This is a genomic window from Kribbella sp. NPDC023972 (assembly GCF_040639075.1).
Lineage (GTDB): Bacteria > Actinomycetota > Actinomycetes > Propionibacteriales > Kribbellaceae > Kribbella.
On record NZ_JBEZZH010000007.1, the window covers coordinates 334,817 to 391,770 of the forward strand.

54 protein-coding genes and 1 tRNA gene (2 of these 55 running past the window's edge) are annotated in these 56,954 nt (G+C 68.7%); 27 read left to right on the plus strand and 28 right to left on the minus strand.

Features of this window, described 5'->3' with window-relative positions:
• The 4 genes from AB0F43_RS27915 to AB0F43_RS27930 form a co-directional block, all read left to right on the plus strand.
• A protein-coding gene (locus AB0F43_RS27915; protein WP_360483007.1) for a GAF domain-containing protein crosses the window boundary here: on the plus strand, positions 1-1,228 show its 3' portion. Its footprint begins 224 nt before the window's first position; the window shows 1,228 of its 1,452 coding nt (coding positions 225-1,452); the start codon falls outside the window, past its left edge; its stop codon occupies positions 1,226-1,228.
• 214 nt (positions 1,229-1,442) lie between these two features.
• Complete coding sequence (locus AB0F43_RS27920) at positions 1,443-3,608, plus strand: (Fe-S)-binding protein (protein WP_360483010.1); 2,166 nt, start codon at positions 1,443-1,445, stop codon at positions 3,606-3,608.
• 170 nt (positions 3,609-3,778) lie between these two features.
• Positions 3,779-5,356 carry an alkaline phosphatase D family protein gene (locus AB0F43_RS27925; RefSeq protein WP_360483013.1) on the plus strand — a complete coding sequence of 526 codons (1,578 nt, stop codon included), beginning with the start codon at positions 3,779-3,781 and terminating at the stop codon, positions 5,354-5,356.
• Between the two features lie 10 nt (positions 5,357-5,366).
• Positions 5,367-6,224 carry a hypothetical protein gene (locus tag AB0F43_RS27930; protein ID WP_360483016.1) on the plus strand — a complete coding sequence of 286 codons (858 nt, stop codon included), beginning with the start codon at positions 5,367-5,369 and terminating at the stop codon, positions 6,222-6,224.
• 40 nt (positions 6,225-6,264) lie between these two features.
• Here AB0F43_RS27930 and AB0F43_RS27935 read toward each other — a convergent pair whose 3' ends face one another.
• Entirely contained in the window at positions 6,265-7,059 is a 795-nt protein-coding gene (locus AB0F43_RS27935; protein ID WP_360483019.1) for an SDR family oxidoreductase, read from the minus strand.
• Positions 7,060-7,171: 112 nt separating this feature from the next.
• Between AB0F43_RS27935 and AB0F43_RS27940 the strand changes: the two genes are divergently transcribed.
• The 4 genes from AB0F43_RS27940 (at position 7,172) to AB0F43_RS27955 (ending at position 10,749) form a co-directional block, all read left to right on the plus strand.
• Positions 7,172-7,948, plus strand: a complete 777-nt coding sequence (locus tag AB0F43_RS27940; RefSeq protein ID WP_360483022.1) for a hypothetical protein — start codon at positions 7,172-7,174, stop codon at positions 7,946-7,948.
• Positions 7,945-8,775 (plus strand): DUF4097 family beta strand repeat-containing protein, encoded by an 831-nt coding sequence (locus AB0F43_RS27945; protein ID WP_360483025.1) that lies wholly within the window; start codon positions 7,945-7,947, stop codon positions 8,773-8,775. The genes AB0F43_RS27940 and AB0F43_RS27945 overlap by 4 nt, the downstream gene beginning before the upstream one ends.
• A 118-nt stretch (positions 8,776-8,893) precedes the next feature.
• On the plus strand, positions 8,894-9,121 hold the full coding sequence (locus tag AB0F43_RS27950) for a hypothetical protein (RefSeq protein ID WP_360483028.1): 228 nt from the start codon (positions 8,894-8,896) through the stop codon (positions 9,119-9,121).
• A gap of 134 nt (positions 9,122-9,255) precedes the next feature.
• On the plus strand, positions 9,256-10,749 hold the full coding sequence (locus tag AB0F43_RS27955; protein ID WP_360483031.1) for a hypothetical protein: 1,494 nt from the start codon (positions 9,256-9,258) through the stop codon (positions 10,747-10,749).
• A 51-nt stretch (positions 10,750-10,800) separates the two neighbouring features.
• Here the strand turns inward: AB0F43_RS27955 and dcd are convergent, their stop codons facing one another.
• Together dcd and AB0F43_RS27965 are read right to left on the minus strand one after the other, a co-directional pair.
• A complete protein-coding gene (gene dcd, locus AB0F43_RS27960; RefSeq protein ID WP_360483034.1) occupies positions 10,801-11,376 on the minus strand; it encodes a dCTP deaminase in 576 nt (191 codons plus the stop codon).
• A gap of 368 nt (positions 11,377-11,744) precedes the next feature.
• Positions 11,745-12,188 carry a MarR family transcriptional regulator gene (locus AB0F43_RS27965; protein WP_360483037.1) on the minus strand — a complete coding sequence of 148 codons (444 nt, stop codon included), beginning with the start codon at positions 12,186-12,188 and terminating at the stop codon, positions 11,745-11,747.
• Positions 12,189-12,787: 599 nt separating this feature from the next.
• Between AB0F43_RS27965 and AB0F43_RS27970 the strand changes: the two genes are divergently transcribed.
• A tRNA-Gly gene (locus AB0F43_RS27970) sits at positions 12,788-12,861 on the plus strand.
• Between the two features lie 336 nt (positions 12,862-13,197).
• Here AB0F43_RS27970 and AB0F43_RS27975 read toward each other — a convergent pair.
• The gene (locus AB0F43_RS27975; protein WP_360483040.1) at positions 13,198-13,917 is read right to left on the minus strand and encodes a phosphatase PAP2 family protein; all 720 of its coding nucleotides are present in this window, start codon (positions 13,915-13,917) and stop codon (positions 13,198-13,200) included.
• Between the two features lie 174 nt (positions 13,918-14,091).
• Entirely contained in the window at positions 14,092-14,682 is a 591-nt protein-coding gene (locus AB0F43_RS27980; RefSeq protein WP_360483042.1) for a TetR family transcriptional regulator, read from the minus strand.
• Positions 14,683-14,862: 180 nt separating this feature from the next.
• Here AB0F43_RS27980 and AB0F43_RS27985 point away from each other — a divergent pair, with 180 nt between their 5' ends.
• Positions 14,863-16,860, plus strand: coding sequence for a hypothetical protein (locus AB0F43_RS27985; RefSeq protein WP_360483045.1), 1,998 nt, complete (start codon positions 14,863-14,865; stop codon positions 16,858-16,860).
• On the opposite strand, the gene AB0F43_RS27990 is transcribed toward AB0F43_RS27985, so the two are convergent.
• Positions 16,857-17,222, minus strand: a complete 366-nt coding sequence (locus tag AB0F43_RS27990; RefSeq protein ID WP_360483048.1) for a hypothetical protein — start codon at positions 17,220-17,222, stop codon at positions 16,857-16,859. The genes AB0F43_RS27985 and AB0F43_RS27990 overlap by 4 nt on opposite strands.
• A gap of 152 nt (positions 17,223-17,374) precedes the next feature.
• On the opposite strand from AB0F43_RS27990, the gene AB0F43_RS27995 reads away from it, so the two are divergent.
• Positions 17,375-19,909: a polysaccharide lyase family 8 super-sandwich domain-containing protein gene (locus tag AB0F43_RS27995; RefSeq protein WP_360483051.1), complete on the plus strand. Its 2,535-nt coding sequence runs from the start codon at positions 17,375-17,377 to the stop codon at positions 19,907-19,909.
• Here AB0F43_RS27995 and AB0F43_RS28000 read toward each other — a convergent pair.
• The 7 genes from AB0F43_RS28000 to AB0F43_RS28030 form a co-directional block, all read right to left on the minus strand.
• On the minus strand, positions 19,887-20,363 hold the full coding sequence (locus AB0F43_RS28000; RefSeq protein WP_360483054.1) for a MarR family transcriptional regulator: 477 nt from the start codon (positions 20,361-20,363) through the stop codon (positions 19,887-19,889). The genes AB0F43_RS27995 and AB0F43_RS28000 overlap by 23 nt on opposite strands.
• Positions 20,363-20,962, minus strand: a complete 600-nt coding sequence (locus AB0F43_RS28005) for a DJ-1/PfpI family protein (RefSeq protein WP_360483056.1) — start codon at positions 20,960-20,962, stop codon at positions 20,363-20,365. The genes AB0F43_RS28000 and AB0F43_RS28005 overlap by 1 nt, the downstream gene beginning before the upstream one ends.
• Positions 20,963-20,975: 13 nt before the next feature.
• Complete coding sequence (locus AB0F43_RS28010) at positions 20,976-22,151, minus strand: MFS transporter (protein ID WP_360483059.1); 1,176 nt, start codon at positions 22,149-22,151, stop codon at positions 20,976-20,978.
• Positions 22,148-23,179, minus strand: a complete 1,032-nt coding sequence (locus AB0F43_RS28015) for a MerR family transcriptional regulator (RefSeq protein WP_360483062.1) — start codon at positions 23,177-23,179, stop codon at positions 22,148-22,150. Before AB0F43_RS28015 ends, AB0F43_RS28010 begins: the two co-directional genes overlap by 4 nt.
• Positions 23,180-23,275: 96 nt before the next feature.
• A complete protein-coding gene (locus AB0F43_RS28020; protein ID WP_360483065.1) occupies positions 23,276-23,794 on the minus strand; it encodes an AAA family ATPase in 519 nt (172 codons plus the stop codon).
• 14 nt (positions 23,795-23,808) lie between these two features.
• A complete protein-coding gene (locus AB0F43_RS28025) occupies positions 23,809-24,963 on the minus strand; it encodes an anhydro-N-acetylmuramic acid kinase (protein WP_360483068.1) in 1,155 nt (384 codons plus the stop codon).
• Position 24,964: 1 nt separating this feature from the next.
• Positions 24,965-26,257 (minus strand): MFS transporter, encoded by a 1,293-nt coding sequence (locus AB0F43_RS28030; protein WP_360483071.1) that lies wholly within the window; start codon positions 26,255-26,257, stop codon positions 24,965-24,967.
• 151 nt (positions 26,258-26,408) lie between these two features.
• On the opposite strand from AB0F43_RS28030, the gene AB0F43_RS28035 reads away from it, so the two are divergent.
• The 3 genes from AB0F43_RS28035 (at position 26,409) to AB0F43_RS28045 (ending at position 29,309) form a co-directional block, all read left to right on the plus strand.
• Complete coding sequence (locus AB0F43_RS28035; protein ID WP_360483074.1) at positions 26,409-26,909, plus strand: SigE family RNA polymerase sigma factor; 501 nt, start codon at positions 26,409-26,411, stop codon at positions 26,907-26,909.
• The gene (locus tag AB0F43_RS28040) at positions 26,906-28,264 is read left to right on the plus strand and encodes a hypothetical protein (RefSeq protein WP_360483077.1); all 1,359 of its coding nucleotides are present in this window, start codon (positions 26,906-26,908) and stop codon (positions 28,262-28,264) included. Before AB0F43_RS28035 ends, AB0F43_RS28040 begins: the two co-directional genes overlap by 4 nt.
• 142 nt (positions 28,265-28,406) lie before the next feature.
• Positions 28,407-29,309: an endo-beta-N-acetylglucosaminidase H gene (locus tag AB0F43_RS28045; RefSeq protein WP_360483080.1), complete on the plus strand. Its 903-nt coding sequence runs from the start codon at positions 28,407-28,409 to the stop codon at positions 29,307-29,309.
• Here AB0F43_RS28045 and AB0F43_RS28050 read toward each other — a convergent pair.
• Positions 29,306-29,827, minus strand: coding sequence for a histidine phosphatase family protein (locus AB0F43_RS28050; RefSeq protein WP_360483083.1), 522 nt, complete (start codon positions 29,825-29,827; stop codon positions 29,306-29,308). The genes AB0F43_RS28045 and AB0F43_RS28050 overlap by 4 nt on opposite strands.
• Positions 29,828-29,937: 110 nt before the next feature.
• Between AB0F43_RS28050 and AB0F43_RS28055 the strand changes: the two genes are divergently transcribed.
• The 6 genes from AB0F43_RS28055 (at position 29,938) to AB0F43_RS28080 (ending at position 36,533) form a co-directional block, all read left to right on the plus strand.
• Positions 29,938-31,797, plus strand: coding sequence for an acyl-CoA dehydrogenase (locus AB0F43_RS28055; RefSeq protein WP_360483086.1), 1,860 nt, complete (start codon positions 29,938-29,940; stop codon positions 31,795-31,797).
• Between the two features lie 260 nt (positions 31,798-32,057).
• A complete protein-coding gene (locus tag AB0F43_RS28060) occupies positions 32,058-33,278 on the plus strand; it encodes a hypothetical protein (RefSeq protein WP_360483089.1) in 1,221 nt (406 codons plus the stop codon).
• Positions 33,275-33,928: a hypothetical protein gene (locus AB0F43_RS28065; protein WP_360483092.1), complete on the plus strand. Its 654-nt coding sequence runs from the start codon at positions 33,275-33,277 to the stop codon at positions 33,926-33,928. Before AB0F43_RS28060 ends, AB0F43_RS28065 begins: the two co-directional genes overlap by 4 nt.
• Positions 33,925-35,163, plus strand: a complete 1,239-nt coding sequence (locus AB0F43_RS28070) for a hypothetical protein (protein WP_360483094.1) — start codon at positions 33,925-33,927, stop codon at positions 35,161-35,163. The genes AB0F43_RS28065 and AB0F43_RS28070 overlap by 4 nt, the downstream gene beginning before the upstream one ends.
• 115 nt (positions 35,164-35,278) lie before the next feature.
• Positions 35,279-36,049 carry a DUF4097 family beta strand repeat-containing protein gene (locus tag AB0F43_RS28075; protein WP_360483097.1) on the plus strand — a complete coding sequence of 257 codons (771 nt, stop codon included), beginning with the start codon at positions 35,279-35,281 and terminating at the stop codon, positions 36,047-36,049.
• A gap of 235 nt (positions 36,050-36,284) precedes the next feature.
• Positions 36,285-36,533 carry a DUF6458 family protein gene (locus tag AB0F43_RS28080; RefSeq protein ID WP_360483099.1) on the plus strand — a complete coding sequence of 83 codons (249 nt, stop codon included), beginning with the start codon at positions 36,285-36,287 and terminating at the stop codon, positions 36,531-36,533.
• On the opposite strand, the gene AB0F43_RS28085 is transcribed toward AB0F43_RS28080, so the two are convergent.
• The 6 genes from AB0F43_RS28085 to AB0F43_RS28110 form a co-directional block, all read right to left on the minus strand.
• Positions 36,523-38,307, minus strand: coding sequence for an NHL domain-containing thioredoxin family protein (locus tag AB0F43_RS28085; RefSeq protein ID WP_360483102.1), 1,785 nt, complete (start codon positions 38,305-38,307; stop codon positions 36,523-36,525). The genes AB0F43_RS28080 and AB0F43_RS28085 overlap by 11 nt on opposite strands.
• Positions 38,308-38,727: 420 nt before the next feature.
• Entirely contained in the window at positions 38,728-40,362 is a 1,635-nt protein-coding gene (locus AB0F43_RS28090) for a hypothetical protein (RefSeq protein ID WP_360483105.1), read from the minus strand.
• 131 nt (positions 40,363-40,493) lie between these two features.
• Positions 40,494-41,399, minus strand: a complete 906-nt coding sequence (locus AB0F43_RS28095; protein ID WP_360483108.1) for a carbohydrate ABC transporter permease — start codon at positions 41,397-41,399, stop codon at positions 40,494-40,496.
• Positions 41,396-42,295, minus strand: a complete 900-nt coding sequence (locus AB0F43_RS28100; protein ID WP_360483111.1) for a sugar ABC transporter permease — start codon at positions 42,293-42,295, stop codon at positions 41,396-41,398. Before AB0F43_RS28100 ends, AB0F43_RS28095 begins: the two co-directional genes overlap by 4 nt.
• Positions 42,296-42,338: 43 nt before the next feature.
• The gene (locus tag AB0F43_RS28105) at positions 42,339-43,619 is read right to left on the minus strand and encodes an ABC transporter substrate-binding protein (RefSeq protein ID WP_360483114.1); all 1,281 of its coding nucleotides are present in this window, start codon (positions 43,617-43,619) and stop codon (positions 42,339-42,341) included.
• A gap of 324 nt (positions 43,620-43,943) precedes the next feature.
• Positions 43,944-44,387 (minus strand): deazaflavin-dependent nitroreductase, encoded by a 444-nt coding sequence (locus tag AB0F43_RS28110; protein ID WP_360483117.1) that lies wholly within the window; start codon positions 44,385-44,387, stop codon positions 43,944-43,946.
• Positions 44,388-44,445: 58 nt separating this feature from the next.
• Between AB0F43_RS28110 and AB0F43_RS28115 the strand changes: the two genes are divergently transcribed.
• Positions 44,446-44,910, plus strand: a complete 465-nt coding sequence (locus AB0F43_RS28115) for a MarR family transcriptional regulator (RefSeq protein WP_360483120.1) — start codon at positions 44,446-44,448, stop codon at positions 44,908-44,910.
• Here the strand turns inward: AB0F43_RS28115 and AB0F43_RS28120 are convergent.
• The 3 genes from AB0F43_RS28120 to paaN are packed head-to-tail and all read right to left on the minus strand — an operon-like array spanning position 44,895 to position 48,463.
• On the minus strand, positions 44,895-45,413 hold the full coding sequence (locus AB0F43_RS28120; protein WP_360483123.1) for a flavin reductase family protein: 519 nt from the start codon (positions 45,411-45,413) through the stop codon (positions 44,895-44,897). The two genes, AB0F43_RS28115 and AB0F43_RS28120, sit on opposite strands and share 16 nt — an antisense overlap.
• 13 nt (positions 45,414-45,426) lie before the next feature.
• Entirely contained in the window at positions 45,427-46,803 is a 1,377-nt protein-coding gene (locus tag AB0F43_RS28125) for a serine hydrolase domain-containing protein (protein WP_360483125.1), read from the minus strand.
• On the minus strand, positions 46,796-48,463 hold the full coding sequence (gene paaN, locus AB0F43_RS28130; RefSeq protein ID WP_360483128.1) for a phenylacetic acid degradation protein PaaN: 1,668 nt from the start codon (positions 48,461-48,463) through the stop codon (positions 46,796-46,798). Before paaN ends, AB0F43_RS28125 begins: the two co-directional genes overlap by 8 nt.
• Positions 48,464-48,562: 99 nt before the next feature.
• Between paaN and paaI the strand changes: the two genes are divergently transcribed.
• From paaI to paaK, 3 genes are read left to right on the plus strand one after another with little or no spacing between them, the layout of a single operon-like run.
• Positions 48,563-48,991, plus strand: a complete 429-nt coding sequence (gene paaI / locus AB0F43_RS28135) for a hydroxyphenylacetyl-CoA thioesterase PaaI (protein ID WP_360483131.1) — start codon at positions 48,563-48,565, stop codon at positions 48,989-48,991.
• A complete protein-coding gene (gene pcaF, locus AB0F43_RS28140) occupies positions 48,988-50,193 on the plus strand; it encodes a 3-oxoadipyl-CoA thiolase (RefSeq protein ID WP_360483133.1) in 1,206 nt (401 codons plus the stop codon). Before paaI ends, pcaF begins: the two co-directional genes overlap by 4 nt.
• 15 nt (positions 50,194-50,208) lie before the next feature.
• The gene (paaK, locus tag AB0F43_RS28145) at positions 50,209-51,510 is read left to right on the plus strand and encodes a phenylacetate--CoA ligase PaaK (RefSeq protein ID WP_360483136.1); all 1,302 of its coding nucleotides are present in this window, start codon (positions 50,209-50,211) and stop codon (positions 51,508-51,510) included.
• An 8-nt stretch (positions 51,511-51,518) separates the two neighbouring features.
• Here the strand turns inward: paaK and AB0F43_RS28150 are convergent, their stop codons facing one another.
• The 4 genes from AB0F43_RS28150 to AB0F43_RS28165 all read right to left on the minus strand — a co-directional run bounded on the left by AB0F43_RS28150 (position 51,519) and on the right by AB0F43_RS28165 (position 54,086).
• On the minus strand, positions 51,519-51,842 hold the full coding sequence (locus AB0F43_RS28150) for a hypothetical protein (RefSeq protein ID WP_360483139.1): 324 nt from the start codon (positions 51,840-51,842) through the stop codon (positions 51,519-51,521).
• A gap of 14 nt (positions 51,843-51,856) precedes the next feature.
• Complete coding sequence (locus AB0F43_RS28155; protein ID WP_360483220.1) at positions 51,857-53,191, minus strand: replication-associated recombination protein A; 1,335 nt, start codon at positions 53,189-53,191, stop codon at positions 51,857-51,859.
• A 127-nt stretch (positions 53,192-53,318) separates the two neighbouring features.
• Positions 53,319-53,690, minus strand: a complete 372-nt coding sequence (locus AB0F43_RS28160) for a DUF4186 domain-containing protein (protein WP_360483142.1) — start codon at positions 53,688-53,690, stop codon at positions 53,319-53,321.
• A gap of 30 nt (positions 53,691-53,720) precedes the next feature.
• Positions 53,721-54,086, minus strand: coding sequence for a TraR/DksA family transcriptional regulator (locus AB0F43_RS28165; protein ID WP_360483145.1), 366 nt, complete (start codon positions 54,084-54,086; stop codon positions 53,721-53,723).
• 413 nt (positions 54,087-54,499) lie between these two features.
• Between AB0F43_RS28165 and AB0F43_RS28170 the strand changes: the two genes are divergently transcribed.
• The 3 genes from AB0F43_RS28170 to AB0F43_RS28180 all read left to right on the plus strand — a co-directional run bounded on the left by AB0F43_RS28170 (position 54,500) and on the right by AB0F43_RS28180 (position 56,283).
• Entirely contained in the window at positions 54,500-55,033 is a 534-nt protein-coding gene (locus AB0F43_RS28170; RefSeq protein WP_360483148.1) for a DinB family protein, read from the plus strand.
• Positions 55,030-55,530, plus strand: a complete 501-nt coding sequence (locus tag AB0F43_RS28175; protein ID WP_360483151.1) for a DinB family protein — start codon at positions 55,030-55,032, stop codon at positions 55,528-55,530. The genes AB0F43_RS28170 and AB0F43_RS28175 overlap by 4 nt, the downstream gene beginning before the upstream one ends.
• Before the next feature lie 126 nt (positions 55,531-55,656).
• Complete coding sequence (locus AB0F43_RS28180; protein ID WP_360483154.1) at positions 55,657-56,283, plus strand: TetR/AcrR family transcriptional regulator; 627 nt, start codon at positions 55,657-55,659, stop codon at positions 56,281-56,283.
• Here the strand turns inward: AB0F43_RS28180 and AB0F43_RS28185 are convergent.
• Positions 56,270-56,954 carry the 3' portion of a BTAD domain-containing putative transcriptional regulator gene (locus AB0F43_RS28185; protein WP_360483157.1) on the minus strand. It continues 2,567 nt past the right edge of the window, so the window shows 685 of its 3,252 coding nt (coding positions 2,568-3,252); its start codon lies off the right edge, out of view; the stop codon is at positions 56,270-56,272. The genes AB0F43_RS28180 and AB0F43_RS28185 overlap by 14 nt on opposite strands.

Consider the following 56,954-nt stretch of genomic DNA (forward strand, 5'->3'; position numbering starts at 1 on the left):
GCGCCAGACGCTGACGTCGATCGCCGACGAGGCGTCACACATCATGATCATCACCGACGCCGAGGGGATGATCCTCTGGCGCGAAGGTGCGGCCGACGTACGGCGCCAGGCCGACCGGATCGCCTTGTCCGAGGGGGCCGTCTGGTCGGAGGACCAGATCGGCACCAACGGCATGGGTACGTCGCTCGCCGTCGGACAGCCGGTGCAGATCCATTCGGCCGAACACCTGGTCCGCCGCATCCACGAATGGACCTGTGCGGCCGCGCCCGTCCACGACCCCGACACCGGCAAGCTGCTCGGAGCCGTCGACGTCTCGGGCCCGCTGCGTACGGTCCACCCGGCGATGGTCGCGCTCGTCACCGCCGCGGCCCAGCTGGCCGAAGGACAGCTGCGAGTCCGGATGGCCGCGGCCGACGAACTCCTCCGGGCCCGCAACATGCGCCACCTGATCGCCTTGGGCGACGAGCCCGGCGCCTTGCTGACGCCGACCGGCCGGGTGCTCGCGGTCCAGCCGCTGGAGTGGTTGCCCGATCGCCTCGACGTCGCCGACGGCGCGTCCCGGATCGACCTCGGCGACGGTCGCGAAGGCGTGGTCGAACAGCTCGACGAGGGCTACCTGCTGCGCATCCCCGGTACGCCGGTACGCCGGTCGCGACCGTCGTTGCGGCTGAAGCTCCTCGGCGCCGGTCAGCCGACCGCGGTCGTCGGCGGCCGCGAGATCGCGCTGACCTTGCGGCGGGCCGAAGTACTCGCACTGCTTGTGCTCCATCCGGCCGGGCTCACCGCGGAGCAGTTGATGCTCCAGCTGTACGGCGACGAGGGAAACCCGACGACTGTTCGCGCCGAGATGCACCGGCTGCGGAACCTGCTCGGCGGCGGGGTCCTCGACACCAAGCCGTACCGGATCATCGCCGAGGCCACCAGCGACGTCACCGACGTACAGACCGCCCTGCGCGCCGGCGACCTGGCCGCTGCTCTCGACCGCTATCCCGGCGCCCTGCTCACCCGCTCCGACGCCCCGGCGCTACGAGCCGAACGCGACGAACTCGACGCGACCTTGCGCCGCGGCGTCCTCGACTCCGGCGATCCCGAGCTGCTGTGGCGCTTCGCCCAGACAACCACCGGTGCCGAGGACCTGGAGATCTTCGAGACGCTGCATGCCGTGCTGCCGTCCGACGATCATCGACGCCCGGCCGTGAGCGCACGCCTGCATCGCCTTGCTGACTAGCCTTACTCGCGGCCGACCAGGATCCACAGGTAGAGAGTCCCGTAAAATGGTGCCATCAGTGCGTTCGCAGTGGTTAGAAACTTGCGAACTGCTCGGGGAACCGGCAACCACTCTTCGGTCAAGGCGCATCTCGGTTTGCTTTCGGTCACATCTCGGGCGTGATGAGGCCTACATCGACATGACTGACCAGTAACCAACCAATAACATCGCTGGTATGCAGATCCTCGCCATCGTCGTCTCGCTCGCGATCGCCGCCGTCGGCATCGCGTTGTTCGGCAAGACGATCGGGCACATGGTGTCCGTCATCAAGCTCGGCCAGCCGGCCCCCGGCCGCAGCGACAATCCCGGGCAGCGCACCGCCACGCTGGCCAAGGAGACGCTCGGCCACACCCGGATGCTGCAGTGGAGTCACATCGGCGTCCTGCACTGGTTCGTCGCGTTCGGCTTCATCGGGCTGTTCCTCAGTCTGGTGACCGCCTTCGGTCAGCTGTTCGACGCCCATTTCGCGCTGCCGATCGTCGGGCACTGGATCATCTTCGAGTGGGTCACCGAGATCCTCACCTGGACCGGCCTGCTGGGGATCGGCGCGTTGATCGTGATCCGGTTGCGGCATCTGCCGAGCGGTTCGGAGGGCCGGTACAGCCGGTTCTTCGGCTCGCGGGCCTGGCAGGCGTACTACGTCGAGTACACGATCCTCGGCGTACTGATCTGCATCCTCGCGCTGCGCTCCCTCGAGTACGGGCTGGCCGCGCACCTCGGCGAGGCGTCCACGTGGCACTTCCCGTTGACCTGGTTCCTGGGCGAGGCGGTCACCAGCTGGCCGGAGTCCCGGCTGGAGAACGCGATCTACCTGGTCGCGATGGTGAAGATCCTGATCTCGTTCGCCTGGATGATCACCATCTCGCTGAACGCGACCATGGGTGTCGCCTGGCACCGCTTCACCGCCTGGCCGAACATCTGGTTCAAGCGCGAGGCCGACGGCGGTACGGCGCTCGGCGCGCTGCAGCCGATCATGGTCAAGGGTGAGCCGATCGACTTCGAGAACATCGACGAGCTGGACGAGGACGCGGCTCTCGGCGTCGGCAAGGTCGAGGACTTCACCTGGAAGGGCCTGCTCGACTTCACCACCTGCACCGAGTGCGGCCGCTGCCAGTCCCAGTGCCCCGCCTGGAACACCGAGAAGCCGTTGTCGCCCAAGCTGGTCGTGATGAACCTGCGCGAGCACGCGTACGCGAAGGCGCCGTACCTGCTGGCTTCGTCCGACGACGAACGCAAGTCGCTGCCGGAGCTGGTGCTGGCCGAGCAGGACAAGCCGCTGGTGGGTTCGCCGGACGTCGCGGTGATCGACGAGGACGCGTTGTGGGCGTGTACGTCGTGCGGCGCGTGCGTGCAGCAGTGCCCGGTCGACATCGAGCACGTCGACGCGATCATGGACATGCGCCGCTACCAGGTGCTGATCGAGTCCTCGTTCCCGTCCGAGCTCAACGGGCTCTTCAAGGGCCTGGAGAACAAGGGCAACCCATGGAACATGAACCCGTCCGGCCGGATGGACTGGGCCAAGGACCTGCCCTTCGAGGTCAAGCAGGTCGGTGCGGACGTCGAGTCGCTGGACGAGGTCGAGTACCTGTTCTGGGTCGGTTGCGCCGGCGCCTTCGAGGACCGGGCGAAGAAGACCACGCAGGCCGTCGCCGAGCTGCTCAACATCGCCGGTGTCAGCTTCGCCGTACTGGGTGACGGCGAGACCTGCACCGGTGACCCGGCCCGGCGGTCCGGCAACGAGTTCGTCTTCCAGCAGCTGGCGATGCAGAACGCGGAGGTCTTCAAGGAGACCGGCGCCAAGAAGGTCGTCTCCACCTGCGCGCACTGCTTCAACACGCTGAAGAACGAGTACTCGCAGCTCGGTGTCGAGCTCGACGTCATCCACCACACCCAGCTGCTGAACCGCCTGGTCCGCGAGGGCAAGCTGACCCCGGTCGCCCCGGCCGACAGCACCCTCAACGGCCAGAAGATCACCTACCACGACCCGTGCTACCTCGGCCGCCACAACCAGGTGTACGACGCTCCGCGCGAGCTGCTCGACATCATCCCCGGCGCCGAGTACGCCGAGATGCCGCGGAACCAGACCAAGTCGTTCTGCTGCGGCGCCGGCGGTGCGCGGATGTGGATGGAGGAGAAGATCGGGAGCCGGATCAACATCAACCGGACCACCGAGGCGGTCGAGACCGGCGCGGACAAGATCGCCACCGGTTGCCCGTTCTGCCGGGTGATGCTGTCCGACGGCCTGACCGCCAAACAGGCCGACGGCTCGGCCCGCGACTCCGTCGAGGTAGCCGACGTCGCCCAACTCCTCCTCGCCTCAGTCAAACGCGCCGAAAGCTAAGCCTTAGGTGGTGAAGATCACCGCGCCGCCGGCGAGCAAACTCGTGTGTGAGGCCGGATCCGGTCAGATCACACCTGCCCGTGAGAACTTCTCGTAATCTGCTGTTAGCCAGGCAGCAGTTTACCTGTTGCGGAAGTGATCACAGCGGATGATCGGGTGGGCAGGTGCCGATGAGCGTGCGTATAGGTAGTACTCGACGAAGCTTCCTGACGGTGACCGGGGCCGCGGCCGCGCTGGCGCTGAGCGGAAATCTGCCGGAGGTGGGGCAGGCGCTGGCCGGGGCGACCGGTCGCGGTGATCGCCGCGATCCGTTCACCCTGGGCGTCGCGTCCGGTGATCCACTGCCGGACGCGGTGGTGATCTGGACCCGGCTCGCACCGGAGCCGCTCGCACCGTTCGGCGGCATGGACCGGCGGCCGGTCGAGGTCCAGTGGCAGGTCGCCGAGGACCCGGGCTTCCGCCGGATCGTCCGCCAGGGCACCACCCAGGCGAGGCCGGAGGCCAGTCATTCGGTGCACATCGACGTACGCGGGCTGCGTCCGTGGCGGCATTACTGGTACCGCTTCCGTGCGAACGGCCAGCTCAGCCCGGTCGGCCGGACCCGGACCGCGCCGTCGGCCGACGCGATCGTGCCCGAGATGTCGCTGGCGTTCGCGTCCTGCCAGGCGTGGTGGGAGGGCTGGTACACCGCGTACGCCGACATGGCCAAGCGCGACCACGACGTGGTGTTCTTCCTCGGCGACTACATCTACGAGTTCGGCATCGACCGTGGTGTCCGGCCGCACTCGAACGAGGACTACGTGACCCGGCAGACCGTCACGTTGGACGAGTACCGCAACCGCTACGCGTCGTACAAGATGGACCCCGATCTGCAGGCGGCGCACGCATCCGCGCCATGGGTCGTCACCTGGGACGACCACGAGGTGGTCGACAACTGGGCCGATGAGGCACATCCGAGCGCACCGCCCGCGCAGTTCCTGGTACGCCGGGCCAACGCGTTCCGCGCGTACTGGGAACACATGCCGCTGCGGCTCGCGCAACTGCCCAAGGGCCCGGACATGCAGCTCTACCGGCGGTTCCGGTTCGGCCGGCTCGCGGAGTTCAGCGTGCTCGACACCCGGCAGTACCGTTCGGACCAGGCGTACGGCGACGGCTCGGACGCGCCCGGCCCGGAGACGAAGGACCCGGCCCGCACGCTCACCGGCGACGCCCAGGAGAAGTGGCTGCTCGACGGCTGGTCCGCGTCGCAGTCGCGCTGGAACGTCCTGGCCCAGCAGAACGCGCTGGCCCGGCTGGACGTGAAGGACGGCCCGGAGGTCCTGGTGCCGATGGACACCTGGGACGGCTACGAGGCCTCCCGCGACCGCGTCCTCGGCGGCGCCTATCAGCGCAAGATCCGCAACCTGGTCTCGATCGGCGGCGACCTGCACCGCAGCGTCGCGTCCGATCTCAAGCTGGACTTCTCCAACCCGGACTCACCGACCGTTGGCACCGAGTTCGTCGGAACATCGATCAGCTCGGGGCTCGACGGGATGGACCTGGACCCGGGCGGCGTGACCCTGCTCAAGGAGAACCCGCACATCAAGTACGGCAACTTCCAGCGCGGTTACGTCAGCTGCAGCATCACGCCACAGCGGTGGATCTCCGACTTCCGCGTGGTCGACCGGGTCACCGTCCCGAACGGCACCGTCAGCACCCGCGCCAAACTCCTCGTCGAGGACGGGCGCCCGGGTATCCAGACCCTCTGAGGAGACAGCGATGACCCTTCGATGGCAGTCCGCCGTCGCCCTCGGCGCCGCGGCGGCGGCAACCGTGATTGCGTTGCCCGAGGCAACAAGTAGCAGACCGCGGACCGACGTACAGATCTCGACCCAACCGCAGCAGCTGAGCGTCGTCGGCCTGCCCTGCTTCCCCGGCAACCTGACGCTCACCATGACCAACACCGGTGCCGAGGACCGGTACGCCGACCTGACACTCGACCCGAGCGGCCCACTGCAGCTGTCCCGGGAACTGTTCTCGTCCTGGCTGCCGGCGGTCGACCCCGACCAGCCGGTGTCCGCGCCGGTCGAGGTCCGGGTGCCGCGCGACACCCCGCCCGGCCAGTACTCGATCGACCTCGAGGTCGACCGGTCGAAACTCACCGTTCCGGTGACCGTGAATCCCCTGCCGTCAAAGGGCCCGGGCAGCAACGTCGCGCTGGGTGAACAGGCCTCGGCGTCGTCGACGCACGGCAACTTCGCCCTCTGCGGTGCGGTCGACGGCAACAAGGACTCAGAGCAGTGGGACACCCTGACCGGCTGGAACGACGGCACCCGGGCGGTCTTCCCGGACACGTACGACGTTGCCCTGGCCGAACCGACCACCATCGACCGGGTGGAGCTCTACACCCTCGACTCGATCCGGTGGCCGGCGACCACCAACGGGCTGCGTGACTGGGACGTCCAGGTCCGCAGCGGCAGCGGCGCTTGGCAGACCGCGGCCCAGGTCCGCGGCAACACCCTCGGCCACGTCACGACGACCTTCGCCCCGGTCCAGGCCGACGCCGTACGCATCCTCTGTCTCGCCGGCAACGGCAACACCTACTCCCGCATCGTCGAGCTCGAGGTCTACGGCTGACACCCTCCCAGGAGCTTTCGATCCTGGGAGGCACCGCGGATCAACGCAGGTACGAGGCGCCGTTGAAGTCGAGGACGGCGCCACTCGACCAGCCGGCCGCCGGGGAGGCGAGCCAATAGACCGCCTCGGCAACCTCCTCGGCGCCGGCCGCCCGGTTGAACGGGCTCTGCGCGCGGATCGCGTCGCCACCAGGACCGTTCAGGAAATCCTCGGTCATGTCGGTGGCGATGAATCCGGGCGCGATTGACGTCACCGTGATGTCATGGGGCGCCAGCGAGACCGCCAACGACTGCCCGAGCGAGTGCAATCCGGCCTTCGCGGCGCCGTAGGCGGGCACGTCAGGCTCACCGCGATAGGCACCTCGCGACCCCACGTTGACGATCGCACCCCGTCGTACGCCCTCGGCCGGGTCGTTGTCCAGCATCTGCCGGGCCACGCACCAGGTCACGTGCGCCGCCCCTTCCAGATTCACCGCGAGGGTACGACGCCACGCCGACACCCACTCGTCGTACGGCGTCTCCGCGAGCGGATGCCCGATCCGGCGGGAACCGGAGACCGGCTCGTCGACGAACAGCGCGGCATTGTTCACGAGGACGTCGATCCGGCCGAGCGCCGCGGCCGCTTCCTCAACCAGGGCAGGGATTGCGGCCGGATCCCCCAGGTCGGCGGCGACCACACCGTGGCCCTCGCCGGGCAGCCCGGAGCGGACCTCCTCGGCTCGATCGACCGCGCCGCGGCAGTGCAGGATGACCCGGTCGCCGGCCCGCGCGAAGGCCCTCGCGACCTCCGCTCCGACACCCCTGGACGCACCTGTGACGAGAACACCTCTGGACACCGCAGCTCCTTGTCGCCGACTGACCTCCCATTCTGCCGGTGGCGCCATACCGGCAGCACCATGACATCAGATGGGTTGACAGTGACGTCACAATGACGTCATAGTTGCAGTCATGGAACTTGATCACTATCTCGAGTCGGTGCGGCGGAGCGTGGAGAACGCGACCGCCCTGGCCGACGACCAAACTCGCTCCGTGGCACAGCGCCTCGGAGCCACGCTGGATGACGCGGGCCGGCTGGCCCTCATCTCAGCCCTGTCCGACGCCGCCGGGGAGATCAGCCGCGAGCTGTCCCCCGGTTCGGTCGAGCTCCGGATGGCCGGCGGCCGTCCCGAGTTCGTGGTCACGCCGGCCCCGAGCCAGCTCACCGGCCACGACGACGCGGACGAGGAAATCGACGACGAGACCGACGACCAGCCCGCCGAGCCGATCACCCCGGAGGCCGACGAGCCGACCGCGCGGATCACGCTGCGGCTGCCGATGTCGGTGAAGAACAAGGTGGACGAGGCCGCCGACGCGGAGGGCATCTCCTCGAACGCGTGGCTGATGCGCACGGTGATGACCGAACTGAGCGACCGCGGCCGGGGCCGCGGACCGCGTCCGCCCCGGCCCCCGCGCCCACCGCGCGGCGGCTTCCTCGGCCCCGACGGACCGCTCGGCCCTAACGGTCCGCTGGGCCCGAACGGTCCGCTCGGACCCGACGGTGTCTTCGGACCGGACGGTGTGTTCGGCCCTGACGGCCCGTTCGGCGAGGACGGCGTCTTCGGACCCGAGCGCGGCCGGCGCGGCCGGGACCGGGACCGCGGCGACCGTGACCGCCGGGACCGGGGCCGCGGGCGCCGCGGTGGGCATGGCGGTCCGGGTCAGCGGATGACGGGGTGGGTCCAGTGAGCGGCTTCAGCAGTCAACTGGTCGAGGACGCGAGCCTGATCGACCGGGTCCGGATCGAGATCGGTTCCGGCAAGGTCGAGATCGTGCCGAACGACGGCAGCGAGACCGCCGTCACCCTCGAGGTCGACAGCGGCAGCGAGGAGGACGTCGTCTTCAAGGTGCACGACGGTGAACTGATCATCGAGGGCCCCCGCAACGTCCGCCGCGGCCCGGACATCCAGGTCCTGATCGCCACTCCGTCGACGCTCGACGTCCGGATCAAGACCGGTTCCGGTGACATCAGCTCGCGGATGCCACTGCGCACCGCGCGGCTTTCGACCGGCTCCGGCGACGTCCGGATCGAGCGGGTCGAGGGCGACCTGGCGGTCACCACGGGCAGCGGCGACCTCAGGGTCGAGCACGCCGCCGGCACGGTCCGGGCCGCCACCGGCTCCGGTTCGATCGACATCGACGAGGCGGCCGAAGCGCTCGGGCTGAGCACCGGTTCCGGTGACGTCCGGGTCGGTGACGCGGCCGGGCCGGCGACCGTCAAGGTCGGCTCGGGTGACATCACCATCGAGCGGATCCAGGACCACTCGGTCGCCACCTCCGGCTCCGGTGACGTCCGGGTCGAGATCGCCGACGGACCGAGTGTCCAGGCGGAGACGGCTCGCGGTGACGTACAGATCGGCGTACCCGATGGCGTCCCGACGTACCTGGACCTGAAGACCGTGACCGGGCGGATCCGGTGCGACCTGGAGCCGGGCGAGAGGCCGGCCGAGGGCGAGCGCGCGCTGATGCTGCGAGCCCGCACGGTCTCCGGCGACATCAGCGTCGTCAAGGTCTGATCCACACCCACCCCAGAAGGTCCCGCCAGGCAACGGCACCCGGCGGGACCTGGGCGAAGCACTGCCGAAATCAGCACGGGGACGCGAGCACGGGGACACCGTGAGGGGAGTAAGGACGATGATCACCGACCACCAAGAGGTAGCGCGCTACCGCCTCGCCGAGCAGCTCCGCGCCGCCGAGGTACGGGCCCAGCGCAACGAACTGCGAGCCGCCGCGAAGGCCGACCGGACCGGCGGTCCGCGGCACGAGCTGGCCGTCGTACTGCGCCGGCTGGCCGACCGGCTCGAGCCGCAGCCACGGAACCATCGGCCCGGCCTCTCCGTCGTACGCTCGCAGGCTCGCTGATGGAGGCTGTGAACTGCGCAACAGCGCGTGTCTGCAGGTTCCTGCGGCGGCGTGGTTGGTGGCGGTGAGGACCCGGAGTCACTGCTAGCGTTCAGGCGATCATTCCGGGTCTGACTTCGGGAGAGTAACCAACGATGCTGCGTCCGACCGCCAAGGCAGTCGCCACCGCCGCCACCGCCCTCGTCCTCCTGGCCGGCTGCGGCGGAAGCGACGACAAGAGCTCCGACGCCGGAGCCCAGGGTGGCGGCGAGACACCCGCCAGCACCCCCTCGGCGCCGAAGGTCGCATCGTTCGACCCGCCGAAGGCCTTCGTCACCAGCTCAGCCTTCGGCGTCGAGCCCACCAAGAAGGACACCCAGTTCACCTTCGCCGCCGGCATGGTCGGCCAGACCACACTGATCTCCGGACTCGAGGGTGTCAGTGGACGCAACATCGCCGCTCAGGGAAAGGCCTGGTTCTATCCGGCCACCGAGCTGGACACCACCGAGACGCTGGATCTGAGCAAACCGATGGGCGTCCAGGTCGACGGCAAGGACGTTGTCGCGATCGCCTACATCCAGAACGACAAGGGCAACGGCACCCAGAAGGCCAAGGGCCAGGTCGTGTTCCAGTGGATCGACGCCGCCGAAGGCACCAAGGTCGCCGAGGTGATCGCTGACCTCACCCCGGTCTTCGGTCCCGGCGGCGGTGCCGACGACGTGGTGAGCCAGGCGTACGACGCCGCCACCGGACAGCTCGTGGTCGGCGTCTCGCCGTACAACGGCACCGGGAACGGCAAGACCGCCACCGTCTACGCCGACCCGAAGACGCAGAAGGCGTCCGTCATCCCGGCTCTCACGCCGGCCGGCGTACTCAACGGCATGATCGTGGGAGCGAAGTCGGGGGACGGAGAGGGCACCGGCAACGGCGCGGTCGTGATCGCGAACGGTGTGACCGGGAAGGTCACCAAGCAGACCCCGGTCGGCAAGGACTACCTGAACCCGGCCGGCCACGGCGTCAAGCGTGCCTTCCTGTCCGGCAGCCAGTACGGCGAGAGCGGCTACACCAACGTCCTCTACTCGGTCGACATCGCCACCGGCAGCATGGTCCAGATCCCGGCCCAGGCGGCCGACGACTCGGTGAACTTCACCTGCCTCGGCGACCGTGCCAACGCGGTCGTGTGCACGGGCAAGGACAACAACACGAAGGTCGAGATCCTCGGCGTGGACGACTCGACCGGTAAGAAGACCTGGGGTTACACCAAGGACGCGGCCAACCGGATCATCCCCGACGTCACCGCGGCCTTCCACGGCATCGTCTACGCGCAGGCCGAAGTCCAGCCGGTGCTGATGGACGCCGCCACCGGCGAGGACGTGAAGAGCGCCTCGTCCACGCCGTCGGACACCGCTTCTCCGACCGCGGGCTCCACGCCGTCCGAGGGCGCCACGCCGTCGGAGGGTTCGACGCCTTCCGAGGGTTCGGCGTCGCAGGGTGCCGATCCGGGCAGCGCGAATGGATCGGACATGTCGCTGTTCGACGGCAAGATGCGGTCGCCGGTCGCGGTCACGCAGTACGGCGGCACCTATCTGCAGGACAAGATCGGCAGCGGCTTCTACACGATCCTGATCGCGCTGACCCCCACCGCCTGATTGCTGCGATACGCAAGAGCCCCGGTCGGTGACCGGGGCTCTTGCGCGTTACTAGATGTCGGTGCGGTGGAAGTTCTGGTAGGAGCGGGACGGGGTCGGGCCCCGCTGGCCCTGGTAGCGGGAGCCGTACTTCGCCGAGCCGTACGGGTGATCGGCCGGCGAGGACAACCGGAAGAAGCACAACTGGCCGATCTTCATCCCGGGCCAGAGCTTGATCGGCAACGTCGCCACGTTCGACAGCTCGAGCGTCACGTGCCCCGAGAACCCGGGGTCGATGAACCCGGCGGTGGAGTGGGTGAGCAGCCCGAGCCGGCCCAGCGAGGACTTGCCCTCCAGCCGCGCCGCCACGTCATCGGGCAGCGTGACCAGCTCGTACGTCGATCCCAGCACGAACTCACCGGGGTGCAGGATGAACGGCTCGTCCCCCTCCGGCTCGACCATCCGGGTCAGGTCAGGCTGTTCCTCGGCCGGGTCGATGTGCGGGTACTTGTGGTTCTCGAACACCCGGAAGAACCGGTCCAGCCGTACGTCGACACTCGACGGCTGCACCATGGCAGCGTCGAACGGATCCAGCTGGACCCGCTTCGCATCCAGCTCGGCCAAGATGTCACGGTCGGAGAGCAGCACGAAGGCAACCTAGCAGCGCCCCGCCCCTCAGCCCACCTCCAGGTCGGCAGACCCGGCCGATTGCTCGGCTCCGAGGAAGTGGCGCTACGTCACACCAGTTGTCCGGACCTGAACATCCATTCGATGGTCGGTGCCCGGTGTGGGAAACGTAATGTCGATCGATGACCGGTGCCCGGCTTGGATCCGGGGGCCCGGCGGGCGATCGTCCGGAGCCCTCAGCTCCCCGGCGAGACCACGCCTCCGGGCCTTCCCGCGTGTCCTTCCATCCCCCGTCCGGCCGTCGTACCCGATCATCCGCCGGCACCGTTGCGGCGCACCGGCGATCTCGGGGCCTGAGGCAACAACCTCAGGGTGAGCTCAGCTCGAGCTCAGTCGGCCAGCTTGTTGAACCGCGACACCTGGGTGGCGAAGGTCTTCACCTGCGTCGGCGACCAGTCCTTGAGCAAATCCTCGATCACCTTGTGCCGCTTCTTCCGGGCCGCCGCGAGCTTGCGCTTGCCCGCCGCGGTCAGCGTCAGCAGAGTCGCGCGCGCATCCGACTTGTCGGCCGCCCGCTTCAGCAGACCCTCTTCCTCCAGCCGCGCACAGGCCCGGCTGACCGGACCCTTGTCCACCTCGAGCGCCGCAACCAGGTCGGCCATCCGCACCGGCGCCAGCTCCTCGACGTGATTCAGCAACGCGTACTGCGCCGGCTCCAGGTCCGGATGCGCCTCGTCGGACAGCGTCCGCTGCAGACCACGCAGCCGGCGCGCCAACGTGACGAGCTCCTTCTCCAGGTTGTCCAGCGCGTCACTCGTGTCTGTTGCCACCATGCACCCCTTCATCCACTTGCCCCGCAACCATCTTGTCCGGTCCCGGCGAGGACCGCATCCTCACGTTGCGTCGAATGTTGCCCCCGGCAACGCGTTCTAATCTGCCAGAAGATGCCGGACCTGCCCAGTCCTGGGCGTGCCCTTTGTGGAAAACTGCCCAAGAACCCCCACGGCAAACCGCCCAAACCCCCCATTTTCGATTGCACCCGGCATCGGTTCCACACCACTCCACTCCCTGCGGGCTCGTCCCCGCCGAACCTCACCAACCTCGCCGAAGAACCAGCCGATGGTGGCCGTGAACAGTTCCTGGGGCTTTTGAACAGCTCACAACCTGTTCCGCACCCCCAGAAGGTGTTCAAGGTCCCGCCGCCCGGCCCACGTCCGGACCATGGCTGCCCGCCGACGTACTCATCAGCCCCCGCACCGCCGACGTCCGCATCAGCCGCCGCACTACCGGCGTCCGCATCACCCGGCCTTTGCCGGCGTTCCGTTCAACCGACCCTGCCGGCGTTCGGATCGGCTGCGGCGCGCCGGACCCGGCGTGGCCCGGACCCCACCCATCGGCTATGCTCGTCTCCGCCTGCCGGTCCCACCGGCTCGCGGGTGTAGTTCAATGGCAGAACATCAGCTTCCCAAGCTGACAGTGCGGGTTCGATTCCCGTCACCCGCTCCAGAGCAGAACCCCAGGTCAGAGGCCAGAAGGTTTCCGACCTGGGGTTCGTCATCTCAGTGACCCACTGCCTGCGCGTGCCCGATGCGACCGGCAACCCCCCATCCTCGTGGTCTGCCGATTGTCAGGACCTGACAAGGCCCGGCCGGCCTGGGCTTCTTGCTCTGCCAGGCCTGGGAAGTTCATCGGGAAGTTGGTTGCCTTGGCACCCTAGTTTCTGACAAGGTGGATTTTCGGCTGGATCAAACGGTTGACTGCGGCAAGGATCAGTCGACGCTTGTCACGGCGCCGGGCTGCCGGACTCGACGTCGCGGCCGACGGCCTTGACCGTGAGGTCGTTCACACCTTCAGCCATGCGGACTGCCGCTCGTCGAAGTCGCGGCCTTTGAACAGTACGCCGACCGCCCTCGTCGCGAACGGATTGGCGATCAGCAGTATCGCGATGACAAGGGTCGCACCGAGTACGGCGCCGGCGAGGACGTCATGCGGATAGTGAACTCCGGCCGCGACCCGCGCCAACCCCGCCGCGGGCGCGAGCGGCAACGCGATCGCGGCCAGCCTGGGTCGGAGCAGTGCGATGCCGACGCCCAGACCTGCCGCGAGGGTGGCGTGGTTGCTGGGAAAGGACCAGTCGCCTATCGCGGGACAGTGAGCGATCACCTCGACACCCGGGAGGACGCGGCAGGGACGTTCCTCGTCGACCACCAACTTCAGCGCCTCACTCACTCCGTACGCGATCACAGTCCCACCACCGACCAGCAGTACGCCGGCAACGGTCCGTGCATCGCGTTGGCGCAGAACCGTCCACACCAGCAACAGCCCCAACACAATCAGCAGACCGTCCCCCGCGACGTCCACCACCGAGCCCACCCAGGGCGGCGCGTCGGCCACAGCCTCGTTGACCTCCCGGAACACAGACGCGGACTCGCCACTCGTCACACGCACCGGCATGGTCGTCCCCAACCCGCCCGGAGAGAGCAGTGCGACGACCACCGCTCCGAAGATCAGTACGCCGATCGACCCCAGCACCCGACGAATTATGTCGTACCTCGATGTCATGGTCCCGACGCTAGGAGCGACGACGACCCGCCACAGTGACCCGAAGTCCTGCCCGACCCCTGACGATCGTCAGGGGTCGTTGCCTGAAGCACCTTGGTGCGCACCGGAGCGCGCCGCCAAGAGCCCGCAGGTTGCGTCCGGGGATGACGTGGACGACCACCGCGGCGGGCAACGTCACTCCTGGGATAGATGAGGCGCGATCGTCAGGTCGAGCTGTTCGGTCAGGAACTCGCTGAGCGAGCCCCAGCCGTTCACCGCCCAGACCTGGAGCGCGCCGCTGAAACAGACAAGGGTGTGGCGGGCGAGCGCCGGTACGTCGGTGTCCGGGCGCAACTCGCCGGCTTTCCGGGCGGCCAGGTAGAGCCGGGCGCAGCTGTCCACGATCGCGGCGGAGTGGGCCAGCGCGTGCCGCCGGAACTCCGGGTCGGCGACGTCGAGTTGCACGAAGCCGAGGCCGTTGCCGGGCTCCTCCCGGTGCTTGATGTGGGCAACCGCCGACAGCACGAAGTCCCGCAGGGTCGCGAGCGGGGAGGTGTTCCGCGCCTCCGCCTCCTCGACCGCGCGGAGCACCATCGCCGGCGACCGAGCGGCCGAGGCGAGCAGCAGGCCGCGCTTCGAACCGAACCGCTGCATCAGCGTCGGCGGGGCCAGTCCAACCCGTTCACCCACGGCGGCAAGGGTCAGTTTCACCGGCCCCGACTCGGCCAGCACCTGGCGCGTCGCGTCCAGGATCGCGTCGTCACTGACCAGCCGCGGCCGGGCCACTCCGATACCTCCGGTTTGTGAATCGCCATTCGCTAATTCATGAGACAGTAACAGATTCTTGTTCAATCAGTTATCCAGGGCGACGGGGAACCGACGGGACCCGAAGAGGGCCCGTGGGCGTAGTCCGTTGCCCGGTCCACCCGCTGCGGGCCGAGCTCGTCGCACAACGGGAGCCTCTTCATGCGTTTCGCCCGCATCGCCCTGGGCCTGTTGCTGACGCTGGCCGGCCTGGTGGTCACGTTCGCCGGAGCCGTCACCGCCTTCTGGCTGGTCGGTCCGGACGACACCATCACGACCGGCAGCCGGCAGTTCACCAGCCAGGGCCTGGCCGTCATCACCGCGCCCGACCTGCTCGACCGGCATGGTCCGACCCTGCACGTCACGGCGACCGGGGACAAACCGGTCTTCGTCGGTGTCGGGCAGGACCTCGACGTCGCGAACTACCTGGCCGGTACGGCGCACACCCGGCTGATCCGGTTCGATCCGCCGACGACGTTCGGCACGCAGGAGACGCGCGGCCGCAGCCCCCGCCTGACGGCGCCCGGAGAGCTCGACTGGTGGGTTGCGCAGGCCGGTGGGCCAGGACAGCAGTCGGTCGCGTGGCCGATCCAGGACGGCCGGTACGACGTGGTCGTGATGAACGCGGACGGGACTCCGGCCGTGGGCGCCGAGGTGCGTTTCGGGGTCGAGGTGGACAGATCGTTCGGGCTCTGCCTGCTGGTGCTGGGCGCGGGCATCCTGGTCCTCACACTGGGCCTGCTGCTGACCTTCCGCCGTCGGCCGGCCGGCGTCCGCGTGCCCGCCGCTGTCGCCATCCAGCCGGCCCAGCCCGGGATCCCGGCCAGGCAGGCGATGATCGCCCAGCCGGAGCCCACGGTGCCCGCGCCGACGGCGCCGGAGCCGACAGAACCGGAGCCGATGTTGCCGGAGCCGATCGCCGCGGCGCCGATGCTGATGACCCCGGCGGCGGTGGCGAAGGCGAAGTCCCCGGCGTTCCTGATCGCGGTCGGCGTCGTCGCCGATGACGACGAGCCCAGGTACGACGACCGCGGGTACGACGAGCGCGAGTACGACGAGTCGCCGTACGAGGTGACGTCGGCTGACGCGTCGTACGAGGTGACGTCGTACGACGAGGAGCCGGCGACTGTGCGGCTGGAGGAGTCGCCGGAGTTCAAGCGCAGCGACGAGGCGGTGCGGAAGACAGCGGCCCTGCTGGCCAGTGGCGCTTTGTTGCTCACGACAACGAGTTGCGGACTGCTGCCGGCCAAGAACAGCGTGGCCGCACCGGAGACCCGCCCGGCGGTCACGCTCGCCGACGCCCAGGCCGTCGTCACCCGGTACAACAAGGTCAACAACCAGGCGAACCAGACCCGTGACGCCAAGCTGGCCGAGACCATCGAGGCGAACCCGACGCTGGCCCAGACCCGCGCCGGGTACCTGATCGGCCGCAAGCTCGACGCGGCCGGAAAGGACAAGACCAAGCCGTTCACCTTCACCGAACCGCAGATCGGCGCGCCCGAGTTCGGGTCGTACCCGATGCGGTTCGTGGTCAGCTCCGGTGTGTCGACCGCTCCCGGCAGCCGCCAGCTCGGCGTCTGGCAGCGCCAAAGCGCCGGTACGCCGTGGCTGCTGACGCACTCGGTCTACCCGCTGAAGACGATGAAGCTCCCGCCGATGGAGGGCCTGCGGACGCCGACCAAGGCCGACCTGGACAAGCTCTACAGCCTGCCCTCGTCGGCCGGCGCCAACCTCGCGGCGTACCTGTCGGGTGGCACGAAGTCGGCCCAGGCCCATCTGTTCCTTCCGTCTCCGGGTACGACGAATCTCCTCGAGCGGCGCGCCAAGTCGAAGGTGGCGGACACCAAGGAGACGTACATCGCGAGCGTCGCCGACACCTTCGAGGTCTCCGGCGAGCCGCTCACCTTCATCACCTCGACCGGCGAAGCCCTGGTCTTCCTCTCGCTGACGGAGCAGTACCTGCAACGGGTCGAGCCGGGCTCCAACGCCTACTGGACCAGCGGCGAGGCTACCGCTTTCAGCAGCATGGTCAAGTACACCCAGACCCTGCACCAGGACTACCTGTACCAGGTCGCCCTGGTCATCCCGACGAAGACAACCGGCAGCGCCATCCGCATCCTCTCCATCGACGGACAGTTGGTCGGAGCCGGAGGTTCCTAGCGCCTGCGCGCCCACAGCCAGCGCCACCGCGGCTGCTCGGTCACCACACAGGCAACCGCAAGAACGGTGACCACGACTGCGACAACCAACGGCCAGGCGACCCAGGAAGCGATGACCGCAGCGACCAGCTGCAGCAACACCAGGGCCACTGTCACGAAGCCGGGCACCGCGACCATCACGCGTGCCTTGTCCCCGGGGGTCTGGAAGACAGTCGGCAGGCCGATCAGCACAACGACGCTCGCGACCGCCAGCGGGATCGAGTAAGGCGCCACTGCCCACGGGGTCGCCACCCAGGCGATCACCTCGGTGGCGAACCGGAGGCCCGAGGCAAGGCGACTGTCAGGTGCGGTCTGCGTCGTCACGGCTGAACGATCCCATGGCCGCGGGGAAGGGCGTAACAGAACCATGGTTCCCGGCAGCTTCCTGAAAGATCAGGTTGTAAGCGGTTGCCGAAGGATAGTTCCGGCTGATTGACTCCACGGGTGAGGTTTTTCCCATCCGCCTGGGAGTATCAGTGGACATCACCCGCCGCCGCCTGCTGTCATTCGTACCCGCCACCGCCCTGCTGACCGCGGTCAACCCCGCCCCGGCCGCCCGCGCCACCGCGGCCGGGACGATGACTGCCATGGAACTCATGGCTGCCGACGCGAGCCAGTTACTCGCCAACGCGGTTGCGATCTATGCCGGTACGCCGGAGTCGAACGGCCGGCCCGAGGTCGCCGCGAAGCTCGCCACCCTGGACGCCACCGCCCGGACCTGGCTCGCCGCGATGGACCGGGCGCAAGCGAACGAGCTGTTCGCGGGCCTCCCCCTCGGCACCAGCGATCCGAATCTGAACGCGTCGTACCAACACCTCTACGAGATCGCGCTCGCGACCAAGCGGCCCGGCCCGGCCTCCGACCTGCAGGGCAACGAGGAGGTCCGCGCCCGCGTCGCCGAGAAGCTCGTCTGGCTGCACGACAACTACTACGGCGACCAGTCCAAGGGGTACTACGGCAACTGGTTCACCTGGGAGATCGGCATCTCCACCCACGTGTCGAAGACGCTCGCTCTCCTGGACGCTCCGGCCGAGCTGGTGGCACGGTACGTCCCCTCGATGGACGCGTACCTGCGCAACGGCAAGGACGGCGACGTCGACCTCGACTCCCGGTTCCACACCGGCGCGAACCTGGTCGACATCACCGCCAACCGCGTCCTCCAGGGCGCGCTGATGGGCGACGACGCGCGGATCCGGAAGGCGTTGCAGGACCAGTTCACCGTGTTCGCGACCATCGATCCGTACAACCTCCAGCACGGCGTCACCGACGGGTATTACGCCGACGGCTCGTTCCTGCAGCACTCGTCCGTCGCCTACACCGGCTCGTACGGGAAGGGCCTGCTCAGCCGGGTGGTCCAGACCATCAAGGTCCTCGCCGGGACCGAGTACGCGCAGGGCGACGACCTGGTCGGCGTGGTCCAGGGCTGGGTCGAGCGCGGGTTCGCGCCGCTGATCTTCGAGGGCTGGATGATGGAGATCGTCAAGGGCCGGGCGGTGTCCCGGACCACCACCGGGTACGCCGACGTGGCGGTCGTGGTGGAGGCGATCGTCGACCTGGCCGACTACGCGACCGGGGACGACGCGGCCCGGCTCAAGTCGTTCGCGAAGTTCACCGCCCAGCCGACGATCAACCCGAACAGCTTCGTCTCACCGGTCAGCATCGCCCGGTTCGCCGACATCAAGGCCGATCCGGCGATCGTGCCGGCCGACCTGAACCCGGCCGCGAGCACCACGGCGTTCAACGCGATGGATCGGACCGTGCACCGGCGGCCCGGGTACGCGTTCGCATTGGCGCGCAACTCGGAGCGGATCAGCAAGTACGAGTACATGAGCGGCGAGAACCTGATGCCGTGGTTCCAGGGCGACGGAGCGCACTACCTCTACCTGGCCGGGCAGGACCAGACCCAGTCGTACGGCATCGACTACTTCACCACGGTTTCGCCGTACGCACTGTCCGGGGTGACCGCGCCGGTCGAGATCCGCAAGACGATCCCGGAGCTGTACGGGACGCCGTACTACGACAACCCGACGCACCCGCTGAACTTCACTCCGTCGTCGGAGTCGCAGAACAAGTACGTCTACTTCCCGACCGGGACCAACGCCCACTCCGGCGGCGCGACCCTCGGTGCCTACGGCGCGGCCGGGTGGGTCCAGTCAAGTGACTTCGCCCACGCCTCCCGCGACATCCTCCCCGACGACTTCGTCGTCTACCGCAACGCCGAGGCGACCAAGTCGTGGTTCATGCTCGACGATGAGATCGTCGTACTCGCCGCGGGTGTCGGTGACGACAGCCGCGCGGTGACGACGACGATCGACACCCGGATCGCGGCTCCCGGTGACGCTGTCGCGATCACCGGCGTACGACGGGACGGCAAGGCCTGGAGCGGGACGGGTACGACGGATCCGCGCTGGTTGCGGTACGTGAACGGCGGAGTGTCGATCGGGTACTACTTCCTGCAGCAGAGTCAGGTGTCGGTCGGCCTGGAGCAGGTGACGCGGAGCCGGCGGGTGGTGCGGACATCGAACCCGGACACCCCCGTGACCAAGCAGGTCTTCGGGCTGACAGTCGCCCAGCCGGCCGGATCCAAGCGGTCGCTCGCCTACGCATTGGTGCCTAACGCAACGGAATCCGGCCTGCGGTCCTACCAGCACGGGCGGGTCGTCGTGCTGTCGAACACTCCGCGGTCACAGGCGATCACGCATCTCGGGTTGGGGTTGACCGGCGCCAACACCTTCGGGCCTGGTCGGCACAACCTTCCCGGTCTGACCATCGACGGGCCGGCGTCGTTGCTGCTGCAAAGGCACCGGGACCGGACGATCACGGTCTCGGCAGCCGACCCGACCACGGCACGCGACACGATCACGGTCAATCTGTGGGCGCAGTACCTGCGACCGGGCTCCGCGGATCCGGGCGTCCAAGTGGTCCGGACGTCGACCGGGACGCGGCTGACGTTCACCACTCACCACCTGTACGGACGGAGTCTGACGGTCAAGCTTCTTCCAGCTTGGTGATCAGGGTCCGCATGGTGGCGAGCGTCGTACGGAGGTCGTCGAGGTCGACGCTGCTGCTGAGCTTGTCGGCCCAGGGATGCTGGGCGACCGAGATCTGCCGGATCGCCCAGTAGCCGGCCTCGGTGCAGGCAAGCAGTTTGGCGCGGCGGTGGGCGGGGTTCGGCCGGTACTCGGCCAGGCCGCGCTCGACCAGGAGGTCGGCGATGCGTTGCACGCCCTGCCGGCTGACGCCCATGATCCGGCCGACCTCGGCGACCGATCGCGGCTCGTCCAGCACACCGCCGAGGACCTGCCACCACGCGGCGGTCAGCCCGCCGTGGGCGGCAAGGTCCTGCGCGGCCTCCATCAGCCTGGCGTTGAGCCGGAAGGTGGCGAGGATGACGTCGGTCAACAGCGCACCACCTTCCGACGCCGGGCCTGGCTTCGGCCAGTCCTTGCGCGGTGGAACAGTCATCAGCCGACGAGCGCCGGGTACGCGGAGGGGTCGGCGCGGTGGAAGACGCCCTCGTACGCGTCCAGCTTCTCCTCCGACGCGAGACCGAGCCGGTGCAGTGCCGCCCGCGCGAACTGGACCGGCGAGTCCGGGCCGGCCGTGATCAGATCGCCGTCGACCACCGCACGCTCGTCCACGTAGTTGTCGCCACCCTGGTAGCCGGTGGCCAGCAGGTACTCCTTCACCGCGCTCGTGTGCTTGCGATCGTCGAGCAGGCCCGCGCGAGCCAGTCCAGCTGTCGCTCCGCAGATCGCCGCCACCGGCACGCCGGCCTCAAGGAACCGCTGCGCCATCTTCGTGAACGCCTCCCCTTCACCTTCGTCCCACCTCGCCGACCCGGCCAGCACCAGCAGATCGGCTTGGTCCGGATCGAGGTCCGCCAGCACCATGTCCGGCACGATTCGCAACCCACCCATCGTCGTTACCGGCTCAGCCGACTCGGCCACCGTCACGATGTTCCACTGCTCCCCGGTGAACCGCCCGGTCCGCAACTCGACCAGCAGATGCCCGATCTCCCAGTCCGCCCACGTCTCGTACACACCCACATAAGCTGTTCGCATAGACAACATACTGTCATTTCGACAACGTGTTGTCAAGCTTCCCTTCGAGGCGGAAGAGGATCAGGCCGGCGAGGGCGGTAGAGGTGGCGGAGAGGAGCAGCGCGTGGTCGAGGTCGAGTGCTGCCAGGAGATTGGTGGCGGCGATCAGCGGGATTGTCTGGGCGAGACTCAGGAGCGACTGCAGGCGAGTCAGGTGGGATCGCGGCGTACTGCGGATGAAGAGCGGGGCCAAGTGGGAGGTGAAGAGGCCGACGCCGATGCCCTGGATGACGGCGGCCGCGGTTGCCGGCCAGGCGGACGAGGTCAGCGCGAGGCTGGTGATGCCGACGGCTGCGAACAGGCAGCCGACGCCGGCGACCAGGCCGGACCGCTCGAACGTGCCGAAGCGGGCGACCGCAAGGGTGACGAGCAGGCTGCCGGTGACGGTCGCGCCGACGACGAGGCCGGTGTGGAACGCGGACCAGCCGTGCGTCCGGGCCAACAGCGGCACACACAACGACGTCACAGGCAGCACGAACGCCGCGACCAACGCGACCACCAGCAGCACAGACCGGAGCACCGGATCCGCCCACGCCACCCGGATCCCGTCGGCCGCCTGCCGCATGACCGACTTCCGGTCCGGCTCGGGCTTCACGTCGTACGGCGGTCTGATCACCAGCAGGACCAGGAACAGTACGGCGAACGTGACGCCGTCGATCGTGAGTGCACCGACCAGGCCGACGGATGCGACAAGCAGTCCGCCGATCGGGCCGCCGGCGAGTCTGACGAGCTGAGTGGCCGACGTACCCAAGGCCATCGCCTTCGGTAGTTCGTCGTCCGTCACGAACAGCCGCGGCAGCGCCCCGGCCGCCGGGAGGGCGAACGCGTCGACCGTGCCGATGACGGCCGCGGTAAGGATCAACAGGGCGGCCGAGGTACCGGCGAGTGCCACGGCACCGGCCAGCCCGAAGCAGCACCCGGCAACGAGGGTGGAGCAGATCAGGAGGACGCGGCGGGGACCCCAGCGGTCGCCGAGGACGCCACCGAGTAGCAGGAGAACGGCGCGCGGCAGGGTGAACGCGGTCAGCACCAGCCCCGCGACCTGTGGGGCGATCCCGGTCGCCGCCCAGCCGAGCGCGAAGAACAGCGCGCTGTCGCCGAACGCCGAAAGTGTGGAGCCTGCCAGCCAGCCGTAGTAGCCGCGTTTCACCCGTCCAGCCGGACGGGCATCACCAGGGTGGTGAACGTGCCTTGATCGGCCGAGCGTACGACGACCGGCCGGTCCTGGGCGCAGATCTCGAGCAGTACGTCGGGACCGACACTCGCTTCCAAGGCCGCCGCCAGCAACGACGCGGTGAACCCGATCCTCGTCGAGCCCGAGCCGATGACCTCGAGCCTCGTCTCGTCATCGATCCGCAACTCCGCCGAATCGATGTCGAAGGCAACAACCTCGCGCCCTTCCAGTGCGGCTCGCAACGCTGTCCGATCCACCACCACCCGGCACTCCGGCGGTGTCAGCCCGTCCAGGATCACGTCGTACGCCGGATACTCGCCCGAGACCACGGTGAGATCGCGCGCATCCCCGTCCCGCACGATCGCCGCTCCGTCTGGGCCGGTCTCGATCCGCACGAGCTCACCGGCGGCGACCCACCTGCTCAACCCGCTCAGCTCCGACGCCGGGACCATCAACCGCGCCGGCGCCCCACTGAACTCGACCGGCTGCACCGTCCGCATCGCCAACCGATACCGGTCGGTCGCCACGAAGGTGACCTCATCCGACCCGAGCTCAACCAGTACACACTCCAGCACCCCCGCCCACTCCTCCGATTCCGAGCCGGAGGTAGTGGCTGCGGCCGGGGTGACTTGGCGGAGGGCGCTGGCCAGCTCTGGGCCGCCGAGGACTGCGACGGTTCGGTCGGCCTGCAGCTGGGTGAGGAGGTGGTCGGCGGCCGCGCGGGCGGCGGCGGTTTTGGCCTCGACGGTGCGCAGGTGAGCGCGGACGACGGCGGCGAGCTCGGCCGGGTCCGCGTCGAGAGCGGTGCGGACCTCGGCGAGCGGGAGATCGATCTCGCGAAGGTCCCGCAACAACCGGGCCCGGGCTTCCTGCGAGGGGGTGTAGTAGCGGTAGCCGTTGGTCTCGTCGACCGAGGCGGGCGGGAGTACGCCGCAGTCGTCGTAGAAGCGCAGTGCGCTGGGCGCCAGCCCCACCAGCCGGGCGAACTCGCTGATCGTGAACATGCCCCCGACCCTCCCCCCTGCACCAACTCGAAGGTCAAACCCGGCCTTTCCGGAAGATCACTGCCAGCTGGCGCAAACTGGGTTCCGGAAAGGTGGTCAACTTCGCAGCCGGCCCCAGAGGCCGAGGGTCTTGCCCAGGCGTTCGCCGCGGATCCATTCCAGGATGCTTCGGGCGGAGCGCTCCGGTGAGACATCACCGCGGACCGAGCGCGGTACGAGTTTGCGGATCTCGGCGGCGTCCGCGAGTGCCTCCTCGATCTGCGCCTCCGGCCAACCACGCCCGGCCAGCCGCTTCCGCCGTTCGGCGTCCGGGATGTCCAGATGCAGCCACCGCCCCTCGGGTAACTCCGGCGGCAGCGTCGGCGTCAGCAGCAGAACCGGAATCCCGGATCGGCGGATCAGTTCGGTGATCCGCAACCACAGCGCGTTGTACGCCGGCCAGATCGGTGCCGCTGTCGGACTGGCGATGTCGATCCCGAGCAACCGGCCGTGATCGTCCAGCAACTCGTCCATGTCCATCACGATCATGTTCCCCGGACTCAGCCGCACCAGCTCCGGAACCACCGTCGACTTCCCGGAACCGGGCGCACCCGTCACCACGAAGAGCCTTGTCACAGGAACAGTGTCGGTCACTCGATCGTGAGACTCACCGGCGGTCGGGCGTCTGCCGGAACAATCGGCAATCCGCGAGCCCCGGGAGTGATCGACCCGAGCACACTCGGGTGCCGCGCCCCCGTGCAACTGGGCACCGTCCCACCCAGTCCGTTCACGGTCAGAAACCCGAGTACGGCGAACGCGTACGCCTCCTTCGCCGCCGAAGGCAACCCCAGCTCATCAGTACTGCGCAACGGCACCGCCCCGAGCTCCGACGCCAACTGATGCATCAGCACCGGGTTGCGGATACCCCCACCGGACGCGATCACCTCGGTCCCGCCGTACCGCCGTACGGCGTCCGCGACGGTCCGCGCGGTCAGCCACGTCACCGTCGCCACCAGATCGTCGGCCGGGATCTCCGGCAACCCCTCGAGCGCACGGGCGAGATAGCCGAGGTTGAACAGTTCCTTGCCCGTGCTCTTCGGCGCCGGCCGGCCGTAGTACGGCTCCGCCAGCAACCGATCGAGCAACTCCCCGTGCACCCGTCCGCGCCCGGCCATCGCCCCGTCCACGTCGTACGGCCGACCGGTCAGCTCGGTCACCAGCGCGTCGATCAGGGCGTTCGCCGGCCCGGTGTCGAACGCGACCGGCTCACCGTGCACCACGGTGATGTTCGCGATCCCGCCGAGATTCAGCGCGATCGGCACACCGGGCCGCCCGCGCAGCCAGAGCACATCGATGATGCTCACCAGCGGCGCACCCTGCCCGCCGGCGGCCACGTCGCGAGCCCGTAGATCCGACACGACCGTCGTCCCGGTCGCCTCCGCGATCCAGGCCGGCTGGCCGAGTTGCAGCGTCCCCCGGACCGTACCGCCGTCGACCCAGTGGAACACCGTCTGACCGTGCGACACGATCAGATCGGCGGACCCGCCACACAGCTGCCCGACCGCCTGCCGCGCGACCTCCGCGAACGCCTGCCCGATCCCGGTGTCCAGCCGGCACACCTGCTCCATCGACGTACTGGCCGGTGGCAACGACCCGGCCAGCTCGTCGCGGATCCCGGACGGGTAGGGCTGGCTCAGCAGACCGAGCGGGGTCAGCACCAGCCGGTCCCCGTCGAACCGCAGGTCCGCCGCGGCGGCGTCGATCGCGTCGTACGACGTCCCGGACATCAGGCCGATGACACGCATGTCAGTCCCGCAGCTCCCGTCGGTGGTCGTCCCCACGCAAGGTCAGCAACGCGACCACACTCACCGCACACGTCACGACCACGTAGTACGCCGGGATGTCGATGTTCTTGGTGCGCTTGATCAGCTCGGTGATGATGAGCCCGGCCGAGCCGGAGAACACCGCGTTGGACAGCGAGTACGCCAGCCCGAGCCCGGTATAGCGGGCCCTGGTCGGGAACATCTCCGCCAGCATCGCCGGACCGGGCCCTGCCATCAGCCCGACCACCAGACCGGCCGCGAACACCGCGAGCCCCTTGGCCGCGTTCCCGGCCTCCTTGTCCTGCAGCAGGTTCATCAACGGGAACGCCAGTACGACGACCAGCGCCGCGCCGGTCACCATCACCGGTCGCCGCCCGATCCGGTCGCTCAGCCGGCCGGCAGGCAGGATCGACGCGGCGAATCCGGCGTTCGCCAGCACCGTCGCGACCAGGGCCTGCTGGAACGTCGCGTTCAACGTGGCCTGCAGGTACGACGGCATCACCACAAGGAAGGTGTAACCGGCCGCCGACCAGCCCATCAGCCGTCCGATGCCGAGGGCAATGGCCTTGGCGACCTCACCCGCACCGGCGGGTCGCGGTTCGGTCGTCCGCACCCGTTCGAAGTTCGGCGTCTCGTCGAGCCGAAGCCGCAGCCACAGGGCGACCAGCCCGAGCGGCAACGCGAGCAGGAACGGCACCCGCCAGCCCCAGTCGGTCAGCGCCTCCTTGCTCAGCACCGTGGCCAGGGTCGCCGCGAGTCCCGCGCCCGCGAGCAGTCCGAGGGCGACCGTGAACGACTGCCAGGCGCCGTACAGCCCGCGCTTCGTCTTCGGCGCGAACTCGGTCATGATCGACACCGCGCCGCCGAACTCACCACCCGCCGACAACCCCTGCAGAGCTCGCACCAGCGTCAGCAACCACGGCGCCGCCGCCCCGACGGTCGCGTACGTCGGCAAGACGCCGATCAGCGTGGTCGACCCCGTCATCAGCAGCAGGACCAGGATCAGCGTCGGGCGCCGGCCGATCCGGTCACCGACCCGGCCGAACACGGCCGCGCCGATCGGCCGGAAGAAGAACGCCAGCGCGAACGAGGCGTACGTCTTGATCAGGCTCTCGGCGTCGCTGGTCGACGTACTGCTGAAGAAGTTCGCCGCGATCACGGTCGCGAAGAAGCCGTAGGCGCCGAACTCGTACCATTCGACGAAGTTGCCGACCGTCCCGGCCACCAGCGACCGCCTGGTGCGCGTGGTGTCCACCTGACCGGTTGTTGTGCTCATCGGGTCCTCCAAGTCAAAGGGCCCCCGTAAGTTTTTCCCACCCCCGCGATCATCTTCGTCCATAACTTCCCAGCAGGGCGACCCCGAATGCAACCTTCCAGGTACGGACGGTGTCTAGGCAGTACCACATCAGTTGACCGAGGAGGGGCGGATGGTCACCCGCGGTGACGATTTCGACGATTTCGTCCGGGGCAGCTCGACCCGGCTGCTCCGGACCGCCGTTCTGCTCACCGGCGACCGCGCGGCGGCCGAGGACCTCGTCCAGGAGATGTTCGAGCGCCTGTACGTCAAATGGCGCCGGATCCACGGCGCACCCGAGGCCTACGCCCGTAAGACGCTCGCCAACCTGGCCGCCAACCGGTGGCGGAGCAAGGGCCGCAGACCCGAGGTCGCCTTGGCCGACCTGCATGATCGGGGCACCCCGGACGGGACCGAGGGCTTCGCCGTCCGCGACCAACTGCTGACCGCGCTCCAGGAGCTCCCGCCGCGGCAACGCGCGGTCGTCGTCCTGCGGTACTACGAAGACCTGACCGAAGCGCAGACCGCCGAGGCGCTCGGCTGTTCCCTCGGCACCGTGAAGAGCCAGGCCTCCCGCGCCCTCGACCGGCTCCGCCTGATCACCGAACCCGCCATCCTGGAAGGACTCCGATGACCGAGACCGAACTCAAGCAGCGGCTCAGCGCCGGCGTCGACGACATCGAAGCGCCCTCGGATCTGCTCGACCGGGCCCGGGTGGGTGGCGCCCGGCGACTCCGGCGGCGCCGTCTCCTCGCCCTAACCACCACCACCCTCGCCGTGGCCGCCGTCGGCGGCGCCGCGGTCGCCGGGCCGACCCTGCTCGAGCTGGTCCAGAACGACACGCCTGCCGCGGCGCCGGTCGCGAACGACCCGTACGGCTTCCTGATGAGGACCCCGGCCCGCGGTGACCTGGCCGACGACCAGGCCTACCTGGACCAGGTCCTCACGGTCTGGCGCACGACCCACCGCACGTCGGAGAACTACGACCGCGGCATCTTCGACCGGATGCGCGGCGAACCGAAGGTGTACTGGGCCGGCAACACACCGGCCGGCCGGGTCGCGATCGTGGCGCAGTACTCCGACCTGCGGCACCACTCCAACATCCAGCTCGACCGCGAAGGCGTCCACACCCTCGTCGGCTTCGTTGCCGACGGCAAGGATGGCAAGCCTGTCGTGATCGCTGACGCCTATCCGGCACCCGGCGTCGGCCTGGTGACCGCAGCCATCGCAAAGAAGGGCGACGCCAGGGCGCTCGTCGTCCTGGACACCGGCAAGAAGACCGGCTGGTCCGCGGGCCGGACGTACGACGAGGAGGGCGGCAGCGGACGCGTCTACACGCCACTGCGCTTCAAGGACGGCGTCAGCATCGTGGAACTCGCGAAGGACACCGACCTCGGCAAGGTCGTCATCAGCCCACTTCCGGCGACGAACTTCACCAACCAGTGGATCGCGAACGGCGGTCTCAACGCCGCCCGACCCGAACAGTCCGGCGGCGACCAGCGGCTGTGGACCGACTTCCCCGAACTGGCGTTCTGGCCGATGACCGCGAACGCGGAGAAGCTGCGCGACACGGCGGCCGACCAGTTCGAAGCCGTGCTCGAGCCCGTGACCGACAAGAACTACTACTCGAAGGCGCACTCGATCTGGACCGGGTACGGCGTGACCGCCGACGGGAGCGCGGTGTTCATCGGTGAGCAGGCACTCGACAACGACCCGACCCGCGTCTACGCCGTACTCAGGCCCAAGTCCGGCAAGGCCACCATCGTCCCCGGCGGCGTCCCCGACCGGAACACCGTGCTGCCGGTGTCGATCAAGCTCCCCGGAGACCAGGGCTGGGCGGTCGCGCGCCGCAACGCCCAACTGTCCTACCGGTACGACGGCGGCGCCTGGAGCCCGGCGCGGTCGAACGCGCTCGTGGTCCCGGCCGGCGCGAAGGCGGAGGTGAAGGTCGACAGCGACGGCAGGTCCGAGATCGTCACTCTGCGCTGACGACATCTTGACAGTGGGTCCCGGCCATCCGATGATCGGGTCGCTATACCGGTTTATCTCTTCTCGCCGCCTGGGCTACCACCAGGCGGCGAGAGCGACTTAACCGATATAGCAACCCGCCCCGATGACGAGGAGTCGATCGATGAGTGCACCGCTCATGCGCAGAAGGACCCTGCTGTCAGCCCTGGCCGCGACCACCGCCGGTGTCGCGGTCCCCGGCACCGCCCACGCGAGGCCGCGCCCGCGGGCGAAGACCGGACCGATCTCGGTTGTCTACGTCGAGGTCAACAACGAGAGCATGACGAACGCCGCCAAGTACACACTCGCCAAGGGCGGCGCGCAGGTGTTCGACATCGCGGTCATCTTCGCGGCCAACATCAACTACGACGGGACGAACGCGTACCTGCACTTCAACGAGAACGTGCAGAACGTGCTCGACAACGTGGCGACCGAGGTCCGGCCGCTGCAGCAGAAGGGCATCAAGGTCCTGCTGTCCATCCTCGGCAACCACCAGGGCGCCGGCTTCGCGAACTTTCCGAGCCAGCAGACCGCCGACGCGTTCGCCCAGCAGCTCGCCGACGCGGTCAACCAGTACGGGCTCGACGGCATCGACTTCGACGACGAGTACGCCGAGTACGGCAACAACGGCACCGGCCAGCCGAACGACTACTCGTTCGTCTACCTCGTCTCGGCGCTGCGCCAGAAGCTGCCGAACAAGATCATCACGCTCTACGACATCGGCCCGGCCTCGGACCGCCTGAGCTACAACGGCGTGAGCGTCGCCAACACCTTCGACTATGCCTGGAACCCGTACTACGGCACCTGGGCCGTGCCGAGCGGCCCGAGCGACAAGTCGCGCCTCTCCCCGGCCGCCGTGTCGTTCACCGCCACCAGCTCCACCACCGCGGCGAACCTCGCCCAGCGCACGGTCAGCGAGGGGTACGGCGTCTTCCTCACCTACAACCTGACCTCGGCGAACACGGCAGGCTACATCTCGGCGTTCACCAACAAGCTCTACGGCAGCGCCGCCGTCTACACCCCCTAAAGCACGTACTCCCAGCCTGGTCGCCAGTCGAACGGAGCGGTGATCAGGTCTTCGAGGGAAGCGCGACTGCCCAGGAGGTGCTCGAAGGACCACCGGTTCGCCGAGTGCGCGACCACGAGTACCACCTGGCCGTCGTGCCAGCGCTTGACGTCCGCCAGGAACGATCGGGTCAGCTCCACCACATCCCAGTAGCTCTGGCCACCGGGGAAGGGCTTGTGCACGCGGTCCACCCGCGGGTCGAGCGCCTCGGTGGGCGCTCCGTTCAGGACGCCGTAGTTGCACTCGCGCAGGCGCCAGTCCTGTAGATGGGGCACCGTCAGGCCGGACAACTCGACCGTCTGCACGGCTCGGCGCAGGTCCGAACTGAACACGACATCAACGTCCTGCCGCCGCGGACCGATCTCCTGGGCCAGTCGGCACCCCTGCTCCGACAGCTGGCCGGGCAGCCACCCGGTCGCGATTCCCCGCTCATTGTCGAGCGTGATCGAGTGCGTCTCGTAGATCAGCCTGAGCGTCACCCGGACAGTCTCCTGGATCACCTCACCGGAAAAGCACCTTTGCCTTCGTTACCCGTGGGTATATACTTAAGTTACTCGTGAGTACTGCGCTGAAGAGGTAGGGGAACCCTGTGAGCCACTACAAGTCGAATCTGCGGGACATCGAGTTCAACCTGCTCGAGGTTCTGGGCCGGGACGAGGTGCTCGGGCAGGGCCCGTACGCCGAGATGGACGTCGACACCGCCCGGGAGGTGCTGGCCGAGATAGACCGGCTGGCCAAGCACGAGCTGGCGGAGTCGTTCACCGAGTCCGACCGCAACCCGCCGGTCTTCGACGCCGAGGCGCACGAGGTGCGGATGCCGGAGGCGTTCAAGAAGAGCTACCACGCCTACATGGACGCCGAGTGGTACAAGCTCGAGCTGCCGGCCGAGCTGGGTGGTCAGCCGACGCCGCCGTCGCTGCGCTGGGCCGCCGCCGAGCTGGTGCTGGGCGCCAACCCGCCGGTGCACATGTACGCCGCCGGCCCCAACTTCGCGCACGTGCTCTGGCGCAACGGCACCGAGCGGGACAAGAAGATCGCCCACCACATCATCGAGCGCGGCTGGGGCGCCACCATGGTGCTGACCGAGCCGGACGCCGGTTCCGACGTGGGCGCCGGCCGGACCAAGGCCACCCTGCAGGAGGACGGCAGCTGGCACATCGAGGGTGTCAAGCGGTTCATCACCTCGGGTGAGCACGACCTGACCGAGAACATCGTCCACCTGGTGCTGGCCCGGCCGCAGGGGATCGAGGGTGTCGGCGGTCCCGGGACCAAGGGCCTGAGCCTGTTCGTCGTACCGAAGTACCACTTCGACCTCGAGACCGGCGAGCTGACCGGGGAGCGCAACGGCGCCTTCGTCACGAACGTCGAGAAGAAGATGGGCATCAAGGTGTCCACCACCTGCGAGATCACCTTCGGCGACGGCACGCCGGCCAAGGGCTGGCTGCTCGGCGAGGTCCACGACGGGATCGCGCAGATGTTCCAGGTGATCGAGTACGCGCGGATGATGGTCGGCACCAAGGCGATCGCGACCCTGTCGACCGGCTACCTGAACGCGCTCGAGTACGCCAAGGAGCGGGTCCAGGGCGCCGATCTGACTCAGCCGGCCAAGGACGCGCCGCGGGTCACCATCACCCACCACCCGGACGTCCGGCGCTCGCTGCTGACGCAGAAGGCCTACGCCGAGGCGCTGCGGGCGCTGGTCCTGTTCACCGCGACGTACCAGGACCGTGCCGAGCAGGCCCGGTACGCCGGTGAGGCCGACGAGCTGGCCGAGCGGGTGAACGACCTGCTGCTGCCGCTGGTCAAGGGGTACGGCTCGGAGAAGTCGTGGACGCTGCTCGGCACCGAGTCGCTGCAGACCTTCGGCGGCTCCGGCTTCCTGCAGGAGTACCCGATCGAGCAGTACGTGCGGGACGCCAAGATCGACACGCTGTACGAGGGCACCACGGCGATCCAGGGCCAGGACCTGTTCTTCCGCAAGATCATCAAGGACCAGGGCAAGGCGCTGGGCCACCTGGCCGAGCAGATCCAGGACTTCGTCGCCTCCGAGGCCGGCAACGGCCGGCTGAAGGAGGAGCGGGCGCTGCTGGCCAAGGGCCTGGAGGACACGCAGAAGATCCTCGGGGTGATGGGCCAGGCGCTGATGGCGAGCAACCCGCAGGCTGAGAACGGTGACCCGCGCAACATCTACAAGGTCGGCCTGAACACGTCCCGGCTGCTGTACGTGCTGGGTGACGTGGTCTGCTCCTGGCTGATGCTGCGGCAGGCCGAGGTCGCGCTGAACAAGCTCGGCGGCGAGCTGTCCCCGGCCGAGCAGGACTTCTACACCGGCAAGGTCGCCGCGGCGCAGTGGTTCGTCCGGTCGACGATGCCGTCGGTCCGCGCCGAGCGGGTCAAGGCCGAGCTGACCGATCTGGACGTGATGGATCTGCCCGAATCGGCGTTCTGACCCCCGGCTCCTCCGGCTCGATCACTTGCGCGGATCGAGCCGGAGGCTGACCGATTCACGGGGCAGCTGGATCTGCCCCGCGATCTGCCCTGGTGAGGAACCAGTCCATAGACCAACGTTTCTGCCCGTGGCACCACAGCGACCCTGGCTTGGCTTCCCCTGTCCGAGCCAGGGCCGTGCCATGTCCGGGCGGGAACCTGTTGTCCACAGGGTGCGTCCGTGCAGCTGTGTCCCCGCCAGTTCGTCGTACGCTGTGCGCGATGCTCGTCCGTCTCCGCCGCCTCGCGACTGTGCTCGCCGTCCTGGCATTCCTCCCGGTCCTCCCCGCGCGCGCCGCGACGCCGGAACTGCCGGACCGGATCGCGGCCGCCTGGCGGAACGACAAGGTGTACGTCGACGAGCGGCTCCGCCCCATCCCCGAGCTGGACCGGGTCCGCGCGGAAGCCGCCACCGTCGACTTCGCCGTGTACGTCGCGCTGGTCCCACGGACGCCGTACACGCGGGAGAAGCTGACCGAGCTGATCACGCTGCTGCAGGCCCGCGTCGGGCAGCCGGGGCTGTACGTGGTGGCCGTGGTCTCCGACGGCTACTGGTCCGGGATGGAGGAGCTGTACCGGCCGGCCGGGCTGAAGGGCCGGAGTCTGACCCGGGTCCAGCTCGACGACGAGCGGTACCGGGACATCGTCTACGACCGGCCGGCGCCGCAGATCGTGCGGACGATCGAGCAGGCCGCGACGGCGTACGACGGCCGCCCTTTGCCGCCGATCCCAGCGAGCGACCTGGAGCCGGAGCGCGGACTGCGCGGCATGTCGGTCACCGACCGGGAGGACCGGGCCGCGTTCATCGGCCTGGGGGCCGGCGCGTTGGCCGGCTTCGTGTTGACGCTGTGGCTCGTCCTGCGCAGGCGGAGCGGCTCCCGGCGGTCGAAGGCCGCGGCCGCCGGTGGGCCGCCGATCGAGGTGGCGACGATGCGGGACCGGGCGGACGTCTGGATCGAGCGGGCGCAGCAGGCCATCGACCGGTTGGACCGGCGGCACGGGAAGTCGGTGAAGGTGCTCGACCAGCGCGAAGACGCGTACCGCCGCCTCGATGCCGCCCGCAAGCTGCGGGACGGTGAGGCCGACGATCTGCTGTCGGTGACCGGCGCCTTCGTGCTGGCCCGGCAGGCCGAGCGCGGCGCGAGTGGGGCGCAGGTCCTGCCGCCGTGCTTCTTCGACCCGACCCACCACTCCGCGAAGACTTCGGTCGCCTGGTCGGACGACATCGAAGTGCCGGCCTGCCAGGCGTGCGCGCGGATCCTCGGCAAGGGTGCGACGCCGTACGGCTTGCAGGTCTGGCGGCGCTCCGGCTTGCTCGGACGCGGCCACGTCCCGTACTGGACGCTGGATCCGGAGGACAGCCCGATGGTGGCTACCGGATTCGGCGCGCTGTCCGACGACCTGCCCGAGCGGGTGTCACAACTCCAGGACGGTGTCCGATGAGACGCCTCATTCTGTTGCTCACAGCAACTATTGTGCTGCTGTCCGGCACGGCGTGGGCCGCGGTTCCGCCGGATCCGCGGGTGAGCGCCGCGACGACCGCCTGGGCGACACAGCCGCTGTACGTCGACCCGGACTACGCGTCCCTCGTCGACACGACGCAGGCCGCGGAGCTGCTCCGCGTGATCGAGGCCGCACCGGTGCCCGTGTACGTCGCCGTCGTACCGACTGGGGACTGGTTCCAGGAGGAAGGCGACACCGCACTGCTCGCCGGCTGGCTGGCCGCCTCGAACCGCAAGCCCGGGTTGTACGTCGTCATGGACGGCGACACGACGTACGGCGTGGAGCACGAGATCGCGGCCCGGGCGCCGAGCAGCGACTACGCCGAGGCGAAGCAGCCGATGGCCGGGCAACTCGCCGACTACCTCGAGGAGGTCATCGCCGACGACCGGTTCGAAGCCAAGCCGGCGCGGACCGAGCCGACCCCGCCGGATCCGGAAACCACGTCCGCACCCGATCGGTTCACTGTGCGCGACGCGATCGGCAACGGTGTGGGCGGCGGTGTCCTCGGCCTGATAGGCGGCGCGCTGCTCGCCGGCGTCGTGCTCGGAGTAGCGGCCCTGGTCGCCCGACGACATGGAGGAACGCGGTGAAGACCCGGTTGGCCCTGACCGTTCTGCTGACGCTGCTGGTGTCGCTGAGCGCCGTACCCGCGCAGGCACAGACCCCGGCCGAGCGCGCCCGGGAGATCGCGACCGCGCTGGCGAAGGACCCGCTGTACATCGATCCGGCGTACGACTCGGCGTTGCCGGCGAGCCTGCGGGCGGACGTCCTGGCCAAGGCGAAGGCGCTCGGGTACCCGGTCTACTCGATCGTGCTGCCGCTGACGCCGAGCGATCCGTTCCAGGGCAAGGAGAGCAATGTGCTCACCCTGGTCATCGATGCCCTCGGCAAGCCCGGGCTGTACGTCGTGGTGGACGGTGGCGGCCGGTTCCCCTGGTACGAGGCGCACGAACTGCCGCAGTTGAACGACGACAAGCTGCGGGCCTCCCGCCAGCGGGCGCTGGACGACACCGGGTACGACGCCGGGCCGACCGAGGTGCTGACCCGGATGTACGAAGTGCTCGCGGCCCCCGGGCTACCTCCGGCCGCGCCAAGCCCCACATCCGCCAGGACGCCTGGTGGATCCTCGGCGGACGAAGAGTCCCCGGCCGGAAGGATCGCGCTGTTCGCCGGGCTGGGCCTCGCCGCCCTGGTCGGGCTGGGGCTGATCATCGGCCTGCGCCGGCCGGGCTCGCGGCGCGACCGTCGTCCGCTACGGAAGAAGCCATTCAGCATTCCGCCGCATGTGGCCGCGACCGTGGCCGCGGAGCGGCGCCGGCGCCTGGCCCGCGAGACCGGGTTGGAGCTCACCAAGCTGGGTTCGCAGCTGGCCGCGTTGCCGGCTGCCGACGGTGCTGGTCTGAAACACCAACAGGCCGCACTCGACGCGCATCAGGCCGCCGGGAAGGTGCTCGACACCTCGGAGGATCTCGTCGACGTGGTCGGCGCGATGGTGCTGCTGGACAAGGCACGGCGCGAGTACGACGCCGCCGTCGCGGTGGCAGCGGGCCGGAAACAGGACGCCGTGCCGGAGCTGTGTGCCTTCAATCCCCTGCACGGAAGGTCTTCCGGTCGGCCGACCCAGGTGCAGGCCGATGGGGCGACCTTGACGCTGCCTCTGTGTGCCGAGTGCCGGCGCGCTTTGAAGCGAGGCAAGGCGCCGGCGTCGTTGCCTGGCGACGACGGTCCCTACTGGCATGGCGACGATCTGTGGGCGCGGACCTTCTTCGGCAACCTCGACGACGACCTCGCCGCCGCGGTGTCCCGGGGCGACTACCGGTCCTGACCTCCGGCGTCCCTGAGGTCTGGTTCAGGGACGCCTCGGGGGATCTGCCGGATCCTGCGCCCTGTCCTGCCCGCCTACTGTCGAGCGGACAGGATGGAACACGAAGGGGCGGGACATGGCGGAGAGCAAGCAGCTCGGGGCAGTGCTTCTGGTGGCCGGGGCTGCGTTGGCGTTCTGGCAGTTCGGGGACCGGGACTCCACCGACGACCACGAGATCGGCGAGCGGATCACCACGGTGCAACTGGCCGCCGAGAGCTCCGACGTCACCATCAAGGTGTCCGGCGACGACAAGACCACGGTCCAGGAGAAGCGCAGATTCTGGCTGTGGAAGCACGGTGACGCCTACTCGGTCGACGACGGCGTGCTGAAGCTCGACGGCGACTGCGGCTGGCAGTGCAGCGCCGACTTCGTCGTCACCGTTCCACGCGGAACCAAGGTGACCGGCGAGAACGGCAGCGGTGACATCTCGGTCGCCGGGGTCAGTGGGGTGGACGCCCAGTCGCGCTCCGGCACGGTCGAGATCAGCGACGTCAGCGGTGACGTGAAACTCGATCTCACCTCGGGTGACGTGGTCGTCAAGAACCTGACCGGGAAGCTTCAGGTGACCGCTACCTCCGGTGACATCGAGGCGTCCGGGCTCAAGGGTGGATCGGTCGACGTCGAGACCACGTCCGGGGATCTCGAGGTGCGGCTGGCCGAGGCGAACGACGTCCGCGCCAAGGGCACCAGCAGCGACATCGAGGTGACCGCGCCGTCCGGCGCCTGGAACGTCAGCACCGAGACGCGCAGCGGCGAGGTCGAGAACGGCCTGGGCGACGACCCGAACGGCTCGCACACCATCGACGCCACCACGACCAGCGGCGACATCGAACTGCACGCCGGATAGACACCTGACGGCCTGCACGGGCTGCGGTGCGAGGGTTTACGCAGGGGTACCTAGGGGTCGTCCGGTGGTGTAACCGACATGCCCGGCTGATGGATTAGGTCGTGCAACCGGAGTAGCGTCGAAGGTAGCGGACGACTTCACGAGGAGGCTCTCGCATGAGCGAGCGCAGCGAGCTCAGAATCAAGCACCGCGCATCTCGTGTCTCATGCGCGCCCGGAGCGAAGCGAGGACGCGCATGAGCATCGGTGTCGGCATCTTTTTGATGGTCGTGGGCGCTGTGCTGGCGTTCGCGGTCCGGGACTCCTGGGACGCTGTCAACCTGACCGCGGTCGGCTACATCCTGATCCTGGCCGGCATGGCCGGGATCGTGCTCTCCTTCTACATCACCAACCGGCGCCGGCGCGTCGAGACCGACGCGATCGACCCGGCGATCGAGGAGGAGTACCGGGTGGTCGAGGAGCACCACCGCGACATCAAGGAGTAGACGCCCCGGACAGCACCAACTCGAGCCGTGCGGCCCCGTCCGAGGTCACGCGGACCGGCACACCCCAGTCCTGCCTGTGCATGTGGCAGGCGGGGAACTCCACTTCAGCGGAGTCGTCGCACGAAGCAGCCTGTACGGCGACGTGCAGCACACCGTCCCCGACCCGCTCGTCGATCACTAGCTCGCGGGTGAGATCGGTGGAGTCGCCCGCACCTTCACGCAGCAGGCTCTCCGGTGTCGACGACACCAGCAGCCGCGTCGACGGCCCGTAGCGATCGTCCAGCTTCTGCCCCGGCGGCGGCGTGAACACGACCTCCAGCGTCACCTCGCCGGCCGCGACGTCCATCGGCGGCCGTTGCGTCCGGGTGCTGAACTCCTCGGCGATCGCCGACGCACCGAGCGGGATCCGGGTCAGCCGGTGCGCAGCCGACTCGACCACGAGCAGTTCGTTGCCTACGACAACACCGCCGCTCGGCTCGGCGAGCCCAGTCGCCATCGTGTCGACCACCTCGGTGCGCGGGTCGTAGCGTCGTACGGCGCCGTTGTAGGTGTCGGCGATCGCGATGGAACCGTCGGGGAGAACGGTCACGCCGAGCGGATGCTGCAGCAGCGCCTCATCCGCCTTACCGTCGCGCAGGCCGAAGTCGAACAGACCGGTGCCGACGGCAGTGTGCACGTCGGTGTCGATCCACCGCAGCGCGGAGATCTCCGAGTCGGCCAGCCAGAGGCGGTCCCCGTCGACGGCCAGGCCGCTCGTCTGCGCGAACCACGCCTCGGTGAGCGCGCCGTCCTTCAACCCTTCGTTGGTGGTGCCGGCGGCAACTTCCGTGACCTTGGTGAACGGGTCGAACGTCCACAACTGGTGGACGCCGGCCATCGCGATCCACACCTTGTCCTGCCACCACGCGACATCCCACGGTGAGCTCAGGACGTCGGTGCTGTCGCCGTCCATCCATTGCTTACCGGTGCCGACCAGGGTGGTGACCCGGCCGGACTGCAGGTTGATCCCGCGCAGGGCGTGATTCACGGTGTCGGCGACGACGACGTCGTACCCGAGGGTGCTCGCGACGTCTGCCGGTAGGACGGTGAGGCCGTTCGGTTCGGAGAAGCCGGCCTGGTCGGCCAGGCCGTCGGCGAATCCACGCTCGACGGTGCCGAAGCGCCGTACCACTGTGGTGGCGTCGTCGGCGAGCTCGACGATGCTGTGGTTCCCGGCGTCGGCGACGAGGAACCCGTTGTCCAGGGCAACCACCTTCGCCGGGAAGCGGAGGTCGGTCGGCTCGGGCTTCGGGGCGACGTACGGCGACTTGCCCCGGGTCAGCGTGCCGGCCTGCTCGTGCTCGGCGATCAGCTCGGCCAGCTGGGCGTCCAGCGCGTGGGCGTGTCCCTCCCCGGAGTACTGCGCGACGATGTACCCGTTCGGATCCACCAGCACCAGCGTCGGCCAGGCGCGCGCCGTGTAGTTCTGCCAGGTGATGAGCTCCGGATCATCCAGCACCGGATGCCCCACCTCGTACCGCTCCACGGCGGCCCGAACCGCCGCCTCCTCCCCCTCATGCGCGAACTTCGGCGAATGCACCCCCACAATCACCAGCGCATCGCCGTACTTCTCCTCCAACGGCCGCAACTCATCCAGCACGTGCAAACAGTTGATACAACAAAACGCCCAAAAATCGACCAGCAAGAACCGTCCCCGGAAGTCCGAGAGCGACAACTCCCGCCCGCCCGTGTTCAACCACCCACGACCCCTGAGCTCCGGCGCACGCACATACATGCCCCCATTGTCCGCCGCCACCCAAGACACCCGAGGCCGGGGCCGTGAACAGGAACCGGGGTGCGTGAACAGGCTATTGCGGCTGTTGTGATGGATGTGTGGGTGATTGTCCACGGGGTTGGGATCCGAGCCGGTCGCCTGCCGTCAGCTTCGTGTACTCGTGACGAATCACCAGACCAGCGGGTCCGGTCCTGCCGACCGGGGAGAGTTTTGCGCCCGATGCGGGGCAAAACCCTCCCCAGTCCACCATCGGACCACCACCCCCAGCGAAGGTGCCGCGGATGCGCCGGAACACCAGCCACACAGCGAGCAAAACAGCCGTTGTTCCTGTTTACAGCCTCCAGATCCGGTTCCAGGCCACCGCTCCCAGCCTGCGGCTGAGGTCCACGAGCCGACGTCACACGCCCGCGCCGAGTGGGGTCAGCGGGGGAGGATGAGGGTGTCGGTGAGGAGTTTGGCGGTTTTGCGGAGGGTGGCTGGGGAGGAGGAGAGGTCGGCGGCGAGGGTGTAGGGGGTCAGGGGTTCGCCGGGGCCGACCAGGCGGTGGCGGTGGGCGAGGAGCCAGACGATGGCTCGGGGCCAGGTGGAGAGGCGGGCTTTGGCGAGCAGGTCGGGGGCGTCGCGGACCAGGCGCTCGGCGATGTCGAAGGCGTCCGGGGCGTACGTCGTACCGAGGGTCTCGCCGGCCATCAGCCAGGCGTGTGGGGCGAGGACCGACAGGGTCGCCGCCTGGGACTTGTCCAGGCCCCGCAGGTCGGGTTGGGGTGGTGAACCCAGGCCGGACAGGGCCCGGTAGGCGTCCTCGAGGTCGTTGGTGGTGTCGTCGAGGAAGACGCGTTCACCCGGCTTGGAGCCGACCGGGTCGATCATCGCGGCGGCCTCGAGCGCCGGTGTCCAGACGTCCACCGCGTCGACCGCCTCGTCGATCGCGTCCACCGCCAGCTGGGTCCGCTCCCCCGCGAACGCCAGCCACGCCTTCACGACCACCGGGACCGCCTCGAAGTAGGTGCTGTCGGCAAGCACCTTCCGCGGCAGCCAGTGCGCGAGGAACAACTCCACCAGTACGGCGCTGACCCGCAGTGGACCGCCGACGGTGTGATCCACGGCGTGGTCGATCCAGAGTCGGACGATGTCCGCGGCGTCATCGGCCAGCCCGACGGCATGAGCGGACTCGAGGAACTCGCCGACCAGCTGATCGCGCTGCCGGGGTGACAGCAACGGCCGGATCGGTGGGCGGATGGGGCGCTCGGGCAACTGGGTCAGCCGGTTCACCAGCAGGCCGGAGAAGAACTCGAAGTCCTCGGTCACCGGTGGATCGTCGTAGTCGTTGGTCTCGCCGAGCGCCTGCAGGATGATGCCGGCCGCGGTCGACGGCCGGACCGTCCGGATGGTCACCCGGCCGCCGCGCTGGTACGCCTCCAGCACCCGGTCGACCGGCGGCCCGACGAACACGTCCTTGACGATCGCGCCGAGGTTGTTGTCGATGAACACCACCACGGTGTGCGGATGCTGCTCGTCGTCGTAGTCCAGGACGACGCTGAGCCCGTCGCCGGTGATGTCCTCCGACACGATCGCGCTGGTCAGCCGGAACCCGGCGATCCGGGTCACCCAGTCGGGCACGTGCGGCTCGGTCCGCAGCCGGGACAGATGGGCCCGCTGCAGTGGCAGCCGCCCGGCTGGGCCGACGGTGCGGGCCAGACTCGTCAACAGGACGAAGGACTGCGCGTCGCGGCGCTCGCCGAGCACCCGGGCGGCGTCGGCCCAGAAGAACCGCTCGACCTCACCGATCTCGTCCGGCTGCCCGGCCGGCCACAGCTGGTCGGCGAGCATCGCGGCGGACCGCGCGACCGACGCCTCCGCGATCACTGGGTGCAGCGCCCGGGGTGCGGCGGCCAGGTCGAGTGAGAGCGTTTCCAGCAGGGTTTCCAGCACGGCGACACTCGGCGTGGTGTCGACGTCGACACCCGCCGTCGGGCGGTCGGTCGGGCCCGGAGTGGAGCCGACCAGCCGCAGGTGGCTTGGTCGTCCGTCCCGGCCTCGTGGTGACTTGGTCACCTCCGCGACATTACCTTCCAGTCCCCGTTCGCCGCAGTCCCCTGCGCGCGTCCTGTGGATAACTAGGTTGACACGCCGTCACCGAACGACTGCGGCCCGTGCACCAAGTACACGGGCCGCGGACCACGTACTCAGCCCTTCAGGGCACCTGCCATCAGTCCGCCGATGAACCAGCGGCCGAGCAGGATGTAGACCAGCAGGGTCGGGAACGACGTGATCAGCGCACCCGCCATGCTGGCCGCGTAGTCGACCTTCTGCCCGCCGGACAGCGCCGCCAGCCCAAGTGTCACCGGGCCGTTCTGCTGCTGGGTGAGGAACAGCGCGAACAGGAAGTCGTTCCAGACCGAGGTGAACTGCCAGATCAGCGTCACCACGAACCCGGAGATCGAGATCGGCAGGATGATCCGCACGTAGGTCTGGATCAGTCCGGCCCCGTCCACCCGGGCCGACTCGATGATCTCGTGCGGCACGATGGTGGCGTAGTAGTTCCGGAAGATCAGCGTGCAGATCGGCAGGCCGTAGATGACGTGCGCGATGATCAGCGTCGGCACGCCGCGGGTGACGTCCAGCTCGGTGAACGTCGTCCGCAGCGGCAGCATCACCGCCTGGTAGGGGATGAACATCCCGAACAGGATGAACGCGAACACCAGGTTCGCGCCCGGGAACCGCCACCGGGCCAGCACGAACCCGTTCGCGGACCCGACCATCGAGGAGATGATCGCGGCCGGGATCGCCAGCGACAGCGACCGGATCATGTACGGCTGCAACACGTCCCACGCCTTGCGCCACGGCTCCAGCGTCCAGGTCTCCGGCAACGACCACTGCGCGGCGGCGGTGGTGTCGGCGGCTGTCTTGAAGCTGGTGATGAGCACGACGTACACCGGAGTCAGCACGAACAGCAGGAAGAACAGCAGCAGGAGGTACTTCACGGTCCGGCTGGTTCGGGTCGTGCCGTCCGCGATGGCTCCGCCGCGGGGCTTCTGGCGGATCGCCGCGGCGGCCTTGCCGGTCGCCGCCTCAGCCTCTATGGCGGTCATTCGTTGGTCTCCTGCCGGACGGTGTACGCGACGTAGGGGATGACGAGTACCGCGACCACCGCGAGCATCACGATCGCGATCGCGGCCGCCTTGGCCTGGTCACTGCGCAGCAGCGTGTTCCACATGTAGACCGCCGGCACCTCGGTGCGGAACTGGTTCGGCCCGGTGATCGCGTAGATCAGGTCGAACAGTTTCAGCGACATGTGGCCGAGGATGATCAGCGCCGACAGCGCGATCGGGGACAGCTGCGGGAACAGCACGTGCCGGTACAGCTTGAACTCACTCGCCCCGTCGACCCGGGCGGCCTCCCGCAACTCCGGCGGGATGCCCCGGAAGCCGGCCAGGAACAGCGCCATGATGTAGCCGGACAGCTGCCAGATCGCCGGTAGCGCGATCGACAGCATCGTCGTCCATCTACTGCCCGCGGTCCACCAGGAGTTCTCCAGGAAGTTCAGGCCGACGATCGAGAACAGCCGGTTCAGGCCGCGCGCCTCGTCACCCTGGGACGGGTTCAGCAACCAGCTCCAGACCACCCCGGAGGCGATCATCGAGATCGCCATCGGGAACAGGTAGATCGACCGGAAGATGCTCTCGCCCCTGACCCCCTTCTCCAGCAGCAGGGCCCAGAGCAGGCCGAAGATCAGCGTGCCCACGATGAACGCCACCGTGAGCACGCCGAGGTTCTTCAGCGAGTTGAGGAACCGGTCCTCGCCGAACAGGTTCACGTAGTTCTCGAACCCGACGTAGTCGGCCGGGCCCTTACGAGCCGTGTGCCGGTCGGTCAGCGAGGTGTTGAAGGACCACGCGATCAACCCGTACACGAAGTACCCGAGCAGCAGCACGGTCGGCAGCAGCACCAGGGCGCCCGGGCCCCAGGTACGGATTCTTCCGTGCATGCTCAGTCCTCCGACCTGAGGCCGGTCCGCAACTCGTGCCGCATCAGCTCTTCTTCATCGCGGTGCCGAGGGCCGACTGCAGTTTGGCGACGTCCGGGCTGCCGCTGAACTGGCTGATCGCGGACAGGATGTCGTTGTTCTGGCCGGCGGTGCAGGCGGCACCGTGCGCGCAGGACGGAACGATCTTGTCCTTCTTCCAGTCGGCCATCGCCGACTGCTGGTACTTCGGGTAGTCCGACGGCTGGGCGTCCGAGCGGGCCGGGATCGAACCCTTCTTGGTGTTGAACGCCTTCTGGCCCTCAGCCGAGCCGGTGACCTTCAGCCAGCACTTCGCACCGTCGGGGTTCTGCCCGTTGGTCGGCAGCGTGAAGGAGTCCGACAGGTACTGGAAGTTGCCCGCCGTACCCGGGGACGGCCAGTAGGTGTACGCCGTGTCCGGGACCTTGTCGGCCAACTGCTGGGCAGCGACCCAGTCACCCATCACGAAGTAGCCGGCCTGGCCCTTGTTCAGGTACTGCAGGGCGTCCGGCCAGTCGATCGCCTCGCGGTCGGCGTTGGTGTAGGTCAGCAGCTTCTTGTACTTCTCCAGCGCCGCGGTCACCTCGGGGGCTTCCCAACCCTCGCCCTTCCACAGGTTGGTGAACTTGTCCGGCCCGAGCTCGGCCAGCAGCACCACCTCGACCAGCATCTCCTGGGCGAAGCCCTTGGAGATGGCCAGCGGCGTCTTCACGCCGGCGGCCTTCAGCTTGTCCATGTCCGCCATCCAGGCGTCCACCGTGGCCGGCGCCGTGGCGGCGTCCAGGCCCGCCTTCTTCAGCACGGCCGGGTTCGTCCAGGTCACGTTCGCGCGGTGCACGTTGGCCGGGATCGAGTAGATCTTGCCGTCGACGGTCAGGTTGTCGATCAGGCTCTTCGGGAAGGCCTCGTCCAGGCCGAACTCCTTGTAGAGACCGCTGACGTCGTCGATCTGGCCCGCGTTGATGTAGTCGCTCAGCTCGGCACCGGCGTGCGCCTGGAAGGTGGACGGGGGCTTGCCGGCCTGCAGGTCGTTGGCGAGCACCTGCTTGGCGTTCGAGCCGGCGCCACCCGCGACCGCGGAGTTGACGAACTTGTAGTCCTTGCACTCGGTGTTGAACACCGAGACCATGCCGTCCAGACCGGCCTTCTCACCACCGTCGGCCCACCAGGTGAAGACGGTGACGTCCTTGGTCGCCGCCGAGTCCCCACCGCCGCCACCACCGTCGTCGCTGTTCCCGCAGGCGCTGACCGCGAGAAGACCCGCCGCACCCAGCACCGCGACGGTCCTGCTCAGACCACCACGCATGTTTTCACTCTCCGATCAATTGATGGAGCCGCCTGTGACAACGATGCCCCCTTGACGGGCCAACTCTGAGCACGCCGCGCGGCGGGTGTCAACGTTCCGCGCAAGCGCGTTGCGCAGCCGTGACCCCTATCGGGCGTTCGGAGTGAGAGCGCGCACATTCAGCACCCGATCGGGCACCTCGCGCAGTGGCCTTGCGCGTTTGTACCTTCGGCCTGAGCAAACCTCGATCGCGCGCCGGTCAACTCCAGTACGGCGTCCTGCGCCGCGTCAGTGCGATCGGCAGTCGTACGGCGCGTGAAACGTGGTGGCTCGCATCCAGGCACGCTACGAAACGACGCGGAAAACGACGCACCCCGGAGCCGCGGCCTCGAACTCGTCCGGCGAACCGCTGGTGACCGCGCCGACCCGGACGAAGAACGGCACGCCGGTCGGCACCTCGGCCGGGAACGCACGCAGCACCGCCGCCTTCTCGACCGGGTCAGTGACCTCCTCCAGCCGGACCCGGCTCGACTTCCGGCCCGCGGCCAGCAGACCCCACCCGGCAACCTGCGCATTGCGCACCCAGTCCGACGTCGGCAGCGGGCTGAGCACGTACCGCTTGCCGTCGACGGTCAGCGGCGACACCGGCGTCGCACGCATCGCACCGGTCGTGCGGCCGGGTACGGACAGGACGTGGATGGTGCCGAGCGGCAAGCCGGTCCTGGACAGGAGTTTGACCAGCCGGTTCATCGGCTTCAGCCAGCCGGGGAGTGCAGTCGTGACAGCCATCGTGGACTCCTATTTATTTCGACGATCGAAACATTGGATCGAGGGTAGACTATTTCGAGTGTCGAAACAAAACCTGATCGCGGAGATCACCGAGGCGGTGGTGCGGTTCCAGAACGCCACCGACCGGGTCGACGTGGCGGCGGCCGAGGTGCTGGGGGTGAATCGCACCGACCTGCTCTGCATCGGGCTGCTGTTGCGCAACGGCGGGATGACTGCCGGACGGCTCGCGATCGAGGCGGGTCTGAGCCCGGCCGCGACGACCGCGGCGATCGAGCGCCTGGAGAGTTCCGGGTACGCCGTACGCACCAAGGACGAGGCGGATCGCCGGCGAGTCCTGGTGACCGCGACACCACTGGCGGAGCAACGGGTCGAGCAGGTCTACGGCCCGGTCAGGCCGGCCGGCACGGCTGTGCTGTCCCGGTACACCCGGGCGGAGCTGGAGACGATCCACCGCTTCCTGGTCCAGGGTGAAGAGCTGCAGGACCAGCAGGCGGAGCGGATCCGGGGTCAGAGGGTGAAGTAGCGGCCGCGGCGGTGGACCAGGGCGGGGGTTTCGTCGGCGGCGAGTTCGACGTGGGCGATCTCCAGTTGCACCTGGAGGGACCAGCCGACCTCGGGTGGATCGGTGGAGACCAGCGTGCAGCCGGCCCAAGTGGAGACACCCACCGGTGCCGGACCCCACTCGGTGTCGGTCCAGTCGATCATCCGGAACGGACCACCGGGCGCCGGTGCGACGTACCCGAAGGCGTCGGCCAGCTGCCGGTGCGGTTCGCCGAGCAGGGCGACCACCGCGGTTCTTGCCTCACGCAACGTTTCCCACAGGTCCGAGTCCGGGTCGATCAACCCGATCACGTAGCCGGGTTCACCGTCCGCCACGACCATCGACGCCACCGTCAGGCCAGCCCGGTTGCCGTCGTACACGGTTGTCCAGAGCCCCACGGGCGACGGCAGCCGGCCCCGGAACCGCCGTACCGGGCTCCGATCGGACTCCGGCGGCAGGAAGGGGTGATCGCTGTGGATCGTCATGCCAGCACGGTACTCAACCGGCTGTCACCCGGGGCGGTAGGGCAAACCGTTCGATCGGCACCATGCGCAGGCCGCCCGCGGAGCGGATCGACTCCGGGCGGCCGTCCGCGTCGAAGGTGAACTGGTAGCGCTGGCCGTACGAGCCGCCACCGTAGTCCTCGGTCACCCGCAGCGTGTCGCCGTCGACCTCCAGCGTGGGCGCCTTGTCCGCCGGATCACCCTGACTGGGATCCATCGAGTACAGCCGCCCGCCGAGCTGGACGATGTCGGTGACACCCCAGAGGCCGGCGTACCGACCGGTGAACCGGCTCAGGTCGGCGGACTGCTCCGGGCGCTCCTTCGACTGCGCCAGGTCGAGCAGCTTGAAGGCTCCCTCGGCCATCTGCTGTGCCGGACCGTCGATCGCGTTCGTCAGCACCGAGACCGCGATGCCGGCCTTGCCGTCGACCAGCGACCGGGTGATGTGTCCCGGATAGCCACCACCATGACCGAACAACTCCCGGTCGCCGACCTTCGCGATCTGCAGGCCGAGCCCGTACTTCGGCCACTCGTCGGTGCCGACGTTCCACAGCGGGTGCTGCATCTGCCGCTTGGAGGCGTCGGTCAGCAACCGATCGTCGCCGGGCAGGTGCGCGGAGAAGTAGGTGACCAGGTCACGCGCGTTGCCGTAGAACCCGGTCGCCGACGCCAGCGCCTGGGTGTCGACGTGATCGATCGGCACCCGCTCGTCGGCGTACGCGAGCGAGCTGTAGCCGCTGGCGTACTCCGCGCTCCTGGCCGGATCCAGTTCGGGGCCGAGATCGGACAGCCCGAGCTTCTCGACGATCTCGGTGCGGACGTGGTCGTTGTACGACCTGCCGGTGGCGCCCTCGATCACCAGGCCGAGCAGCCCGTAGCCGATGTTGGTGTACTTGAACCGCTCGTTGTCCGCGATCACGGCGGCGTCCGGGGACCGCAGCATCGCGAGCAGCTGCTCGCGATCCGGGAACGGCTGCGCGAGCTGCCAGAAGTCCGCGTCGTCGCTGTCCCGGGTCAGGCCGCCGGCATGACTGAGCAGGTCCCGCAGGGTGAGCTTGCCGGCCGGCGCGTCGACGAGCTCGGTGACATGCATCTCTGCCTTGTCGTCGAGCCGCAGCCGGCCCTGCTCGACCAGTTGCAGGACGGCTGTCGCGGTGAACGTCTTCGAGTGCGACGCGATCCGGAAGAGATGCCGTTCGGTCAGCGGTACGGCGCTTTCGACGTCGGCCAGCCCGTAGGCCGCGCTGAACGCGACCGAACCGTCCGCGAACACGGCCGCCTGGACGCCGGGCACCCGGGAGAACCGCTGCCTGAACGCGAGCCAGCTGCGGTAGTAGGTCAGGACTTCCTGCAGTGACTCACCATCAGACATGACGCCTAGACTGAATGACGCGGAAGCGACTCGCAACGTAAGCGCCGTCGGTGTATGTCGCGTTGGCGGCCGGATTCGCGCCGGTGCCGTGGAAATCGCTGAAAGCAGCCGATTGATTGACGAAGACCTGGCCGGTCAGGTTCTCCGACAGGGCGACCCCGGATTCCAGCGCCGCGTCGCGGGCCTCGTCGAGGATCTTGGCGTCCGTCGAGTAGATCCCGGCCGTCATCGCGCCACCTGCCACGACCGTCTTGCGGAACAGGTCGATCGACTCCGCAGTGTCCGCAGTCCGGACCAGGAACGAGACCGGCCCGAAGCACTCGCGGCCGTACACGTCACCGTCCTTGGCGTCGATCGCGACCAGCAGCGGCGTCCGCACCACCGCGTCCGGGAAGGCCGGGTGCTGGATCGCCCGCGACTCCAGTACGACGTCGCCGTACTCCGGAGCGAGCTCTAGCCGGCTGATCACGGCCTGGTTCACGATGCCGCCGAGGATCTCGACCGCGCGGGCGTCGTCGCCGAGCAGTTTGCCCATCGCGCCCGCGATCCCGGCGCCGACCTCGTCGAAGGACTTGTGACCCTCGTCGGTCTCGATCCCGCCGGCCGGGACGAAGATGTTCTGGGTGGTCGTGCACATCTGGCCGGAGTACAGCGAGAGCGTGAAGGCGAGGTTGCCGCAGAGGGCCTTGAACGCGTCGGTCGAGTCGATGATGACCGCGTTGACGCCGGCCTTCTCGGTGTACACCGTCGCCTGGGTCGCGTTCTGCTCCAGCCACTCGCCGAACTCGCTGCCGCCGGTGAAGTCGATCAGCTTCACCTCGGGCCGGGTCGCCAGCGGCTTGGCCAGGCCGTCGCCGGCCCGCTCGGCGGCCAGGGTCACCAGGTTCGGGTCGAAGCCGGCCTCGGCCAGCACCTCACGGCACACCTGGACGGTGATCGCCAGCGGCAGGACGGCAAGCGGGTGCGGCTTCACCACCACCGCGTTCCCGGTGACCAGGGACGCGAACAGGCCGGGCCAGGAGTTCCAGGTCGGGAACGTGTTGCAGCCGATCACCAGCGCGACCCCGCGGCCGGTGACGGTGAATGTCTTCTCCATCCGGATCGGGTCACCCTTGGCCGGCTTCTCCCAGGTCGCCTCGGCCGGGTAGCGGTTCATCTCCTCGTACGCGTACGCGACCGCCTCCAGCGCCCGGTCCAGCGCGTGCGCGCCACCGGCCTGGAACGCCATCACAAACGCTTGACCGCTGGTGTGCTGGACCGCGTTGGCCAGCTCGAAGACCCGCTTGTGCAGCCGGTCGAGGATCTCCAGCGTGACTCCGGTGCGGGCGTCGATGCCGGCCTTGCGCCAGTCGGCCATGCCGTTGCGGGCGGCCGCCATCAACTCAGCCAGTCCGTCGTCGACCATGCGCGGATAGGAGATGTCCAGCGTGATGCCGTACGGCGAGTGCTCGGTGACGACCGTGCCGCGGGAGCCGGGGGTCTCCAGGGGGAACGTCGTACCCAGGTAGCGCTCGAAGGCGGCCTTACCGTCCGCGGCCGCGGTCTCGCCGTACACCCGGGGGCTGGGCGACTCCGGGAAGGCGGAGTGGTAGCCGCGGCCGCGGATCGCCTTCAGCGCGTCGTCGAGGCGCTCGCGATGGGTCGCCAGCCAGTCGGTCATGGGTCCTCCAAGCTCGGGGTCTGCGTTTGTGATGTTACAGTCGTTGGCGCGACCGGCGATAGAGTGTCACAACCCTTCTTCTCGATCGGGCGAACACGGATGAGTGACGACCTGGCGGCCCGGGTGGCCGCGGCGATGTGGGCGGAGGACACCGCCAGCGTCGGCCTGGGTATGCGGCTGATCGCCGTCGGTGAAGGCACTGCCCGGATCGAGATGCCGGTGCGCGACGACATGGTGAACGGGCACGGTATCGCGCATGGTGGATTCGTGTTCAGTCTGGCCGACTCCGCGTTCGCGTTCGCGTGCAACTCCCGGAACCGGGTCACCGTCGCGCAGACCTGCGACATCGTCTTCGTCGCCCCGGCCAAGCGCGGTGACGTGCTCGTCGCCGAGGCACGGGAGCGTACGTCGTACGGCCGGAACGCGATCTACGACGTGACCGTCCGGCGCGGCGACGAGGTGATCGCCGAGTTCCGCGGCCGCAGCCGCCAGTTGTCCGGCACGATCATCCCGGAGGAGCAGGTATGAATCGATCAGCGTTCTTGGTGGACGGCGTGCGGACGCCGGTCGGCCGGTACGGCGGTGCGCTCGCAGCGGTCCGTCCCGACGACCTGGCGGCGCATGCGGTCTCGTCACTGCTCACTCGGCACTCCGCTCTGGATCCTTCGCTGATCGACGACGTGATCCTCGGCTGCGCGAACCAGGCCGGCGAGGACAACCGCAACGTCGCCCGGATGGCGGTGCTCCTCGCCGGACTCCCGTCAGAAGTCCCGGGTACGACGATCAACCGGCTGTGCGGGTCCGGACTGGACGCGGTCGCCTCGGCGGCCCGATCGATCATTGCCGGGGACAACGAGATCGTCATCGCGGGCGGGGTCGAGTCGATGTCGCGGGCACCCTTTGTGATGCCGAAGGCAACGACTGCGTTCTCCCGGCAGGCCGAGATCTTCGACACCACGATCGGGTGGCGGTTCGTGAACCCGGTGCTGCAGCGGCAGTACGGGATCGACTCGATGCCCGAGACGGCCGAGAACGTGGCCGAGGACTACGGCATCTCCCGTGCGGACCAGGACCTGTTCGCGCTCCGCAGCCAGCAACGCGCGGCCAAGGCCCAGGCGAACGGGCGGCTGGCCGAGGAGATCGTGCCGGTGTCGATCCCCGGCAAACGTGGCGCGGTCACGGTGGTGGAGGTCGACGAGCACCCTCGCGAAACGTCGCTGGAAGCGCTGGCCGGCTTGAAGACGCCGTTCCGCTCGCCGGGCACTGTCACCGCGGGCAACGCCTCCGGGGTCAACGACGGTGCGGCCGCGCTGCTGGTGATGAGCGGGGACGCGGTCGAGCGGCTCGGCGTGACGCCGCTGGCCCGGATCGTCGGTACGGCGGCGGCCGGCGTACCACCGCGGATCATGGGGATCGGTCCGGCGCCGGCCACCCGCAAGCTTCTCGTCCGCACCGGCGTCGCCCTGTCCGACGTCGGCGTGATCGAGCTGAACGAGGCGTTCGCCGCCCAGTCGCTGGCGGTACTGCGCGAACTCGGCCTCCCCGACGACGCCGAGCACGTCAACCCGAACGGCGGCGCCATCGCCCTCGGTCACCCACTGGGGATGTCCGGTGCTCGCCTCGCTCTCACCGCCGCCCTGGAGCTTCGCCACCGCGACGCCGGGTTCGCGCTGGCCACCATGTGCATCGGAGTGGGTCAGGGCATCGCGACTCTGCTCGCCCGGCCGTGATCGGGAGGTGCTGTGATGCTCGGCGAGCCTTGTCCCGAGGACCTTCGTGACGATGGCGAGCGGCTGTCCGTCGACGAGCTCCGGTCCCGTCAGCTGTCGTTGCTGCAGTCAACGATCAGGACGGCGTACGAGAATGTGCCGCACTACCGGGCGGCCTTGGACGGCGTGGGGTTCGCACCGGGCGACCTGACGTCACTCGAGGATCTGAGCCGGCTGCCCTTCACCACCAAGGCGGATCTGCGGGAGAACTATCCGTTCGGGATGTTCGCCGTACCTCGCACCGAGGTCGTCCGGGTGCACGCGTCCTCGGGTACGACGGGGCGGCCGACGGTGGTCGGGTACACGCGGCGCGACCTGGACAACTGGGCGGATCTGATGGCCCGGTCGATCCGCGCGGCCGGTGGGCGTCCGGGCGATGTGTGTCATGTTGCCTACGGCTACGGACTGTTCACCGGTGGGCTGGGTGCGCATTACGGCGCCGAGCGGCTCGGGTGCACCGTCGTACCGGTGTCGGGAGGGATGACCGAGCGGCAGGTCGACCTGATCCGCGACTTCGGCGCCCGGATCATCATGGTCACACCGTCGTACTTCCTCGCCATCGTGGACGAGATGGAGGCGCGCGGGCTGGATCCGCGGGACACCTCGTTGCGGATCGGGATCTTCGGCGCCGAGCCGTGGACCGAGCAGATGCGCGCCGAGGTCGAGCAGCGGACCGGTATGCACGCGGTCGACATCTACGGACTGTCCGAGGTGATGGGTCCCGGTGTCGCGCAGGAGTGCGTGGAGACCAAGGACGGCCTGCACATCTGGGAGGACCACTTCTACCCGGAGATCATCGATCCCGTCACCGGCGAGGTGCTGCCGGAAGGCTCGGTCGGCGAACTGGTCTTCACCACCTTGACGAAGGAAGCCTTCCCGGTACTGCGTTATCGCACTCGAGACCTCACCCGGTTGCTGCCGGGCACCGCGCGACCCGGGATGCGCCGGATGGAGAAGATCACCGGCCGCACCGACGACATGATGATCGTCCGCGGCGTCAACGTCTTCCCCACCCAGATCGAGGAACAGATCCTGCTCGTCGAAGGCCTCACCCCGCACTACCTCTGCGTCCTCAGCCGCCCCGGCCGCCTCGACGAACTCACCATCCAGGTCGAAGCCGCCCCCGACCTCACCGACCGCCCCTCAGCCGCCGCCCACCTCACCCGCCGCATCAAAGACCGCGTAGGCGTCACCGCCACCGTCGAGATCCTCGACCCCCACGCCCTCGAACGCTCCCTGGGCAAAGCCAAACGCATCAAGGACACCCGAGCCTTGTAACCCCTTGATCAATAACACGGCCAGTGGGCGATCGCCGTACTTGTGCCCAGCAGAACCGGCACCTCGTCGGGCAGGCAGTCGGAAGCCAGGGCCATCGCGGTGAGCCTTGCGTGACCTTCGAGAACGACCAGCGGATGATCTTCACCGGCGCGCACACAGATGATCGGTTCCCAGGTGACTCCTTCCCGTACGGCTTCTGCGAGCGCGAGAAAGTGCCCGGTGGGCATGCGGTCGAAGACCAGTCCCCCGCGACGGACGAAGCCCGCGGCGTCCGTCGGTCGCCGAGTCCCCTCGGTCAGCGCAGTCCAGTAGCTGTAGTCGATGTAGCGCACTTGCGTCGGTGACCCTACCCGCCACGGACTGCGCGGCGGAGCTCCGCGAGGCGCTCGTGCAGGGTGCGTTCCCCTCCGTGCTGGGTGGGGCGGTAGTAGTCCTTCCCCACCAGTGCATCTGGCGGGTACTGCTGCTCCAGGACTCCGTCGGGAGTGGCGTGGGGGTAGCGGTAGCCGACCGAATTGCCCAATTCCTTGGCACCTTTGTAGCGGCCGTATCGCAGGTGGGCGGGCACCTCACCGGCGGCACCCGCCCGGACGTCGGCCATGGCCTCGTCGATCCCGACGATCACCGTGTTCGACTTCGGCGCCATGGCCAGATGCACGGTGGCCTGCGCCAGGGCGAGGCGAGCCTCGGGCATCCCGATGAACTCGACGGTCTGGGCCGCGGCGACGGCGGCCTGCAGCGCGGTGGGATCGGCCAGCCCGACGTCCTCACTGGCGTGCACCATCAGCCGCCGCGCGATGAACCGCGGGTCCTCTCCGGCCACCAGCATGCGGGCCAGGTAATGCAGCGCGGCGTCGGGATCTGAGCCACGGATCGACTTGATGAACGCGCTGATGACGTCGTAGTGCTGGTCGCCCTGCCGGTCGTAGCGCACGGTGGCCTCACTGACAGCCCGCTCCACGGCCGGCACGTCGATCACCGAGCCGCCCGTGTCAGCCACCCCGTCAGCACTCGCCTCCAGCGCGGTCAGCGCGGTGCGGGCATCGCCGGCTGCGAGGCGCACCAGGGCGTCCTCGGCCTCGGCCGACAGCGAGACCGAACTGTCGAGGCCGCGCTGATCCGTCACCGCCCGGCGCAGCAGTTCGCGGACCTCGTCCTCGGTCAGAGACTGGAGTTGCAACACCAGCAACCGCGACAGCAGCGGCGACACCACCGAGAACGACGGGTTCTCCGTGGTGGCCGCCACGAGCAGCACGAGCCGGTCCTCGACGGCCCCGAGCAGCGCGTCCTGCTGGGTCTTGGAGAACCGGTGCACCTCGTCGATGAACAGCACGGTTTGCTGGGCGTGACGGTCGCGGCGACGGCGCGCGTCGTTGATCACCTCGCGTAGTTCCTTGACGCCGCTGGACAGCGCCGAGAGGGCGACGAAGTGCCGGGTATCCACGGTGGCGAGCAGGCGCGCGATGGTGGTCTTCCCGGTACCGGGCGGGCCGTAGAGCAACACCGACGCCGCCGCCCCGCCTTCCACCAGCCGCCGCAGCGGCGCGCCGGGAAGCAGCAGGTGCGACTGGCCGACGACCTCGTGCAACGTGCGCGGGCGCATCCGCACCGCCAACGGTGCGGTGGCCCGCACCTGCTCCGTGGGCGGAGTGTCGGACGCCGTCAACTCGAACTCGAACAGCCCCTCCGGCTCGGCCGTCACAGCGCCATCCTGTCATCGACACGGATACGGTCGGTGGGAGTTTCTGTGCTGGACACGTGTGTGGGACCTCCTTGTGCGGCGTGGGTCGCCCACGTCTGTCGTCTGGTCACGGCGGCGGGGAGTCGGGAGCGTACTGTCTCGCGATCCAGCGGCAGATCGCCTCCACGACGTAGCTGCGCTCGGCGTCGTCGAGCTCGCGCCCGGCGGGGATGTTGTGCCAGCGCGCCAGGCAGGTGCGACAGCACGTCGCGGTGGCGTGCTGGGCGACGAAGACGGGATGCCCGCGGTAGGGCGTCTGGCGGCCGTCGTTGCGTGGCTCGGCTGGGGCCAGTCTGCGACCGACCAGGTCCTCGGCGTGTCTGCGGACGGTCGTGATGCCGCGCAGGTCGACCACTGCGCGGTCCCGGCCGCGCAGCCGGAACTTCGCGCGGAAGGGGTGCTGCCCGATCCGGTGCAACCGGGCGTCCAGTTCGTCCATCACCTAAGCCTCCAACCATCGTCGATCGGTCTAGGCCGCGCAGGCGATGCAGGTGCGGGCTGCTGGCCGAGCCAGCAGGCGCTCGCGGGAGACGGGTGCACTGCAGCGCTCACAGCGGCCATAGTTGCCGCCGGCGATCCTGTCCAAGGCCATGTCCACGTCGGCCAAGTGATCGGTGGCTGCCACGAGCAGCGAACTTGTCTGTGAGCGCTCGAAGGCGATCGTCGACCCTTCAGGGTCGTGCTCGTCATCGGTCGCGGTGAGTCGCGTCGCCTCAACGATCGAAGTGAAGTTCCGGGTCAGTGAAGAAATCAGGTCGGCCGTGCGCTCGCGGTCGGCGGTCAGTAGCCCGTGGAGTTCGGCGAGATGGGCGTGAAGGGAGGCCGGAGTGGTCAACGCCTGACCGTACTCCGGCGACCCGTCCACTCCACCAGGCCGTGGGCCCGCCGAATGGTCGGACGGCACCATGTCTTTGTCACCTCCCTACGGACCATCGAACACGTGTCGGGTCGCCGCGTCGGAAACCCTTGGCACTCCAGCAAGCCTCCCAGCAAATCACGACATCCTGTGTCGCATATTCCTCTCCCCGCCATGCGGGTGCCAGACCGGGTGGTGGGGCGGGGAAGGAATCAACGACAGAAACTTGGTTTCGGACGTCGACGTCGTTTGGGTAGGGTGCTCGTGCCGGTGGGATCGGCACCCCCGGCGGCGGAGAGGAGGTGAGTGCGATGTCGAGTCCGACTGTCGTGCCGCCCGTCCGCCGTACCCGCGGCTGAGACCGGGTGGCTCCAGCATCACAGGAGCTTTCGATGACCGAAGTACACCGTCCGCCGCTGACCGCCGACGAGCGCACGCAGCTGACCGGATGGCTCGACCTGCAACGTTCCTTCGTCCGGACGAAGTGCGAAGGACTCACCGAAGAAGATGCCCACCGCAAGGTTCTGCCCACCTCGCCGCTGATGACGCCGGCCGGCCTGGTGGCGCACCTGCGCTGGAACGAGTACTCGTGGTTCCAGCTCAACCTGATGGGCGTTCCCGACACCGGCCAGACCCCGTGGAAAGAGGGTGGTCATCCGGACGCCGAGATGTTCGTCGACGACGTACCGCTCGCCCAACTCCTCGACGAGTACGACGCCGAGTGCGCCAGGTCCAACGACACCGTCGCCTCGTTGTCGCTCGACGCCGTGGAGCAGGGACCGTACGCCGCCAAGGGTGAAGCGGCATCACTGCGCTACATCCTCTGCCACATGCTCGAGGAGACCGCCCGCCACGTCGGCCACCTCGACATCATCCGGGAGATCCTCGACGGCCGGACCGGCTACGAGCGGATCGCCGAATCGTGAGGCCGCCGCTCACCGGGGACGAACGCACCCAACTGATCGGCTGGCTCGACCACCAACGCTCGCTGGTCCGGCCGAAGTGTGAAGGTCTCACCGAAGAAGATGCCCACCGCAAGGTTCTGCCCACCTCGCCACTCATGACGGTGGCAGGCCTGGTCGCCCACCTACGCTGGGTCGAGTACTCGTGGTTCTCGCTCAACCTCCTCGGTACGCCGGACCAAGGCCAGACACCGTGGACCGAAGACGGCCATCCGGACGCCGAGATGTTCGTCGACGACGTACCGCTCGGCCAACTGCTCGACGAGTACGACGCCGAGTGCGCCAGGTCCAACCAGATCGTCGCCGGGTTCTCGCTCGACGACGTGGAACGCGCGGTCTTCCGTGAGTCCGGCGCGGCGTCGCTGCGGTACATCCTGTGTCACCTGATCGAGGAGACCGCCCGCCATCTCGGGCACCTCGACATCATCCGGGAACTCCTCGACGGAGCCACCGGCGACTGAACGCCCGCGCTGCCTGGATGGTCCTCGCCCAGCGGGGACCATTCAGGGCCGAAAGACCCGGCGACAGTGACGCCGAGCGGTGGATAGGATGTCGGGGATCTGCACGGGGTAGCGACAAGAGGTGTGATGAGGCAACCCTCCGTACGCCGTTATTCCGGGCGGTCAGTCGAGGAGTGGAAGGCTGCGCGGCGCGAGCGGTTGCTGGCCGCCGCGCTGGAGTTGTTCGGGACCGAAGGTTATCCCGCGACATCGGTGGAACGCCTGTGCACACAGGCGAAAGTGTCCACCCGGCACTTCTACCACGAGTTCCAGAACAAGGAAGCCGTGCTGCTCGCGGTGCACGCGCAGGTGATCGAGCTGGTGGTTCGCACCACCGGTGACGCGCTGCGCCAGACCGCGGACCGGCCGGTGCGGGAGCGGATCGAGGCAGCGGTCGACAGCTACCTGCGCACGATCATGGCCGATCTGCGCCGGGCCCGGATCTCGTTCGTCGAAGTGGTCGGGACCAGTCCCGCGGTCGAGGAGCAGCGGATCGCGTTCCGGGAGCTGCTGATCTCCAGTGTGCAGGACCTCGGCGAGACCGCGGTCGCGCGCGGCGAGATCACCGGCAGGGACTTCCGCTTCCTCGGGCTGTGCTTCTTCGGCGCGGTGAACACCGTCGTCTACGACTGGATGCTGGCCGACCCGAGGCCGCCCGAGCAGGACGTGCAGAACGCCTTGCGGGAGCTGGCCGTCCAGCTCATGACGAGCTGAACCGCTTGCGCAGCTCGGCGATCGCGTCGTCCCGGGTCAGCGCCGCGCCACCGCCGTACGCCTGCTCGAACGCCTCCTCACCGAGTACGTCGGTCAGCCGCTCGAACCCGGCCCGGACGTCGGCGTTGGGGACGCTCCGCATGCCACGCAGGGCCGCCGCGAGCCCCAGGGTCCGGGCGGCCAGCTCGGCATCACCGGCCATCTGGTCGACCTCCGCCGCACCCTCGACGATGACCGAGGTCAACGGCATGTCGTCGGTGGTCAGGCCGAGCGCCACCGCCTGGCGGTTGTAGCCGACTGCCAGGTCGAGCTCACCCCGGGCGACGCTGACCCGGCTCAGCTCGGACAGCATCATCGCTTGACCGTGCGGCGCCAGCCGCTCGGCTTTGAGGTCGAGCATCGAGTACGCGAGCTCCGCCAGTTCTTTGGCCTGGTCGAAGCGACCGGTGCGGCGGGCGATTCTCGACATCCCCAGGTACGCCATCGCCTGACCGCTGCGCGAGCCCGTCTCCTCGGCCATCCGCAACGCCTGCTGCAGGTCGGCTCGCGCGCCGTCCAGATCGCCCAGCTCCATCCGGCTGACCGCCTTCTGCCCGAGCAACTGCGCGACACCCTCGGTGGTGCCGAGCTGCTCGAGCAGGCTGAGCGCCTCTTCAAGTGACGCGAGCGCA

Excerpts from the sequence above, each read along its gene's own strand:
- AB0F43_RS27975 (WP_360483040.1), bottom strand. The coding sequence starts at position 13,917 with ATGACATCGAGGTACGACATAATTCGTCGGGTGCTGGGGTCGATCGGC.
- AB0F43_RS28080 (WP_360483099.1), top strand. The coding sequence starts at position 36,285 with ATGAGCATCGGTGTCGGCATCTTTTTGATGGTCGTGGGCGCTGTGCTG.
- AB0F43_RS27925 (WP_360483013.1), top strand. The coding sequence starts at position 3,779 with ATGAGCGTGCGTATAGGTAGTACTCGACGAAGCTTCCTGACGGTGACC.
- AB0F43_RS28060 (WP_360483089.1), top strand. The coding sequence starts at position 32,058 with ATGCTCGTCCGTCTCCGCCGCCTCGCGACTGTGCTCGCCGTCCTGGCA.
- AB0F43_RS28025 (WP_360483068.1), bottom strand. The coding sequence starts at position 24,963 with ATGCGTGTCATCGGCCTGATGTCCGGGACGTCGTACGACGCGATCGAC.
- paaN (WP_360483128.1), bottom strand. The coding sequence starts at position 48,463 with ATGACCGACTGGCTGGCGACCCATCGCGAGCGCCTCGACGACGCGCTG.
- AB0F43_RS28030 (WP_360483071.1), bottom strand. The coding sequence starts at position 26,257 with ATGAGCACAACAACCGGTCAGGTGGACACCACGCGCACCAGGCGGTCG.
- AB0F43_RS28095 (WP_360483108.1), bottom strand. The coding sequence starts at position 41,399 with ATGACCGCCATAGAGGCTGAGGCGGCGACCGGCAAGGCCGCCGCGGCG.
- pcaF (WP_360483133.1), top strand. The coding sequence starts at position 48,988 with ATGAATCGATCAGCGTTCTTGGTGGACGGCGTGCGGACGCCGGTCGGC.
- AB0F43_RS27965 (WP_360483037.1), bottom strand. The coding sequence starts at position 12,188 with ATGGTGGCAACAGACACGAGTGACGCGCTGGACAACCTGGAGAAGGAG.
- AB0F43_RS27920 (WP_360483010.1), top strand. The coding sequence starts at position 1,443 with ATGCAGATCCTCGCCATCGTCGTCTCGCTCGCGATCGCCGCCGTCGGC.
- AB0F43_RS28180 (WP_360483154.1), top strand. The coding sequence starts at position 55,657 with ATGAGGCAACCCTCCGTACGCCGTTATTCCGGGCGGTCAGTCGAGGAG.
- AB0F43_RS28045 (WP_360483080.1), top strand. The coding sequence starts at position 28,407 with ATGAGTGCACCGCTCATGCGCAGAAGGACCCTGCTGTCAGCCCTGGCC.
- AB0F43_RS28160 (WP_360483142.1), bottom strand. The coding sequence starts at position 53,690 with ATGGACGAACTGGACGCCCGGTTGCACCGGATCGGGCAGCACCCCTTC.
- AB0F43_RS27985 (WP_360483045.1), top strand. The coding sequence starts at position 14,863 with ATGCGTTTCGCCCGCATCGCCCTGGGCCTGTTGCTGACGCTGGCCGGC.
- AB0F43_RS28065 (WP_360483092.1), top strand. The coding sequence starts at position 33,275 with ATGAGACGCCTCATTCTGTTGCTCACAGCAACTATTGTGCTGCTGTCC.
- AB0F43_RS28125 (WP_360483125.1), bottom strand. The coding sequence starts at position 46,803 with ATGTCTGATGGTGAGTCACTGCAGGAAGTCCTGACCTACTACCGCAGC.
- AB0F43_RS28015 (WP_360483062.1), bottom strand. The coding sequence starts at position 23,179 with ATGTTCACGATCAGCGAGTTCGCCCGGCTGGTGGGGCTGGCGCCCAGC.
- AB0F43_RS28110 (WP_360483117.1), bottom strand. The coding sequence starts at position 44,387 with ATGGCTGTCACGACTGCACTCCCCGGCTGGCTGAAGCCGATGAACCGG.
- AB0F43_RS28075 (WP_360483097.1), top strand. The coding sequence starts at position 35,279 with ATGGCGGAGAGCAAGCAGCTCGGGGCAGTGCTTCTGGTGGCCGGGGCT.
- AB0F43_RS28035 (WP_360483074.1), top strand. The coding sequence starts at position 26,409 with ATGGTCACCCGCGGTGACGATTTCGACGATTTCGTCCGGGGCAGCTCG.
- AB0F43_RS27955 (WP_360483031.1), top strand. The coding sequence starts at position 9,256 with ATGCTGCGTCCGACCGCCAAGGCAGTCGCCACCGCCGCCACCGCCCTC.
- AB0F43_RS28105 (WP_360483114.1), bottom strand. The coding sequence starts at position 43,619 with ATGCGTGGTGGTCTGAGCAGGACCGTCGCGGTGCTGGGTGCGGCGGGT.
- AB0F43_RS28100 (WP_360483111.1), bottom strand. The coding sequence starts at position 42,295 with ATGCACGGAAGAATCCGTACCTGGGGCCCGGGCGCCCTGGTGCTGCTG.
- AB0F43_RS27950 (WP_360483028.1), top strand. The coding sequence starts at position 8,894 with ATGATCACCGACCACCAAGAGGTAGCGCGCTACCGCCTCGCCGAGCAG.
- AB0F43_RS28170 (WP_360483148.1), top strand. The coding sequence starts at position 54,500 with ATGACCGAAGTACACCGTCCGCCGCTGACCGCCGACGAGCGCACGCAG.
- AB0F43_RS27940 (WP_360483022.1), top strand. The coding sequence starts at position 7,172 with ATGGAACTTGATCACTATCTCGAGTCGGTGCGGCGGAGCGTGGAGAAC.
- AB0F43_RS27930 (WP_360483016.1), top strand. The coding sequence starts at position 5,367 with ATGACCCTTCGATGGCAGTCCGCCGTCGCCCTCGGCGCCGCGGCGGCG.
- paaI (WP_360483131.1), top strand. The coding sequence starts at position 48,563 with ATGAGTGACGACCTGGCGGCCCGGGTGGCCGCGGCGATGTGGGCGGAG.
- AB0F43_RS28040 (WP_360483077.1), top strand. The coding sequence starts at position 26,906 with ATGACCGAGACCGAACTCAAGCAGCGGCTCAGCGCCGGCGTCGACGAC.
- AB0F43_RS28005 (WP_360483056.1), bottom strand. The coding sequence starts at position 20,962 with ATGCGAACAGCTTATGTGGGTGTGTACGAGACGTGGGCGGACTGGGAG.
- paaK (WP_360483136.1), top strand. The coding sequence starts at position 50,209 with ATGCTCGGCGAGCCTTGTCCCGAGGACCTTCGTGACGATGGCGAGCGG.
- AB0F43_RS28085 (WP_360483102.1), bottom strand. The coding sequence starts at position 38,307 with ATGTATGTGCGTGCGCCGGAGCTCAGGGGTCGTGGGTGGTTGAACACG.
- AB0F43_RS28120 (WP_360483123.1), bottom strand. The coding sequence starts at position 45,413 with ATGACGATCCACAGCGATCACCCCTTCCTGCCGCCGGAGTCCGATCGG.
- AB0F43_RS28000 (WP_360483054.1), bottom strand. The coding sequence starts at position 20,363 with ATGACTGTTCCACCGCGCAAGGACTGGCCGAAGCCAGGCCCGGCGTCG.